At 72.6% G+C, this 55239-nt stretch carries 53 protein-coding genes and 1 pseudogene (1 of these 54 only partly in view); 24 read left to right on the top strand and 30 right to left on the bottom strand.

Annotated elements, in window-relative coordinates; all coding sequences use genetic code 11:
* Window positions 1-1047, bottom strand: the 5' portion of a protein-coding gene (locus ACIRVH_RS42045) for an MFS transporter (RefSeq protein ID WP_403965174.1). Its footprint begins 411 nt before the window's first position; 1047 of the gene's 1458 nt are visible here — the first part of the coding sequence; the start codon lies at window positions 1045-1047; its stop codon lies beyond the left edge, outside the window.
* 200 nt (window positions 1048-1247) lie between these two features.
* Here ACIRVH_RS42045 and ACIRVH_RS42040 point away from each other — a divergent pair, with 200 nt between their 5' ends.
* Window positions 1248-2084, top strand: a complete 837-nt coding sequence (locus ACIRVH_RS42040; RefSeq protein WP_403965172.1) for a polysaccharide deacetylase family protein — start codon at window positions 1248-1250, stop codon at window positions 2082-2084.
* Window positions 2085-2114: 30 nt separating this feature from the next.
* Here the strand turns inward: ACIRVH_RS42040 and ACIRVH_RS42035 are convergent, their stop codons facing one another.
* A complete protein-coding gene (locus ACIRVH_RS42035) occupies window positions 2115-2792 on the bottom strand; it encodes a class F sortase (RefSeq protein ID WP_403965170.1) in 678 nt (225 codons plus the stop codon).
* A gap of 295 nt (window positions 2793-3087) precedes the next feature.
* Here ACIRVH_RS42035 and ACIRVH_RS42030 point away from each other — a divergent pair, with 295 nt between their 5' ends.
* Window positions 3088-3864: a hypothetical protein gene (locus tag ACIRVH_RS42030; RefSeq protein WP_403965168.1), complete on the top strand. Its 777-nt coding sequence runs from the start codon at window positions 3088-3090 to the stop codon at window positions 3862-3864.
* 96 nt (window positions 3865-3960) lie between these two features.
* Here ACIRVH_RS42030 and ACIRVH_RS42025 read toward each other — a convergent pair whose 3' ends face one another.
* Together ACIRVH_RS42025 and ACIRVH_RS42020 are read right to left on the bottom strand one after the other, a co-directional pair.
* Window positions 3961-4725, bottom strand: a complete 765-nt coding sequence (locus ACIRVH_RS42025) for a DUF4239 domain-containing protein (protein ID WP_403965166.1) — start codon at window positions 4723-4725, stop codon at window positions 3961-3963.
* 31 nt (window positions 4726-4756) lie between these two features.
* Window positions 4757-4885: a hypothetical protein gene (locus ACIRVH_RS42020; RefSeq protein ID WP_403965164.1), complete on the bottom strand. Its 129-nt coding sequence runs from the start codon at window positions 4883-4885 to the stop codon at window positions 4757-4759.
* Window positions 4886-4913: 28 nt separating this feature from the next.
* Between ACIRVH_RS42020 and ACIRVH_RS42015 the strand changes: the two genes are divergently transcribed.
* From ACIRVH_RS42015 to ACIRVH_RS42000, 4 genes are all read left to right on the top strand, one after another.
* Window positions 4914-5408 (top strand): hypothetical protein, encoded by a 495-nt coding sequence (locus tag ACIRVH_RS42015; RefSeq protein WP_403965163.1) that lies wholly within the window; start codon window positions 4914-4916, stop codon window positions 5406-5408.
* Window positions 5409-5650: 242 nt separating this feature from the next.
* Window positions 5651-6622, top strand: a complete 972-nt coding sequence (locus tag ACIRVH_RS42010) for an SCO0930 family lipoprotein (RefSeq protein WP_403965161.1) — start codon at window positions 5651-5653, stop codon at window positions 6620-6622.
* A gap of 256 nt (window positions 6623-6878) precedes the next feature.
* Window positions 6879-7691, top strand: coding sequence for an SAM-dependent methyltransferase (locus ACIRVH_RS42005; RefSeq protein WP_403965160.1), 813 nt, complete (start codon window positions 6879-6881; stop codon window positions 7689-7691).
* Window positions 7688-9832: a putative bifunctional diguanylate cyclase/phosphodiesterase gene (locus tag ACIRVH_RS42000; RefSeq protein ID WP_403965158.1), complete on the top strand. Its 2145-nt coding sequence runs from the start codon at window positions 7688-7690 to the stop codon at window positions 9830-9832. The genes ACIRVH_RS42005 and ACIRVH_RS42000 overlap by 4 nt, the downstream gene beginning before the upstream one ends.
* 158 nt (window positions 9833-9990) lie before the next feature.
* On the opposite strand, the gene ACIRVH_RS41995 is transcribed toward ACIRVH_RS42000, so the two are convergent.
* Window positions 9991-10884: a LysR family transcriptional regulator gene (locus tag ACIRVH_RS41995; RefSeq protein ID WP_403965156.1), complete on the bottom strand. Its 894-nt coding sequence runs from the start codon at window positions 10882-10884 to the stop codon at window positions 9991-9993.
* 120 nt (window positions 10885-11004) lie between these two features.
* On the opposite strand from ACIRVH_RS41995, the gene ACIRVH_RS41990 reads away from it, so the two are divergent.
* From ACIRVH_RS41990 to ACIRVH_RS41970, 5 genes are all read left to right on the top strand, one after another.
* Window positions 11005-11676 carry a succinate dehydrogenase gene (locus tag ACIRVH_RS41990; RefSeq protein WP_403965275.1) on the top strand — a complete coding sequence of 224 codons (672 nt, stop codon included), beginning with the start codon at window positions 11005-11007 and terminating at the stop codon, window positions 11674-11676.
* Between the two features lies 1 nt (window position 11677).
* Window positions 11678-13624 carry a fumarate reductase/succinate dehydrogenase flavoprotein subunit gene (locus tag ACIRVH_RS41985; protein ID WP_403965154.1) on the top strand — a complete coding sequence of 649 codons (1947 nt, stop codon included), beginning with the start codon at window positions 11678-11680 and terminating at the stop codon, window positions 13622-13624.
* The gene (locus ACIRVH_RS41980; protein WP_403965153.1) at window positions 13621-14370 is read left to right on the top strand and encodes a succinate dehydrogenase/fumarate reductase iron-sulfur subunit; all 750 of its coding nucleotides are present in this window, start codon (window positions 13621-13623) and stop codon (window positions 14368-14370) included. The genes ACIRVH_RS41985 and ACIRVH_RS41980 overlap by 4 nt, the downstream gene beginning before the upstream one ends.
* Window positions 14371-14607: 237 nt before the next feature.
* Window positions 14608-15378 (top strand): GNAT family N-acetyltransferase, encoded by a 771-nt coding sequence (locus ACIRVH_RS41975; protein WP_403965151.1) that lies wholly within the window; start codon window positions 14608-14610, stop codon window positions 15376-15378.
* A complete protein-coding gene (locus ACIRVH_RS41970) occupies window positions 15378-16226 on the top strand; it encodes a lysophospholipid acyltransferase family protein (RefSeq protein WP_403965149.1) in 849 nt (282 codons plus the stop codon). Before ACIRVH_RS41975 ends, ACIRVH_RS41970 begins: the two co-directional genes overlap by 1 nt.
* Here the strand turns inward: ACIRVH_RS41970 and ACIRVH_RS41965 are convergent.
* Entirely contained in the window at window positions 16202-18541 is a 2340-nt protein-coding gene (locus ACIRVH_RS41965; RefSeq protein WP_403965147.1) for an ATP-binding cassette domain-containing protein, read from the bottom strand. The two genes, ACIRVH_RS41970 and ACIRVH_RS41965, sit on opposite strands and share 25 nt — an antisense overlap.
* Window positions 18542-18610: 69 nt before the next feature.
* Window positions 18611-18802, bottom strand: coding sequence for an antitoxin (locus ACIRVH_RS41960; protein WP_403965145.1), 192 nt, complete (start codon window positions 18800-18802; stop codon window positions 18611-18613).
* Between the two features lie 193 nt (window positions 18803-18995).
* Between ACIRVH_RS41960 and ACIRVH_RS41955 the strand changes: the two genes are divergently transcribed.
* Window positions 18996-21473 carry an ATP-dependent Clp protease ATP-binding subunit gene (locus ACIRVH_RS41955; protein WP_403965143.1) on the top strand — a complete coding sequence of 826 codons (2478 nt, stop codon included), beginning with the start codon at window positions 18996-18998 and terminating at the stop codon, window positions 21471-21473.
* A 5-nt stretch (window positions 21474-21478) separates the two neighbouring features.
* Here ACIRVH_RS41955 and ACIRVH_RS41950 read toward each other — a convergent pair whose 3' ends face one another.
* The 3 genes from ACIRVH_RS41950 to ACIRVH_RS41940 all read right to left on the bottom strand — a co-directional run bounded on the left by ACIRVH_RS41950 (window position 21479) and on the right by ACIRVH_RS41940 (window position 23683).
* On the bottom strand, window positions 21479-22483 hold the full coding sequence (locus ACIRVH_RS41950; protein ID WP_403965141.1) for an LLM class flavin-dependent oxidoreductase: 1005 nt from the start codon (window positions 22481-22483) through the stop codon (window positions 21479-21481).
* Between the two features lie 261 nt (window positions 22484-22744).
* The gene (locus ACIRVH_RS41945) at window positions 22745-23200 is read right to left on the bottom strand and encodes a hypothetical protein (RefSeq protein ID WP_403965139.1); all 456 of its coding nucleotides are present in this window, start codon (window positions 23198-23200) and stop codon (window positions 22745-22747) included.
* Between the two features lie 108 nt (window positions 23201-23308).
* Entirely contained in the window at window positions 23309-23683 is a 375-nt protein-coding gene (locus ACIRVH_RS41940; protein WP_390769310.1) for a (2Fe-2S) ferredoxin domain-containing protein, read from the bottom strand.
* A 60-nt stretch (window positions 23684-23743) separates the two neighbouring features.
* Here ACIRVH_RS41940 and ACIRVH_RS41935 point away from each other — a divergent pair, with 60 nt between their 5' ends.
* Complete coding sequence (locus ACIRVH_RS41935) at window positions 23744-24235, top strand: hypothetical protein (RefSeq protein ID WP_403965137.1); 492 nt, start codon at window positions 23744-23746, stop codon at window positions 24233-24235.
* A gap of 52 nt (window positions 24236-24287) precedes the next feature.
* Here the strand turns inward: ACIRVH_RS41935 and ACIRVH_RS41930 are convergent, their stop codons facing one another.
* Window positions 24288-24503 (bottom strand): dodecin, encoded by a 216-nt coding sequence (locus ACIRVH_RS41930; RefSeq protein ID WP_403965135.1) that lies wholly within the window; start codon window positions 24501-24503, stop codon window positions 24288-24290.
* Between the two features lie 214 nt (window positions 24504-24717).
* Between ACIRVH_RS41930 and ACIRVH_RS41925 the strand changes: the two genes are divergently transcribed.
* Window positions 24718-25974: an extracellular solute-binding protein gene (locus tag ACIRVH_RS41925; protein ID WP_403965133.1), complete on the top strand. Its 1257-nt coding sequence runs from the start codon at window positions 24718-24720 to the stop codon at window positions 25972-25974.
* Window position 25975: 1 nt separating this feature from the next.
* Here the strand turns inward: ACIRVH_RS41925 and egtD are convergent, their stop codons facing one another.
* The 4 genes from egtD to egtA are packed head-to-tail and all read right to left on the bottom strand — an operon-like array spanning window position 25976 to window position 30400.
* Window positions 25976-26938, bottom strand: coding sequence for an L-histidine N(alpha)-methyltransferase (gene egtD / locus ACIRVH_RS41920; RefSeq protein WP_403965131.1), 963 nt, complete (start codon window positions 26936-26938; stop codon window positions 25976-25978).
* The gene (egtC, locus tag ACIRVH_RS41915; protein WP_403965129.1) at window positions 26935-27750 is read right to left on the bottom strand and encodes an ergothioneine biosynthesis protein EgtC; all 816 of its coding nucleotides are present in this window, start codon (window positions 27748-27750) and stop codon (window positions 26935-26937) included. The genes egtD and egtC overlap by 4 nt, the downstream gene beginning before the upstream one ends.
* Entirely contained in the window at window positions 27750-29087 is a 1338-nt protein-coding gene (gene egtB, locus ACIRVH_RS41910; RefSeq protein ID WP_403965128.1) for an ergothioneine biosynthesis protein EgtB, read from the bottom strand. The genes egtC and egtB overlap by 1 nt, the downstream gene beginning before the upstream one ends.
* Window positions 29084-30400, bottom strand: coding sequence for an ergothioneine biosynthesis glutamate--cysteine ligase EgtA (egtA, locus tag ACIRVH_RS41905; RefSeq protein WP_403965126.1), 1317 nt, complete (start codon window positions 30398-30400; stop codon window positions 29084-29086). Before egtA ends, egtB begins: the two co-directional genes overlap by 4 nt.
* A gap of 275 nt (window positions 30401-30675) precedes the next feature.
* Between egtA and ACIRVH_RS41900 the strand changes: the two genes are divergently transcribed.
* Window positions 30676-31491 carry a TIGR02452 family protein gene (locus ACIRVH_RS41900; RefSeq protein ID WP_403965124.1) on the top strand — a complete coding sequence of 272 codons (816 nt, stop codon included), beginning with the start codon at window positions 30676-30678 and terminating at the stop codon, window positions 31489-31491.
* 14 nt (window positions 31492-31505) lie between these two features.
* On the opposite strand, the gene ACIRVH_RS41895 is transcribed toward ACIRVH_RS41900, so the two are convergent.
* From ACIRVH_RS41895 to ACIRVH_RS41860, 8 genes and pseudogenes are all read right to left on the bottom strand, one after another.
* Window positions 31506-31952 (bottom strand): type II toxin-antitoxin system PemK/MazF family toxin, encoded by a 447-nt coding sequence (locus ACIRVH_RS41895; RefSeq protein ID WP_403965122.1) that lies wholly within the window; start codon window positions 31950-31952, stop codon window positions 31506-31508.
* 80 nt (window positions 31953-32032) lie between these two features.
* Window positions 32033-33271 carry a hypothetical protein gene (locus tag ACIRVH_RS41890; RefSeq protein WP_403965120.1) on the bottom strand — a complete coding sequence of 413 codons (1239 nt, stop codon included), beginning with the start codon at window positions 33269-33271 and terminating at the stop codon, window positions 32033-32035.
* Window positions 33268-33756 carry a hypothetical protein gene (locus tag ACIRVH_RS41885; RefSeq protein WP_403965118.1) on the bottom strand — a complete coding sequence of 163 codons (489 nt, stop codon included), beginning with the start codon at window positions 33754-33756 and terminating at the stop codon, window positions 33268-33270. Before ACIRVH_RS41885 ends, ACIRVH_RS41890 begins: the two co-directional genes overlap by 4 nt.
* A gap of 64 nt (window positions 33757-33820) precedes the next feature.
* The gene (locus ACIRVH_RS41880) at window positions 33821-34720 is read right to left on the bottom strand and encodes a polysaccharide deacetylase family protein (protein ID WP_403965116.1); all 900 of its coding nucleotides are present in this window, start codon (window positions 34718-34720) and stop codon (window positions 33821-33823) included.
* Window positions 34721-34931: 211 nt separating this feature from the next.
* Window positions 34932-36422 (bottom strand): flotillin family protein, encoded by a 1491-nt coding sequence (locus tag ACIRVH_RS41875; protein ID WP_403965114.1) that lies wholly within the window; start codon window positions 36420-36422, stop codon window positions 34932-34934.
* Between the two features lie 133 nt (window positions 36423-36555).
* Complete coding sequence (locus ACIRVH_RS41870) at window positions 36556-36774, bottom strand: hypothetical protein (RefSeq protein ID WP_403965112.1); 219 nt, start codon at window positions 36772-36774, stop codon at window positions 36556-36558.
* Between the two features lie 26 nt (window positions 36775-36800).
* Window positions 36801-38222, bottom strand: a complete 1422-nt coding sequence (locus ACIRVH_RS41865) for an amidase (protein WP_403965110.1) — start codon at window positions 38220-38222, stop codon at window positions 36801-36803.
* A 168-nt stretch (window positions 38223-38390) separates the two neighbouring features.
* Window positions 38391-38752: pseudogene (locus tag ACIRVH_RS41860) on the bottom strand (PucR family transcriptional regulator); the annotation flags it as partial.
* A 227-nt stretch (window positions 38753-38979) separates the two neighbouring features.
* Here ACIRVH_RS41860 and ACIRVH_RS41855 point away from each other — a divergent pair.
* Together ACIRVH_RS41855 and ACIRVH_RS41850 are read left to right on the top strand one after the other, a co-directional pair.
* Complete coding sequence (locus ACIRVH_RS41855) at window positions 38980-41058, top strand: molybdopterin cofactor-binding domain-containing protein (protein WP_403965274.1); 2079 nt, start codon at window positions 38980-38982, stop codon at window positions 41056-41058.
* A 26-nt stretch (window positions 41059-41084) separates the two neighbouring features.
* Window positions 41085-41543 carry a (2Fe-2S)-binding protein gene (locus tag ACIRVH_RS41850; protein WP_403965108.1) on the top strand — a complete coding sequence of 153 codons (459 nt, stop codon included), beginning with the start codon at window positions 41085-41087 and terminating at the stop codon, window positions 41541-41543.
* A gap of 3 nt (window positions 41544-41546) precedes the next feature.
* On the opposite strand, the gene ACIRVH_RS41845 is transcribed toward ACIRVH_RS41850, so the two are convergent.
* Both ACIRVH_RS41845 and ACIRVH_RS41840 read right to left on the bottom strand, forming a co-directional pair.
* A complete protein-coding gene (locus ACIRVH_RS41845) occupies window positions 41547-42527 on the bottom strand; it encodes an alpha/beta hydrolase (RefSeq protein ID WP_403965106.1) in 981 nt (326 codons plus the stop codon).
* A complete protein-coding gene (locus ACIRVH_RS41840; RefSeq protein ID WP_403965105.1) occupies window positions 42467-43870 on the bottom strand; it encodes an MFS transporter in 1404 nt (467 codons plus the stop codon). Before ACIRVH_RS41840 ends, ACIRVH_RS41845 begins: the two co-directional genes overlap by 61 nt.
* Before the next feature lie 56 nt (window positions 43871-43926).
* On the opposite strand from ACIRVH_RS41840, the gene ACIRVH_RS41835 reads away from it, so the two are divergent.
* Entirely contained in the window at window positions 43927-44904 is a 978-nt protein-coding gene (locus ACIRVH_RS41835) for a metalloregulator ArsR/SmtB family transcription factor (protein WP_403965272.1), read from the top strand.
* 60 nt (window positions 44905-44964) lie between these two features.
* Here ACIRVH_RS41835 and ACIRVH_RS41830 read toward each other — a convergent pair whose 3' ends face one another.
* Window positions 44965-45522 carry an NAD(P)H-dependent oxidoreductase gene (locus ACIRVH_RS41830; protein ID WP_403965104.1) on the bottom strand — a complete coding sequence of 186 codons (558 nt, stop codon included), beginning with the start codon at window positions 45520-45522 and terminating at the stop codon, window positions 44965-44967.
* A 102-nt stretch (window positions 45523-45624) separates the two neighbouring features.
* Here ACIRVH_RS41830 and ACIRVH_RS41825 point away from each other — a divergent pair, with 102 nt between their 5' ends.
* Complete coding sequence (locus ACIRVH_RS41825; RefSeq protein ID WP_403965102.1) at window positions 45625-46305, top strand: TetR/AcrR family transcriptional regulator; 681 nt, start codon at window positions 45625-45627, stop codon at window positions 46303-46305.
* Between the two features lie 7 nt (window positions 46306-46312).
* Here ACIRVH_RS41825 and ACIRVH_RS41820 read toward each other — a convergent pair whose 3' ends face one another.
* Window positions 46313-47467 (bottom strand): FAD-dependent oxidoreductase, encoded by a 1155-nt coding sequence (locus ACIRVH_RS41820; protein WP_403965100.1) that lies wholly within the window; start codon window positions 47465-47467, stop codon window positions 46313-46315.
* 25 nt (window positions 47468-47492) lie between these two features.
* Window positions 47493-48155, bottom strand: coding sequence for a TetR/AcrR family transcriptional regulator (locus ACIRVH_RS41815; RefSeq protein WP_403965098.1), 663 nt, complete (start codon window positions 48153-48155; stop codon window positions 47493-47495).
* A gap of 159 nt (window positions 48156-48314) precedes the next feature.
* On the opposite strand from ACIRVH_RS41815, the gene ACIRVH_RS41810 reads away from it, so the two are divergent.
* On the top strand, window positions 48315-49361 hold the full coding sequence (locus tag ACIRVH_RS41810) for a LacI family DNA-binding transcriptional regulator (RefSeq protein ID WP_403965096.1): 1047 nt from the start codon (window positions 48315-48317) through the stop codon (window positions 49359-49361).
* 100 nt (window positions 49362-49461) lie between these two features.
* Here ACIRVH_RS41810 and trxA read toward each other — a convergent pair whose 3' ends face one another.
* Complete coding sequence (gene trxA / locus ACIRVH_RS41805; protein WP_403965094.1) at window positions 49462-49836, bottom strand: thioredoxin; 375 nt, start codon at window positions 49834-49836, stop codon at window positions 49462-49464.
* Window positions 49837-49990: 154 nt separating this feature from the next.
* Between trxA and ACIRVH_RS41800 the strand changes: the two genes are divergently transcribed.
* Window positions 49991-51421, top strand: coding sequence for a dihydrolipoyl dehydrogenase family protein (locus ACIRVH_RS41800; protein WP_403965092.1), 1431 nt, complete (start codon window positions 49991-49993; stop codon window positions 51419-51421).
* 8 nt (window positions 51422-51429) lie between these two features.
* On the opposite strand, the gene ACIRVH_RS41795 is transcribed toward ACIRVH_RS41800, so the two are convergent.
* On the bottom strand, window positions 51430-52074 hold the full coding sequence (locus tag ACIRVH_RS41795) for a peptide deformylase (protein ID WP_403965090.1): 645 nt from the start codon (window positions 52072-52074) through the stop codon (window positions 51430-51432).
* 133 nt (window positions 52075-52207) lie between these two features.
* On the opposite strand from ACIRVH_RS41795, the gene ACIRVH_RS41790 reads away from it, so the two are divergent.
* The 3 genes from ACIRVH_RS41790 to ACIRVH_RS41780 all read left to right on the top strand — a co-directional run bounded on the left by ACIRVH_RS41790 (window position 52208) and on the right by ACIRVH_RS41780 (window position 55073).
* Entirely contained in the window at window positions 52208-53614 is a 1407-nt protein-coding gene (locus tag ACIRVH_RS41790; RefSeq protein WP_403965089.1) for a PepSY-associated TM helix domain-containing protein, read from the top strand.
* 91 nt (window positions 53615-53705) lie between these two features.
* The gene (locus tag ACIRVH_RS41785; protein WP_403965088.1) at window positions 53706-54137 is read left to right on the top strand and encodes a BlaI/MecI/CopY family transcriptional regulator; all 432 of its coding nucleotides are present in this window, start codon (window positions 53706-53708) and stop codon (window positions 54135-54137) included.
* Between the two features lie 6 nt (window positions 54138-54143).
* Window positions 54144-55073, top strand: a complete 930-nt coding sequence (locus ACIRVH_RS41780) for a M56 family metallopeptidase (RefSeq protein ID WP_403965086.1) — start codon at window positions 54144-54146, stop codon at window positions 55071-55073.
* Window positions 55074-55239 lie beyond the last annotated feature (166 nt).

The raw sequence follows: 55239 nt of genomic DNA, 5'->3' as shown, positions 1-55239 counted from the left end.
GCCGTTCCCCGCCCGGCTCAGCAGGACGAACCCGGCCGCCGCCACTGCACAGGCCATGGCCACCGTGACGGCGAGGCCGACGCGTGCCGCGAGCAAGGGCAGGGTCAGCCAGCCCAGCAGCAGCCCGGCGACGGCCGGCAACAGGGCCCAGCCCACCGACTCGGGGGAGAGGCCACCCACCATCTGAAGGGCGATCGTGAGGACCAGCCCGGCACCGGTCAGACAGGCCGCCAGCAGCGCCACCACGGTGTACGCGCCGAGTGCGGCCCGCTCCTGGTACAGCCGGGTGAGCAGAGACGGCTCCTGCCCGCGCCGGCCGAGCCAGCTCAGCGACGACGGCGTCAGTGCCCCGGCCGCCGCGATGGCGATGACCGTGGTCGGGGACACACTGTGGTCCCCGAGCCACCCGGCGAACCAGGCGAGGAAGCCCAGCGGGACGACGGCCGCCGCGGCGCGGCCCACCCGGGACCGGGCCTCGGGGCCGGGCGCGGACTCGGTGAGCGCCACCGGGACCAGCAGCAGGAGCAGTACGCCGACGACGGCCTGGGCCCAGAAGACGGCCGCACCCGACTCCATCGTGGCCAGCAGCATGGTGGACGGCAGCACCACCACCGGACCGGCCGCCGCGACCACCACGAAGTGCACGCTCAGCGCCCGGTCACGGCCCCGGCCCTCCGGATGCGTGGACTCGATCAGCGCCACCGCACCGGCCGTGATCGCCGCCGCGGCCACCCCCTGTACCGCCCGCGAGGTCAGCAGCACCCCGGCGTCCTGCGTCACCCCGGACGCCGCGGCGGCGGCACTCGACAGCACGAGCCCGCCCATCAGCACCCGTCGCAGCCCGAAGGCCTCGCCGAGAGCCACCGCGAGCACCGGCAGCGCGGCGAAACACACGCTGTACGTGGTGATCAGCCACGTCAGCCCGTCGACGGACATCTGCGACCGGGACGAAATCCACGGCAGTGCGATCGCGAAGGCCGTCGTGTCGAAGACGACCAGTACCTGGGCGGCGCCCAGCAGCACCACCGCCAATCGCCTGCGTGCCACTCCACTCGTTCCCCCGTGCACGACCAACCTGGCTCGACCTCCATCTGCAACGCCGGTCATTTCCCAACGGACTGAGCGATTATCAGGAACCCGGTCGGCGGTTCACAAGTCGGTCCGGCGCTGCGCCGACCGGGTGGATTCCCGCTGCCGCACCGGCGTCGCTGTGGTGCGCCGGAGGCTTGTGGGGCGAGTGATGAGTCATGCAGAAGGATCAGTTGTTCAGTCGGCGCCGGATGCTTCTCGCCTCGGTCGTCGCTCTGGGAGCCGCGGGCACCGCCGGAATCGTCATGGCGGAGGGCGACGACGAGGCGGCCCGCATCGCCGCACCGGTCGCCGGCGCACCGGCCCTCCAGGCGCTCAAGTCCTCCGCCTACCGCCTCCAGCCGCTCACCGGATACGGCCCGCCGCGTGCCGAGCCACGCAAGCTGAAGGTGCGTCACGAGCCCATCCTGCAGATCTCCGGACGTGGCCGACGGATGATGCTGACGTTCGACGACGGCCCCCACCCGGACTACACCCCGCACATCCTGGACACCCTCGCCAAGTACGACGTACGGGCGATGTTCTTCGTGTGCGGGGAGTGCGTCGTCGAGAACAGGGAGCTGCTCGCCCGGATGGCCGACGAGGGGCACGTCGTCGGCAACCACACGTGGACGCATCCGCTGCTGACCACGCTCAACCGCCGGGAGATCCGCTCCGAGATGGAGCGGACCAGCGACGTCATCGAGGACACCTACGGGGAGCGCCCCCAGTGGTTCCGCGCGCCCTACGGTGCCTGGAACCGCGCGACCTTCCAACTCGGCGCCGAAATGGGCATGGAGCCGATGGCGTGGACCGTCGACACGACCGACTGGGAGACGCCCGGCACGGGCACCATCGTCGACCGGGTGGAGAGGGGCGCCGCCCCCGGTGTCGTGGTGCTTTCCCACGACGCCGGGGGCGACCGGTCGCAGAGCGTCCACGCGATCCGCGAATACCTGCCCCATCTGCTCGACTCCGGCTATCACCTCACCGTGCCGCCCCGCCGAACGTCGTGACCGGGCACTCGCCCGCCCGGTCACCACGGCTCACTCGACCGAGGCCAGGCGGGCGAACACGACGACGTTCCCGTCGTAGCCGTTCTGCTTCGAGAAGCCGCCGCCGCAGGTGATCACCCGCAGTTCCGCCGTGCCCTTGGAGCCGTACACGCGGTCGCTCGGGAAGCTGTTCTTCGCGAAGACCTCGATTCCGTAGACCTTGAACACCGCGGTCCTTCCGTCCTTGCGTACGACGTCGACCCGGCTTCCCTTCTGCAGGGCCCCGAGTCCGTAGAACACGGCGGGGCCCTGCTTGTTGTCGACGTGCCCGACGACGACCGAGGTGCCCTTCTCGCCGGGCGAGACCGAACCGGTGAACCAGCCGGCCAGGTTGGGGTCATCAGGCGGCGGAGCGCCCACCCAGCCCTGGGCGTCCAGGCCGACGGGCAGGACGGGCGCGTCGACCCGGATCGAAGGGATCCGGATCCGGTCGGCGGCGGCGAACGGCAGGGCGGCGGGGCCGCTCGCGAACGCGCTCGGGGTGGCACCGCCGTCCGCTGCCGCCGCCGCTGCCGACGCCGGCTGCGGTGGCCCGACGTCGAATTCTCCGGAACCATTCCGGATGAGCGCCAGGCCGGACAGCAGAACGAGCGCGATCACGCCCCAAGGGGCGCGCTTCCGCCGCAGCTCCTCCTCTTCGGCCAGCTCGGCCATCACGGACGCAGACATTCGCATAGGAAAAAGCTAAGTCCCGTACGAGCGGCGGGCGACGGGGCTACGGGGCGAACGGGTGGTCCGTCACCCTGTTGGTGCGCCATACGAGTTGCAGCCGAAAGGATTTTTCTGACGGTCTGTGACCTGCGGCAATATCCGATTGTGTGGTTTTCCCATGGCGTGTCCGCTCACCAGGACGGACCATTCTCGACATGCGGGCGTGTTCCGGGCGTCGGAGGGTTCTGTCGGGAGGTGCCTTCTCGCCGATAGTCCGGGTACGGGACCCGGAGTGCCTCCCGCGGAGGTTCACATGCGAAACCAACGTGCCCTGGCGGCCGCGTGCGCAGCGGTCGCCGTACTGGGGCCGGCCGCCCCCGTGGCCGTAGCGGACGGCATGGGCGGCGGAGGCGGCTCGAACACCGTCATCACCATCCCGGGCACCGGCAACATCGGGAACGGTCTGGGGAACGGGTTCGGGAACAACAACGGCAACTTCTGCCAGGGGAACAACAACGGCCGGGGTGACAACTTCGGCCGGGGCGGCAACGGCAGGTGCGACAACTTCGATCGGGGCAACAACAACGGGCGGGGCGACGAGCACGACCAGGAAAAACACCACGGCGACGACAATCCGCGCAACATCGTCGTCTCCCCGACCGTGCTCCCCAAAGACGGCGGCCGTCTAGCCATCACCGTGGACAACTGCCGGGGCGGTACCGCTTCCTCGCCTGCCTTCCCCACCGTCCAGCTGTCGCCGATCGGCAACGACACCGCGCGAGGCGTCGCCACGGTCCCGTTCGGTACCCCGTCCGGCACCTACGAGATCACCGTCAACTGCAACGGCCGCACCCTGAGCCGCCCGGCGGCCTTCACGGTGGGCAGCGGTGGCAAGGCCGGTTCCGGTGGCGGCAACGTCGGCCTCAGCGGCGGCCATACCGCTTTCGGCGCCGTCCAGGCCGGTTTCGGCGGCAGCGTCACCAGCGGCGCCACGCCGACCGACATGGCCATCGGCGGCGGGCTGGTGGCCTCGGCGGTCATCGGAGGCGGCATGTCCCTGATGCGCCGCCGCCCGGAGAGGATGTTCTGACCGGGGCCCGGATCCCGTTCTGCGGAGGGCACCGCACGCAAGACAGGCCTTCGCCCCGGTTCCCGCAGGGGGACCGGGGCGAAGGCCTGTCCGCGATCAACCCTTGACGTGCGGGAACAGGTTCAGGAACGGCTCGGCGGTCGCCGCGATGCCCCGGCTGTAGGGGGCGTCGAAGTCCCAGATGAGGAACAGCATGAAGGCGATGGTCGCGGAGAAGAACCCGGCCAGGATCAACTCGCGCCGGGTGCGCCGGATCTGCAGCGCGAAGACCATGCAGACGGTGATGACCGCCCCGGCGAGCAGCCCGAACCACACCACGCCCGGCATCGTCGCCCCGGTCGAGTCGGCGCGCGCGTTACGCGCCTGGTCCGCGGCGGCCATCTGGTCCAGCAGGGGCTGGTAGGCCTGCGCCTCGAAGTCGTTCTTCGGCTGATAGTCCGTCACATCGTGGCGGAGCGTCGCCAGCAGTTCCGTACCGCGCTCGGTGACGCGCCCGTGGTCGGTCATCGACTTCCACTCGGTGGTCACCACGTACTGGACATAGGTGTCGGCGTCGCCCCGGATGCGGTCACGGACGTCCGGCGGATAGACCCGCACCCGCTCCGAGATCTCGTGCAGCGCCTGGGCCTCGGCCTGCACATGGTCCTGGGCGGCGCTGCGCGCCTCCCACACGCCCGCGATGGCCAGGCCCAGGACGATGGCGTACACGACGCCGATCCACATCGTCATGTACTCGATGACGTCGGGGGTCTCGCTGGGGTCCTCGTCGTCGGGAGCCCTCTTGTGCCGTACGAGGGTGATGACGACCACCACGGCACAGGCCCCCAGCATCGCGAGGACGAGAACAAGCCAATCCGACAACAGGTGCCTCCAGAAGTGAGCGGCCGGCGCGTCAGCGCGGGCGCAGCGCCGCGACGGCGACGATCGCGGGGACGGTGATGAGCAGGACGTAGGTGACCGGTGACGTGTGGTCGGGCGCCTGGTGGCTGCTGGGCCGGGGGTGGTACGCCGGATAGCTCACCGGGGTCACGGAGGGCCGCGGGCGGGCCTTGGGCGACGGCTTGGGCCGCGGCTTCGGGTCGGGCCGGGGCGTCGGCGTCGGCCGGGGCGCGGGTGGCGCCGGGGCGGGCGGCCGTGGCTTCGGTTTCGGCGGGGTTTTCGGGGTGGGCGTCGGACGCGGCGTGGGCTTCGGCCTGGGCTTCGGCGACGGGGTCGGCTTCGGCGTGGGCGTGGGGGTCGGCGTGGGGGTGGGCGTCGGTGTGGGCGGGCACGGCGGCGGTGGGGGCTTCGGGCACGGCGGAGGCGTCGGCCAGCGGTCGCCGTCCCCCGCCACGGCCACCGCCACCGTGCCGTCCGGGCCCGTCGAGGCGTACGCGCAGGCGTCGGCCGACGCACTCCCGACCGGGCAGCCCACCAGGGTCCAGGTCAGTGCCAGAAGGGCCAACACCCGTGTGGCGGGCGCACATCGGGTCACTTCGGGTCCATGCACGACGGAGATCATGAGGCGCGGAGCGCCGTCGTACTCCGGAGTGCGTCCGGAATGATCCGAAGAGGTGGCAAATGGCGATCAATGGTTTGAAAACCTGAAGCTGACCGACTGGCCGATATGTGCACCTGTGCGACGCCCCGCGACGCCCCGCGACGCCCCGCGCGCGGGGCGCGTCACAGGATCCGGAAAGAAATTTCGCGTCCCCGTTGAACACTCCGGCCCCTCCGCTGCGTACCCATGGCCGTGCGGCGACGCAGCAAGGCGCTGCAATATCCAGGCGAATTTGGGGAGTTGGCAATGAAGACCTCCTGGCGGACCGCCTCACTGGTGGCCACGGCCGCTTCGGTGCTGGCGCTGACGACGGCGTGCGGTCAGGACAACAGCACCACGCCGGCGTCGGCGGCCCAGAACGTCGGGGCCACGGCCGCGGCGGGCGACTACGGCAACCCGGCCGGCACGGCCGGCACGGGCACTGTTGCGGGCAACGGGTACGGCGCCGACGGCAACCAGAGCTCCAGTTCCCCGAGCCCGGCCGCCCCCGCGGGCAAGCTGAGCGTGGCCCGCAACCCCGACCTGGGCACTGTGCTGACCGACGGCTCCGGCCTGACCCTCTACCGGTTCGACAAGGACACGGCCAATCCGCCCAAGTCGAACTGTGACGGCGACTGCGCCACCACCTGGCCGCCGGTGCCCGCCGACGACGCCACCGCCGGCGACGGCATCGACAAGGCGCTGCTCGGCGAGGTCACCCGCGCCGACGGCACCAAGCAGCTGACCATCGGTGGCTGGCCCGCCTACCGCTATGTCAAGGACGTCAACTCCGGTGACGTCAACGGCCAGGGCGTGGGGGGCAAGTGGTTCGCTCTCGCGCCCAACGGCAAGAAGGCCTCGCTGGCCTCCCTGCCCGGTCTGTCCGTCCGCAAGGACCCCAAGCTGGGCGACATCATCGTCGACAAGAACGGCATGACGGTCTACCGCTTCCTGAAGGACAAGGCGTGGCCGAAGGTCATCTCGAACTGCACCGGTGCCTGCCTGGAGAAGTGGCCCGCGGTCGCCCCGGTCAAGCCCGAGGACACCAAGGGTGTCCAGAAGAAGGGCCTGATGGGCTTCACCCGGCCCGACGGGGAGAAGCAGATGACCGTCAACTGCTGGCCCATCTACACCTTCTCCGGCGACAAGGCTCCCGGTGACACCAACGGTGAGGGCGTGGGCGGCACTTGGTACGCCGTCTCGCCCGACGGCAAGCCGGTCGGCGCGCCGGGCAAGTAGAGATCACCTCCCCAGGGTCGATCACCCCGCCCACCGGCGCCCGATCGAAGGTCCGCCCCCTCCGCACCGCACGGAGGGGGCGGACCGTTGTTTCATGGGGCTGAAACGCGGTGGGGGCACCTGCGCACTTGCCGCAGGCAGTGACCGGGAACGGACGGTCAATTTCCGGTTCGGGTCGCTCCTTTGGCGGGCGATCAGTAGCCTCAGCTCGAACACCGGATCGCCTCGACCTGTCGCCTACGCCTTGGAGAGATACATGGAGCGTCCCGCCTGGGCCCCACGGAGCATCGACATCTCGGTGCCGAGCGTTTCGCGTATCTACGACTTCTACCTGGGCGGTTCGCACAACTTCGAGGTCGACCGGGAGGCGGCCCGCAAGGCGATGGAGTTCATGCCGGGCCTGCCGAAGATCATGCAGGCCAACCGGGCGTTCATGCGCCGGGCCGTGCGCTTCGCGGCCGACGAGGGCATCACCCAGTTCCTCGACATCGGCTCCGGCATCCCGACCTTCGGCAACGTCCACGAGGTGGCCCAGGCGGCCGCACCGGGTGCCCGCGTCGTCTACGTCGACCACGATCCGGTGGCGGTGGCGCACAGCCAGGCGGTGCTGGCGGGCAACGCGGACGCCGACGTGATCGCCGCCGACCTGCGCAAGCCCCAGGAGATCCTCTCCAGCCCCCAACTGGACCGCCTCATCGACCTGAATCGGCCAGTGGCCCTCCTTCTCGTTGCCATACTGCACTTCGTGGAAGACGTGGACGACCCGTACGGTGCGGTGGCCGAGCTGCGCGAGGTGCTCGCGCCCGGCAGCCTGCTGATCCTCACCCATGCCTCGTACGAGGGAATCCCGTTGCCGGCGGAGCGGGCCGAGGGTGCGGTGGACGTATACAAGGACATTCGCAACCCGCTGATCATGCGTTCGCGCGAGGAGATCGCGCGGTTCTTCGAGGGGTACGACATGGTGGAACCCGGACTGGTGCCGATGCCGCACTGGCGCCCGGAGTCGGCGCCGGAGGACGAGGATCCGTACGCCTTCTCCGGATTCGCCGGCGTGGGACGCACGGCGTGAGCGCGGAACCGGACGGGCCGGAGGACAGACTGCGCCGGCTGACGACGATCTGGAGCCGGGCGGTCTTCCCGGTCACCTCCACGTCGCTGACCCGCGCGGAGTTTGCGGAACAACTCCTTCCGCTCGCACGCCGGTTGAGCGGTCTGCTGCGGGCCCGCAGCTTCGACTCGGAGGAGGCCAAGGCGGTCGGCGCCGCGCTGGTCGAGGCGCACTGCACCGACCCCGAGGCGCTCACCCGCACCCTGGACTGCGTCGACGCCTATCTGGTCCTCTACTGCGGCGAGGACGGCCCCCAGGACGAACTGCGCATGCGCTCCTCACGGTTGCAGCACGCGATGGCCGCCGGGTACGCGCAGGCCCTGCGCGAGCGCACCCTCGCCGAGCAGGAGGCCATCGCCCAGGCCGCGTTGCAGGCCCAGGGCATCGTGGCCCAGGCGCTGCACACCAGTGAGGCCCGCTTCCGGGCGGTCTTCGAGGGTGCGGCCATAGGGATCGGCATCGCCGACCTGGACGGCAACGTGCTCCAGGTCAACGAGGCCCTGCTGCGCATGTTCGGCGGCTCCGAGACGACCGTGCGCGGCCGCAACGTCATGGAGTGGACGCACCCCGAGGACGCGCCCCACACCTGGAAGCTGTACGACGAACTCGTCCGCGGCGAGCGCGAGCACTACCACGTCGAGAAGGCGTTCAACCGCCCCGACGGCACGGTCCTGTGGACCAACCTCACCGTCTCCCTGCTGCGCGACGCCGACGGCGACCCGCAGTACCAGCTGGCCCTCATGGAGGACACCACCGAGCGCCGCCTGCTCAACCTCCGGCTGCGCTACGAGGCCACGCACGACGCGCTCACCGGCCTGCCCAACCGCACCCTGTTCTTCGAGCGCCTGGAGAAGGCCCTGGGTGCCGGCGAGGGCCAGCGCTTCGGCCTGTGCTACCTCGACCTGGACGGCTTCAAGACCGTCAACGACAGCCTCGGCCACGCGGCCGGCGACCGGCTGCTGGTGGAGGTCGCCGACCGGCTGCAGTCCTGCGCGACCGCGCCCGGCGAGATGGTCGCCCGGCTCGGCGGCGACGAGTTCGTGGCGCTGACCACCGGCCCCGGCACCGAGCGGGAGGTCGACGAACTCGCCGAACGCATCATGAACGCGCTCATCACGCCCATCAGCATCGACGGCCGTGACCTGCTGGTACGCGGCAGCCTCGGTATCGTGGAGGGCCCGGCGGGCGAGCGCACCGCGGCGGAGATCCTGCGCAGCGCGGACATCACCATGTACCGGGCGAAGTCGGCGGGCGGCAACCGTTCCGAGCTGGCCGACCCCGAGGCCGACGCCCGCGCGATCACCCGCCACGGCCTGACCACGGCTCTCCCCACCGCCCTGGAACGCGGCGAGTTCTTCATCGAGTACCAGCCCCTGGTCCACCTCGGCGACGGCAGCGTCCGCGGCGCCGAGGCGCTGGTCCGCTGGCTGCACCCGCAGCACGGCGTCCTCGGCCCCGACCGCTTCATCCCGCTCGCCGAGCACACGGGCCTGATCGTCCCGCTCGGCCGCTGGGTCCTGGAGGAGTCCATCCGGCAGGCCCGCGAGTGGCGAGAACGATACGGCGAGCAGACGGCCGCCGGCCCCCTGCGGATCAACGTCAACCTCTCCCCGTGCCAGCTGAGCCATCCCGGCCTGGTCCAGGACACGGTGGAGATCCTCGAGCGCGCGGGCGTCGCCCCGGACGCGCTCTGCCTGGAGGTCACGGAGTCGGCACTGATCGGCGCCGACGACGACCTCCTCAAACCCCTGCGCCGACTCGCCGAGATGGGCGTCGACATCGCCCTCGACGACTTCGGCACCGGCTACTCCAACCTCGCCAACCTGCGCCGCCTCCCGGTGAGCATCCTCAAACTGGACCGCTCCTTCACTCAGGGCATGCAGCAGTTCCCGGCCGACCCCGTCGACCTCAAGATCGTCGAAGGCATCGTCTCCCTGGCCCACAGCCTCGACCTCGCGGTCACCGTGGAGGGCGTGGAGACCGGCGCCCAGGCCGAACAACTCCGCATACTGGGCTGCGACACGGCCCAGGGCTGGTACTACGCGAGGCCGGGCCCACCGGAGAGACTGCACGACCTGGCACTGGTGGACGCGACGGGCTGAACGAGCGGCGCCCTCTCAGGTGTGAGGGGGCGCAGTATGCCTTAGGGGCGCGGGGCTGTATCGATATGCGGCTCCGCCGCGTGGGCGCGAGCAACCACACACAACCCGCACTCCCCAACGGCGATGTCCAGGCAGACGCAACCGGGCACGAACCACCCTCACCGCTCAAGCAACATCCGCTGCAACTCCCGAGCAGCCCGAGGCGGAGCCACATCGCTCCGGTGAGCCAGCGCAATGGTCCGATGCAACCCCGGCCGAGCCAACGGAGTCACCCGCAACCCCCGCCCGGTCCGCGCCGCGACCATGCGTGGAACGACCGCGACGCCCAGCCCGGCCCGCACGAACCCCAACACCGCGTCCATCTCGCCCCCCTCCACGGCGAAGTCCGGTTCGAACCCCTCCGCCCGGCACGCCGCAACAGTCAGCTCCCTGAGGTCGTAGCCGTGCCGGAACATCACCAGGCGCTCGCTCTCCAGGTCCGCGATGCGTACGACCCGGCCGCCCTCACCGGAGGTGCCCGGCGCCCGGACCTCGGGTGAGGACACCACCACCAGGTCCTCCCGCAGCAGCTCCACCGTGGTCAGCGCGGGCGCGGGCGTCGGCAGCGGCAGGACGACCAGGGCGAGGTCGAGGGCGCCGCGGGCCAGCTCCCGCACCAGGTCGTGCGAGCCGCCCTCCTCGATCAGCAGCTGGATGCCGGGGTAGCGGTTGTGGAAGGCGCGCAGGACGTCCGGCAGCAGGCCGGTGCACAGGCTCGGCGTCGCGCCGAGGCGCACCCGGCCCCGCCGCAGCTGCACCAGCTCCTGGACCTCGTACCGGGCCGTGTCCGCGTCCGCGAGGATCCGCCGGGCCAGCGGCAGCAGCGCCTCGCCCGCGTCGGTGAGCGTGATGTTGCCGCGGGCGCGCAGGAACAGGTCCGCGCCCAACTCCCGCTCCAGTGCCTTGATCTGCTGTGACAGGGACGGCTGCGCGACATGGACCAGCTCGGCGGCCCGGGTGAAGTGCCGGGTCTCGGCCACGGCCACGAAGTACTGAAGCTGTTGGAACTGCACGGTCACAGAATAGTCCCTGCCTATGGAAACAAGCTGGATCATGTCTTGGACCGATCGGGTCCCTCACGCCTAGCGTGCTGTTCCATGGCTCTGGCAACGCGGACGGACCGACGGCCGTCCATGGCACGCACCGTGTGGGACAGCACCGTCGGCAAGAAGACGGTGATGGCCGTCAGCGGTGTGATCATGCTGCTGTACCTGGTCGCGCACATGATCGGGAACCTGAAGATCTACTTCGGGGCGGGCGAGTTCAACCACTACGCCCACTGGCTGCGCACCGTCGGCGAACCCTTCATGCACTACGAGTGGACGCTCTGGCTCATCCGGATCGTCCTCGTCGTCGCCGTGGTGGCCCACGCCACGTCCGCCTACCAGCTCAGCCGCCGCGACATCAAGGCGCGGCCCAGCAAGTACGTGCACAGGAAGCCGCGGGCCGGCTACGCCACGCGGACCATGCGCTGGGGCGGGATCATCCTCGGCCTGTTCATCGTCTGGCACCTCCTCGACCTCACCACCGGCACCGTGCACTCCGGCGGCTTCCAGGAGGGCCACCCGTACCAGAACGTGGTGGACACCTTCTCCACCTGGTACGGCAACGTCATCTACATCGTCGCGATGCTCGCGCTCGGCCTGCACATCCGGCACGGCTTCTGGAGCGCCGCCCAGACCCTCGGCGTCGGCAGCCGCGCCCGCGACCGCGCCCTGAAGAGCGTCGCCAACGTCCTCGCGCTGCTGCTCACGGCCGGCTTCATCGCCGTACCCGTGGGTGTCATGACCGGAGTGGTGAGCTGACATGACCTACACCGAATACGCCACCGGTGAGCCCGTAGCCGACGGCAGGGCCCCCTCCGGCCCGATCCACGAGCGCTGGGACAAGCGCCGCTTCGAGGCCAAGCTGGTCAACCCCGCCAACCGCCGCAAGCACACCGTCATCGTGGTCGGCACCGGCCTGGCCGGCGGCTCCGCGGGCGCCACGCTCGCCGAACAGGGCTACCACGTCGTCCAGTTCTGCTACCAGGACTCGCCGCGCCGCGCCCACTCGATCGCCGCGCAGGGCGGCATCAACGCGGCGAAGAACTACCGCAACGACGGCGACTCGATCCACCGGCTGTTCTACGACACCGTCAAGGGCGGCGACTTCCGGGCCCGCGAGTCCAACGTGCACCGGCTCGCGCAGATCTCCGTGGAGATCATCGACCAGTGCGTGGCGCAGGGCGTGCCCTTCGCCCGCGAGTACGGCGGCCTGCTCGACACCCGCTCCTTCGGCGGCGTCCAGGTGTCCCGTACCTTCTACGCCCGCGGCCAGACGGGGCAGCAGCTGCTGCTGGGCGCCTACCAGGCGCTGTCCCGGCAGATCGCCGCGGGGAACGTGGAGATGCACCCGCGCACCGAGATGCTGGACCTGATCGTCGTGGACGGGCGGGCGCGCGGCATCGTGGCGCGGGACCTCGTCACCGGGAGGATCGACACGTACTTCGCCGACGCCGTCGTACTCGCGAGCGGCGGCTACGGCAACGTCTTCTACCTGTCCACGAACGCCATGAACTCCAACGCGACCGCCGTCTGGCGGGCGCACCGGCGCGGCGCCTACTTCGCCAATCCCTGCTTCACGCAGATCCACCCCACCTGCATCCCGCGCACCGGCGACCACCAGTCCAAGCTCACCCTGATGAGCGAGTCGCTGCGCAACGACGGCCGGATCTGGGTGCCCCAGGCCAAGGGCGACGACCGGCCGGCGAACCGGATCCCCGAGGACGAGCGCGACTACTACCTGGAGCGCATCTACCCCTCCTTCGGCAACCTGGTCCCGCGCGACATCGCCTCCCGAGCCGCGAAGAACGTCTGCGACGAGGGCAGGGGAGTCGGCCCCGGGGGCCAGGGTGTCTACCTCGACTTCGCGGACGCGATCAAGCGGATGGGCCGCGAGGCGGTCGAGGCGAAGTACGGCAACCTCTTCGACATGTACCAGCGGATCACCGACGAGGATCCGTACGAGGTGCCGATGCGGATCTACCCCGCCGTGCACTACACGATGGGCGGCCTGTGGGTCGACTACGACCTGCAGACGACCGTCCCGGGCCTGTTCGCGATCGGCGAGGCCAACTTCTCCGACCACGGAGCGAACCGCCTCGGCGCCTCCGCCCTGATGCAGGGCCTCGCCGACGGCTACTTCGTCCTGCCGTCGACGATCAACGACTACCTCGCCCGCAACCCGCACCAGGAGGCGGTGACGGCCGAACACCCCGTCGTCCAGGAGGTGTTGGCCGAGACCGAGGACCGGCTCAACCTGCTCCTGTCCGTCGACGGCGACCGCACCCCCGACTCCTTCCACCGCGAGGTCGGCGAACTCATGTGGGAGTTCTGCGGCATGGCCCGCACGGACGCGGGCCTGCGCAAGGCCCTGGAGCGGATCCCGCAGATCCGTGAGGAGTTCTGGCGGCGCATCAAGGTGCCCGGCACCGGCGAGGAGTTCAACCAGTCGCTGGAGAAGGCCAATCGCGTCGTCGACTACCTGGAGCTCGCCGAGCTGATGTGCCTCGACGCGCTGCACCGCGGCGAGTCCTGCGGCGGCCACTTCCGCGAGGAGTCGCAGACTCCCGACGGCGAGGCCGCGCGCCGGGACGAGGAGTTCTCCTACGCGGCCGCCTGGGAGTTCACCGCCACCGGCGAGGCGCCCACCCTGCACAAGGAAGACCTGGTCTTCGAGTACGTCCACCCCACCCAGCGGAGCTACGCATGAAGCTCACCCTGCGCGTCTGGCGGCAGAAGAACGCCGACGCCGAAGGCACCATGTCCACGTACGAGGTGGACGGCATCTCCTCAGACATGTCCTTCCTGGAGATGCTCGACACCCTCAACGAGGAACTCATCCTCAAGGGCGAGGACCCGGTCGCCTTCGACCACGACTGCCGCGAGGGCATCTGCGGCGCCTGCTCGCTCGTCATCAACGGCGACGCGCACGGCCCCGAGCGCACCACCACCTGCCAGCTGCACATGCGGTCCTTCAAGGACGGCGACACGATCGACATCGAGCCCTGGCGCGCCTCGGCGTTCCCGGTGATCAAGGACCTGGTCGTGGACCGGTCGGCGTTCGACCGGATCATCCAGGCCGGCGGCTACGTCACCGCCCCCACCGGCTCCGCGCCCGAGGCCCATGCCGCCCCCGTACCCAAGGCGGACGCCGACTTCGCGTTCGAGCACGCCGAGTGCATCGGCTGCGGCGCGTGCGTGGCGGCCTGTCCGAACGGTGCGGCGATGCTGTTCACCTCCGCAAAGGTCAACCATCTCAACGTGCTGCCCCAGGGGGCGCCCGAGCGGGAGACGCGGGTGCTGGACATGGTGGCGCAGATGGACGCGGAGGGGTTCGGGGGCTGCACGCTGACGGGTGAGTGTGCGACCGCCTGTCCCAAGGGGATTCCGCTGGTGTCCATCACGAGCATGAACAAGGAGTGGCTGCGGGCCACCCGGAAGGTGGCCAAGCGCTAGCCGGAGCAGAAGACGTTCGCCGACCAGCAGGCGGACGGGCGGGGTCGGGAGAGGTGCTCCTTCCGGCCCCGTCTGGTTTTTCGCCGGCACCCTCACCCACGCCGTTCAACAAGCCCACACCCACTCTCCGGCCACCTGTCACGCGTACGCCAACCGGCGTCGGAAGAACAGGACCGGCAGAGCGGACCGCCGCTCCGCCGCTCCCGCCGACCCCGGCCCGTGACCATGGAGAGAGCCATGACCGGCGTCACCACGCTCGACCGTCCTCCGCAGCCCGCGGCACCCACCCGCTACACCGTCACCCTCGCCCGTGACGAGGCCGACGTCCGAGCCGCGCAGCAGCTGCGCCACGACGTCTTCGCCGGAGAGATGGGCGCCCTGCTGACCACCTCGCAGCCGGGCCTCGACGTCGACCCGTTCGACGCGTACTGCGACCACCTGCTCGTGCGCGACACCGTGACCGGGCAGGTCGTCGGCACCTACCGGCTGCTGCCGCCGGAGCGCGCCGCGGTCGCCGGCCGGCTCTACTCGGAGGGCGAGTTCGACATCGCCCCGCTCGACGGGATCCGGCCCGGCCTGGTCGAGGTCGGCCGCTCCTGCGTGCACCCCGACCACCGCGACGGCACGGTCATCGGCCTGATCTGGGCCGGGATAGCCCGGTACATGGTCGACCGGGGCCACGAGTGGCTGGCGGGCTGCTGCTCCGTGCCGCTCGCCGACGGCGGCGCGCTGGCCACGGCCACCTGGGACCGGGTGCGTGCCAAGCACCTGGCGCCCGAGGAGTTCCGGGTACGGCCCCTGCTGCCGTGGGTCCCGAACGCCGAGGTTCCGGCCGACCGCATGGAACTGCCCGCCCTGCTGCGCGGCTACGTCCGTCTCGGCGCCTGGGTGTGCGGGGAGCCCGCGCACGATCCGGACTTCGGGGTGGCCGACCTGTACGTGCTGCTGTCGATGCGCCGGGTCAACCCGCGCTATCTGAAGCACTTCCTCTCCCTCGTGCCGGCCTGATGAGCGTCTGGCTGCCCAGTGCGCCCTGCACCCCGGGCGCCTGCGTGGAGCCGGCCGCACCCGCCGCGGCCGTACCCCGTGCCGTGCTGCGGCTCACCGCGGTCACGGTCCTGGTGCTGGCCGGGATCGTGCTGTCCCCGCTCGGCGGGAGGATCCCCGCCGAGTGGGTCAGGCGGTGGTGCCGGTCGATCGTGCGGGCCATCGGGGTCCGGGTCCGCTTCACCGGCACCACCGCACCGGCCGGCGGTCTGCTGATGGTCGCCAACCATGTCTCGTGGCTGGACATCCCGCTGCTGGCCGCCGTACGCCCCGCCCGGATGCTCGCCAAGACCGAGATCCGTGACTGGCCCGTGGCGGGGGCGCTGGTCGCGCGCGGCGGGGCGGTCTTCATCGAGCGCGACCGGCTGCGCGCGCTGCCCGACACGGTCGCCCGGATCGCGCACGCCCTGGGGGAGGGCGCGGCCGTTGTCGCCTTTCCCGAGGGCAGCACCTGGTGCGGGCGGGCGCACGGCCGCTTCCACCGGGCCGTCTTCCAGGCCGCGCTGGACGCGGGTGTGCCCGTGCAGCCGGTCCGGCTGCGCTACCGCCAGGACGGGGGAGGGGCCGCGAGCACCGCTGCCGCGTTCGTCGGCGAGGACACCCTGCTCGCCTCCCTGTGGCGGGTCGCCCGCGCGCGGGGCCTGGTGGCCGAGGTGGACATCCGGCCGGTGATACCGCCCGGTGCCCAGCCCGACCGTCGGTCCCTCGCCCGTGCCGCCCAGCCGGTGCCTGCCGAGGTCGCCTGGACCCATGCCGTCCTGCTGGAGCCGCAGGACGCCCCGGGTCAGGGCATGACCCGGGCCAGATAGGGCGCCGTGGCGCTGCCCGCCGCCCGCGCCACCCGCTGCGGCGGCCCGGCCGCCACGACGCGGCCACCCCGGTCGCCGCCGCCCGGCCCGAGGTCGATCACCCAGTCCGCCTCGGCGACCACGGTCATGTCGTGCTCGACCACGACCACGGTGTGCCCGGCGTCGACCAGCCCGTGCAGCCGGTCCATCAGCACCTCGACGTCGGCCGGGTGCAGACCGGTCGTCGGCTCGTCCAGCAGGTAGAGGGTGTGGGTGCGACGGCCGCGCTGCAGCTCGCTCGCCAGCTTGATCCGCTGGGCCTCCCCGCCGGACAGCTCGGTGGCGGGCTGGCCCAGACGCAGATAGCCGAGGCCCACGTCGAGCAGCGTGCCCAGGCTGCGGGCCGCACCCGGGATGTCCGCGAAGAACCCGGCCGCGTCCTCGACGGTGAGGTCCAGGACCTCGGCGATGCTCCGTCCCCGGTACGCCACCCGCAGGGTCTCCGGGTTGTAGCGGGCGCCCGCGCAGTCCGGGCAGGGCGCGTACGTGCTCGGCAGGAACAGCAGCTCGACGCTGACGAACCCCTCGCCCTGACAGGTCTCGCAGCGCCCGCCGGCCACGTTGAAGGAGAACCGCCCGACGCCGTAGCCGCGCTCCCGCGCCGCGTCGGTGCCGGCGAACACCTTCCGCACGACGTCGAACAGGCCCGTGTAGGTGGCCAGGTTGGAGCGCGGCGTGCGCCCGATCGGCCGCTGGTCCACCCGGACCAGACGGCCGACCCCGGCCAGGTCCTCCGTCAGCTCGCCGATCAGCGTGGACTTCCCGGAGCCGGACACACCGGTGACGGCGGTGAACGCGCTCAGCGGGAACTCGGCCGTCACCCCGCGCAGGTTGTGCCGGGTCACGGGCCCCACCTTCAGCCAGCCGCGCGGCTCGCGGACCTCACGCGCCGGGCCCGGGGCCTCGTCGAAGAGGTAGCGGGCCGTGGCCGACTCCTCGACCGAGGCCAGCTCGGCCACCGGGCCGTTGTACAGCACCCGTCCGCCGTGCTCGCCCGCGCCGGGACCCACGTCCACCAGCCAGTCCGCGCCGCGCACCACCTCCAGATGGTGTTCGACCACGAACACCGAGTTCCCGGCCGTCTTGAGCCGGTCGAGCACCGCGAGCAGGGCCTCGGTGTCCGCCGGGTGCAGTCCGGCCGACGGCTCGTCCAGGACGTAGACCACGCCGAACAGTCCGGAGCGCAACTGGGTGGCGAGCCGCAGCCGTTGCAGCTCGCCCGCGGACAGGGTGGGGGTGGCCCGGTCCAGACTGAGATAACCGAGGCCCAGTTCGACCACCGGCGCGATCCGGGACTTCAGGTCGTCGGTGAGGACCCGGGCCGTCTCGGTGCCGCCGTCGAGCAGTCCGGCCAGGTCGGTCACGGGCAGCGCGGCCAGCTCGGCGATGGTCCGGCCGCCGAAGGTCACCGCCAGCGCCTCGGGCCGCAGCCTGCTGCCCCCGCACACCGGGCAGGGTGCGCCGGTCAGGAAGCGCTCCGCCTTCGCCCGCAGGGTCGGGGACTTGGTGTCGGAGAACGTCTTCATGACGTACCGGCGGGCGCTCATGTACGTGCCCTGGTAAGGCCGTTGGATCCGGTCGGCGTCCCGTACCGGGTGGACGGTGACGACCGGCTGCTCGTCCGTGAACAGGATCCATTCCCGCTGCTCGGCCGGGAGTTCGCGCCAGGGCCGGTCCACCTCGTACCCGAGCGTGTCGAGGATGTCGCGCAGGTTCTTGCCCTGCCAGGCCCCGGGCCATGCGGCGATCGCGCCCTCGCGGATCGACAGCGAGGGGTCGGGGACCAGCAACTCCTCGGTGGTGCGGTGTACTTGGCCGAGGCCGTGACACTCGGGGCAGGCACCGGCCGCCGTGTTCGGGGAGAACGCGTCCGAGTCGAGCCGTTCGGCGCCGGGCGGGTACTCGCCGGCGCGCGAGTACAGCATGCGCAGGGAGTTGGAGAGGTTGGTGACCGTGCCCACCGAGGAGCGGGAGGTCGGCGCCGAGCGGCGCTGCTGGAGCGAGACCGCCGGTGGCAGCCCCGTGATCTCACCGACCTTGGGCGCCCCGACCTGGTGGATCAGCCGGCGCGCGTACGGCGCGACCGACTCGAAGTAGCGTCGCTGCGCCTCGGCGTACACGGTGCCGAACGCCAGGGACGACTTCCCCGAGCCGGACACGCCGGTGAACACGGCCAGTACGTCCCGTGGGATGTCCACGTCGACACCCTTGAGGTTGTGCTCGCGGGCACCGCGGACACGGACGTAGGGGTCGTACGGCTCATGGGGGCTGTGCATCGGGGGACACTCCGTACGGGCCTGCCGGGGCGGGGACAAACCCCGCGATTCTAGCCCGCCGGGTCCCGGCTACGGATGCGGAGGGGTGTCCCGCTCCTGGCTTCCGAGCTCGTCCTTCAGCTTCTGCTGGGCGGTGTCGACCTGGGACTTGTACTTGCCCTGGGTCTTCTCGTCGACGTAGTCGCCGCCCTTGTCGATGCCCTTGTTCGCCACGTCCTCGTGGCCCTTGAGCATGCCCTTGATCTTGTCCAGCATGGACATGGCATCCCTCCTGAGGGATAGACGCTCCGCCTTCCAGGGTCTCCGGCCGGGGCGCGGCCCGCATCTCGGCGGGCGGGGGCGCGTGGAGCGGGAGTGCGGCGCGTGAGCCCGCCGGGGAGGCGCAAGTGCATATATGTCCCTTATGTGCGAGTTTGGGGGGCGGATGCCTGTCGCCGCAGAAAGGCCTGCCCCCATGAGTACTCCCGGTTTCGGATTCGGACGCAGCCCGTTCGAGGAGTTCGACGAGCTGATGTCCCGGTTCTTCGGCAGCGGCGGCCCGGCCGCGTCCGCCCGTCGGCCGCAGCGCGTCGACATCGGCAGCCTGCTGTCCGAACGGGCCCGGGACCTGGTGGCCGAGGCCAGGGACATCGCCGCGATCGAGGGCAGCGAGGAACTCGATGCCCGGCACCTGCTGGCCGCCGCCACCCACAACGAGTCCACCCGGCGTCTGCTCACCGAGGCCGGCGCCGACCCCGACCGCATCCGGGAGCAGCTCGGCACCGGCGCGCACGGCGCCGAGAAGACCGAGCCGAACACCCTCACCCCGTCCGCCAAGCGCGCCCTGCTCGACGCCTACCAGATCTCCCGCGCCGAGGGCGACTCCTACATCGGCCCCGGTCACATCCTGCGCGCGCTCGCCGCGAACCCGGAGTCGGCGGCCGGGCAGGCGCTGGGCGAGGGCGGCTGGGAGCCGGCCAGGCTGCCCACCGAGGGCGCCGCGGAGCGGAAGAAGCCCAGCAGCACGCCGACCGTCGACGAGTACGGCCGCGACCTCACCGAGGACGCCCGCCAGGGCCGCCTCGACCCGGTGATCGGACGCGAGGACGAGGTCGAACAGACCATCGAGGTCCTCTCCCGGCGCAGCAAGAACAACCCCGTCCTGATCGGCGACCCCGGCGTCGGCAAGACGGCCGTGGTCGAGGGCATCGCCCAGCGCATCGTGGCGGGCGACGTGCCGAAGACCCTGGAAGGCAAGCGGCTGGTCTCGCTGGACCTGGCCGGGATGGTGGCCGGCACCAAGTACCGGGGCGAGTTCGAGGAGCGGCTGAAGAAACTGCTGGAAGAGGTCCGCGAGCACGCCGACGAACTGGTGCTGTTCCTGGACGAGTTGCACACCGTCGTAGGCGCCGGAGGCGGCGGCGAGGGCGCCATGGACGCGGGCAACATGCTCAAACCCGCCCTGGCCCGCGGCGAGTTGCACCTGATCGGCGCGACGACCGTGGACGAGTACCGCAGGCACATCGAGAAGGACGCCGCACTGGAGCGCCGCTTCGCGCCCATCCTCGTGGGCGAGCCCGGCGTGGACGACACCATCGAGATCCTGCGCGGCCTGCGCGACCGGTACGAGGCCCACCACCAGGTCCGCATCACCGACGAGGCGGTCGTCGCCGCGGCCGAGCTGTCCGACCGGTACATCGCCTCCCGCTTCCTGCCCGACAAGGCCATCGACCTGATGGACCAGGCCGCCGCCCGGGTCCGGCTGCGCGCCAAGACCCCCCTGGCCGACTCCCGGGAGATCGAGGACCGCATCGCCGCCCTGAACCGGGAGAAGGACCAGGCCGTCGCCGACGAGGAGTACGAGCGCGCCAAGGACCTGCGCGACCGGATCAAGGAGGCCGAGGCCCGGCTGGCCGCCGCGGGCAAGGGGGAGGAACACGTCCCGAAGGTCACCGCCGAGGACATCGCCCAGGTCGTCTCCCGCACCACGGGCATCCCCGTCTCCCAGCTCACCGAGGAGGAGCGGGAACGGCTGATGAAGCTGGAGGAGCACCTGCACGAGCGGGTCGTCGGCCAGGACGAGGCGATCACCGCCGTCGCCCGCGCGGTGCGCCGCGCCCGCGCCGGCATGAGCGACCCCGACCGGCCCATCGGCAGCTTCCTGTTCCTCGGCCCGACCGGCGTCGGCAAGACCGAGCTGGCCCGCGCCCTCGCCGCCGCCCTCTTCGGCGACGAGAGCCGCATGATCCGCCTCGACATGAGCGAGTTCCAGGAGCGGCACACCGTCTCCCGCCTGGTCGGGGCGCCTCCCGGATACGTCGGCCACGAGGAGGCCGGCCAGCTCACCGAGGCGGTGCGCAGGCAGCCGTACACCGTGCTGCTGCTGGACGAGGTGGAGAAGGCCCACCCGGACGTCTTCAACACCCTGCTGCAGCTGCTGGACGACGGCCGGCTCACCGACTCCCAGGGCCGCACGGTCGACTTCAAGAACACCGTGGTCATCATGACGTCGAACATCGGCGCCGACCGCATCCTGGCCGCCGGCACCGAGGACTACGCCAAGGTCCGCGACGCCGTCATGCCCGCCCTCCAGCAGCATTTCCGGCCCGAGTTCCTCAACCGCATCGACGAGATCATCGTCTTCCGCGGCCTGGACCGCACCCAGCTGCGCCAGATCGTCGACCTGCTGCTGGAGCACACCCGGCGCCGGCTGCACGCCCAGGACGTCACGATGGAGGTCACCGACACGGCCGCCGAACTCCTGTCGAACATCGGCTACCAGCCCGACTTCGGCGCCCGCCCGCTGCGCCGCACCATCCAGCGCGAGGTGGACGACCGCCTCGCCGACATGCTGCTGTCCGGGCAACTCGTACCGGGCGACCGCGCCGTGGTGGACGCGGCGGACGGCTCCATCGTGATGCGCGCGGACAGGCCGGCCGACGTACAGGGCTGAGCCGCTCAGCCGCGGGGTGCGAAGAGCGCGGCGAGGCGCTGGTAGGAGTCCAGCAGCGCCGTACGGTCGTACGAGCTGGTCGTGACCAGGACCTCGTCCGCACCCGTCTCCTTCAGCACCGTGTCCAGCTCGTGCGCGACCTGGTCCTCGGTGCCGGCGAGGTGGCCGGCCAGACCGGACTCGTAGAGGTCCCGCTCCTTCGCGGTCAGCACGCGGGCCTCGATCTCCTCGGCCGGGGCCAGGGGCGGGAAGGTGCCGTGGGTCCGCGCGTGCGCCATGGCCCAGGCCTCCGGGACCAGCAGCCGCCGCGCGGCCTCGGGGGTGCCGGCGACCGCGATCGTGCCGGAGATCACCACGTACGGCTCGGACGCCCACGGGGAGGGGCGGAACCCGGCGCGGTACTGGTCGATGCCGCGCAGCATCTTCTCGCGGCCCCGCAGGTCACCGATGACCATCGGCAGCCCGGCGCGGGCCGCGATCCGCGCGCCCTCGCCCATGGCCAGCACGAACGGCGGTACCCGCAGGCCCTCCGCCGGGCGGGCGCGCACCCCGGTCGGCGAGGTGCCCTCGAACCAGCCGAGCAGTTCGCCGAGTTGCGCCCCGAAGTCCCCGGCGTCGTCCTTGTCCCGCCCGAGGGCCTTGCGCACGCCGTCCGTGAAGCCCACGGAACGGCCGAGCCCCATGTCGATCCGGCCCGGGAAGAGCGACTCCAGCACGCCGAACTGCTCGGCCACGACGAGGGGTTGGTGGTTGGGCAGCATGACCCCACCGGTGCCGACGCGGATCGTGCGGGTCGCCGCGGCCACGGCGGCGGCGAGTACGGTCGGCGCCGACCCGGCGACCCCGGGCACGCCATGGTGCTCGGACACCCAGAACCGGTGATAGCCGAGCGCCTCCGCCTCCCGCGCCAGCGCGACCGTGTCCCGCAGCGCCTCGCCGGGCGGCCGGCCCGCACGGGTGCGGGAACGGTCGAGAACGGAGAAGCGGGTCGCGGGGGTCACGGAGCTCATACGAGGTTCAACACCCTGGAGCCCGCAGGATTCCTCACGGCGCGATGTCGTGGTTCGGACGGGACAGGCCGCCCGGGTCACAGCGCCGCGCACGGCTCCGTGCAGCCGTCCGGGGAGCCGTGCGTCCAGGGCCGGTGGGGACGTGGTCATGGCCGCCACTCGCCTGCGCGTCGGTGTACTGCCGGTCTACGCGCCCCGGCGGGCGCCTCATCGCCGGATCGACCCGTCCGTGGGGGCGGGGACATGAGCGGAACGATCCCCTCACGTGAGGCCCTGGGTGCAGGCGTACGCCGTCGCCGCGGCCCGCGCGAGGGTGTGCTCGCTGATCACCGGTTCCGCGGCGATGGACCGGTTCGTGCGGCCCGCCGCGACCAGCCGCAGCACTTGTCCCGGCGGCTCCTCGCCCAAGCCGGCGAGGAGGGCTGCCGCCCGGCGGGCAGCCGGTGCGGCGCCCAGCTCCTCGAAGCCCTGCCGGGCCGGCCGCAGCTCCGTCCGGGCGCCCTCGGCGTCCCCGGCGGTCCGTTCGGCGGCGGCCAGGGCCATCCGCACCTGGGCCGCCTCGTACGGCACCCCCAGCCCCAGCCGGACGGCGAGCGCCCGGTGCAGCAGGGGCAGCGTGCGGTCGAGGTCACGCTCCGCGAAGGCCACCGCTCCACCGTCCGCCGAAGCACTCGCGTGCAGCAGGGTCGCCGTCGCGCCGACCGTCCGCCCACGCACACGCGGCTCCCTTCTCGCTCCTCGCGAGCAGGACCGCCCCCTCAAACGGTAGTCCGGCGCGGCCCTCGGAGCGCAGCAGGTCGGCTCGCCTCCGGCCGGGCGCGGCGGTCAGCGCCCCGACCGGGTCCGTGCGCCTCGTGGAGCCTCGATCATCTGCAGCTCCAGCGCGAGCGGCGGCTCGGCCAGCCCGGGCCCGCCCGTCCGCGCCCACTCGGCGACCTCGGCCGTGCAGTCGTCGTCCAGGGCGAACCCGATCCACACGGGTCTGCCGCCCGCCCGCCGCCCCTCGGCGGAGGGGCGGACGACCACGACGTTCGCCTGGTCGCACGGCCCCAGGCAGTCGGTCGTGCGCACCGCGAAGCCACCCTCGGCCGCGGCGGCCCGCAACCGGTCCAGCTGGCCGTCGTGATCGGTACCGGGGTGCTTGGCCGGGTTGCCGCAGCAGCAGCCCCGGCAGACGACGAGGGTGGGAACAGAAGGCATGGGAGAAGCATGAGGCCCACGCCTTTGGGGAGTTGACGCAGGGGTGGCTAGGGTTGCCCCGTGACAGACAGCAGTGTGCGCCCGGTTGCCGTGTTCGACCTGGACAACACCCTTGCCGACACCGCCCATCGGCAGCACTTCCTGACGGACCGGCCGCGGAACTGGGCCGGGTTCTTCGCGGCCGCGCCCCAGGATCCGCCGCTCGCCGAGGGCGTGACGCTCGTCCTGGAGCAGGCCCGCGAGTGCGAGATCGTGTACCTGACGGGACGGCCCGAGCGATGCCGGCGCGACACGCTCGACTGGCTCGCCGGCCAGGGGCTGCCCGAGGGGCGCCTCCACATGCGGAGCAACGCCGACCGCAGGCCGGCCCGGTTCACCAAGCTGGAGATCCTGCGTCGGCTCGCCCGCGACCGCGAGATACGGTTCCTCGTCGATGACGACGAACTCGTGTGCGACGACGCCGAGCGCGCCGGATTCGCCGTCGTACGGGCCCGCTGGGCCGCGAAGTCCCCTGCGCTGGAGGACGCCCAGGAGCGTGAGGGCCGGACCTGAGGATCGGGTGTGTGCTGGTCCCTGGGGACGGACCTTTGCCGGTCCTGAGGGCCTAGTCCCCTTCCTCGATGCGGAAGCCCACCTTCAGACCGACCTGCCAGTGCGCGATCTGCCCGTCCTCGATCTGCCCCCTGACCTGCGTCACCTCGAACCAGTCCAGGTTGCGCACGGTCTGGGCCGCCCGGGCGATGCCGTTGCGGATGGCCTTGTCGACGCCGTCGGGGGAGGTGCCGACGATCTCCGAGACCCGGTAGGTGTGGTTGGTCATGCGGTGCTCCTCGTTGTGCCGCCGTGACGGGTGTGTCACGCGTCACTCCACGGTGCCGTATGCGGAGGCGGAGCGCGAGGCGTCGCGGCCGTACTCCCGGTAGCCCTTGACCCCCGCATTGGTCCATACCAAAATCCAGACACCCGTGCGAGCCCTGGCTCGTCCCCCCACGTCGGGCCCCTTCCCCTGTCCGTCAGACAGAACAGGACCCCTCGTGAGACGTCGTCTGCTCGCCCTCCTCTGCGTCACCGGCTCCCTCGTCAGCGGCTGCGGCCTCCTCCCCGGCGGCGAGGACCGGCACACAGTCACCGTGTGGCTGATGAAGGACAGCGCCACGAAGGAGTTCCTGCGGCGCTTCACCGAGGACTTCGAGCGCACCCACAAGGACCAGCGGCTCGACATCCGCATCCAGGAGTGGACCGGCATCGTCGAGAAGGTCCGGAAGGGGCTCAGGAGCGACGCGAAGGACGCCCCCGACGTGATCGAGGTGGGCAATACCCAGGTTCCGCTGTACGTCGACGACGGCCGGCTCGCCGACCTGACGCTGGAGTCGATGCGCGACTGGGGCAAGGAGCGCTGGCTGCCGGGCCTCGCCGAACCGGGCAAGGACGGCAACAAGCAGTACGGCGTGCCCTGGTACGCGGCCAACCGGGTCGTCATCTACCGCAAGGACCTCTTCGCACAGGCCGGCATCACCACCCCGCCGAAGACCCGCGACGAGTGGCTCACCGACACCCGCAAACTCGACTCGGGCGGCAACCAGGGCATCTACCTGGCCGGACAGGACTGGTACACCCTCTCCGGCTTCATCTGGGACGAGGGCGGAGAGCTGGCCGAGCAGAAGGACTACGAGTGGCGCGGCACCCTGGACACCCCGGCAGCCCTGCGCGGCATGGACTTCTACCGGCGGCTCCAGGCGCTCGGCGAGGGCCCCGTGGACGCGGACGAGGAACACCCGCCCCAGGCAGGGGTGTTCGCGGGCGGCAAGGTCGCGCAGATCATCGCCGTACCGGGGCTCGCCCAGTCCATCGTGCAGCAGAACCCCGGGCTCAAGGACAAGCTCGGCTTCTTCCCGGTGCCCGGCAGGACCGCCGCCCGGCCCGGCACGGTCTTCACCGGCGGCTCCGACCTCGTCGTCCCGCGGAACACCGACGACCAGTTCGCCGCGACCGCCGTCGTCGGGGCGCTCACCGGCGCCAAGTGGGACACCGAACTCGCCCGCACCATGAACTACGTGCCCAACAAGACCACCCTGGCGGGCGCGGTCGCGGGGGAGGAGGGGGTCGCCGCCATGGCGGCGGGCGCCGCACACGGCCGGGCGACCCCCAACAGCCCGCAGTGGGCCGCGGTCGAGGCCGACAACCCGATCAAGGGCTACATGACCGAGGTGCTCGGCGGGGCCGACCCGGCGGCCGAGGCACGCCGGGCCAGCCGGAAGATCACCGAAGCCCTTGTTCCGAACCTGGGCTGACCTACCGCGCCACGCTGAGCGACAGCGCGAAGCGGCTCTCGGTGTCCGTCCACCAGTGGGTCAACTCCAGGTCCACCGCATCGAGTTCGGCGGTCACGCCCTCCTTGCGGAACTTCGCCGACACCTCGGTGCGCAGCTCCTCGCCCGCCGCGAAGTCCACGGCGAGGTCCAGTGCGGGCACCTTCACGGTCTGCGCGGTGAGCGAGCGCAGCCGCATCTCGATCCACTCCTGCTCGGTGTCCCACAGCGCCACATGGTCGAAGGCGTCCGGGTCGAAGTCGGCACCCAGCTCCCGGTTCATGACGGCCAGGACGTTCTTGTTGAACGCGGCCGTCACCCCGGCCGCGTCGTCGTACGCCCGGACCAGCACCCGCTCGTCCTTGACCAGGTCCGTGCCGAGCAGCAGTCCGTCGCCCGGTGCGAGCAGGGCACGCACCGAGGCCAGGAACTTCGCCCGTTCGGCGGGCAGCAGGTTGCCGATCGTTCCGCCGAGGAACGCCACCAGCCGGGGCCCGGGCGTCTCGGGCAGCGCCAGCGGGGCGGTGAAGTCGGCGATCAGCGCGTGCACGTCGAGTCCGGGACGCTCCTCGATGAGCGCCTGCCCGGCCTGGGTGAGGGCGCTCTCGCTGACGTCGACGGGGACGTACGCCGACAGCGAGGTGAGCGCGTCGATCAGATAGCGGGTCTTCTCCGAGGAGCCGGAGCCCAGCTCGACCAGGGTGCGCGCGCCGCTCGCGGCGGCTATCTCGCCGGACCGGGCCACGAGGATCTCGCGCTCGGCCCGCGTCGGGTAGTACTCGGGCAGCTCCGTGATCTCTTCGAACAGCTCGCTGCCCCGGGCGTCGTAGAACCACTTGGGCGGCAGCGTCTTGGGGTTGACCGTGAGACCGGCGAGGACGTCCGCGCGCAGCGCGGCGTCCGTCGCGTCCTCGGGGAGAGTTCGGGTGACGTGCAGGGGACTCACGTACAGGGCTCCTTCGGTGATGGGGGCGCCCCCGCTCGAGCGGAGTCGAGAGTGGGGGAGGACGCCGGGTCCTCCAGCGGCGCGAGCAGCACGCCGGTCCGGCTCGCCGTGAGCACGGTGCGGTCGGGGACCTCCTGCCAGAGCGGGTCGTCGTCGTACGGTTCGGAGGCGACGACCGTGCCGGTGCCGGGCTCCGTGCGGTACCAGAGGCTGTCGCCCCAGGCGGTGGCGGTGATCGTGGTGCCGTCGGTGAGCAGCAGGTTCAGCCGGGAGGCGGGGGCCGCCTCGGCCAGCTCGCGAACCGCCCCGCCGAGGGCGTCGGCGGGGCCGTCACCGAGCCGCAGCCGGTGCAACACGAGCGCCCAGACGAACGCCGAGTCGGTGCGTGCCTCCAGCGACAGCAGCTCGACCGGGGGCAGGGCGGACACCAGCGGTGCCGCCGAGTCCGGCCAGCCGGCGATCGCGCCGTTGTGGCTGAACAGCCACCGGTCGGCGGCGAAGGGTGCCGCCGCGGCCTCGCCGTCCGCGCCCGCGCGGGTCGCGTCGCGTACGGCGGCCAGCACGGCACCGGCGCGCACGACCCGGGCCAGGTCGGTGAAGGACAGGTCCGCCCAGATCGGCCCGGACCGCCGGTAGCGGGCCGGGACCGGATCGCCCGGGGCGTACCAACCCACCCCGAAGCCATCGGCGTTGACCGTCCCGTACCGCTGACGCCGGGGCGCCCACGACTGCCGGAACAGGCTGTGCGGCGGTTCCACGAGGAGCCGGCCGAGCGGCTCCTCCGGTCCCAGGTAGGCCAGATGACGGCACATCAGACGGCCTCCGAGCGGGCGGTGCGGAACCCGGAGAAGATCTGCCGCCGGATCGGGTAGTCCCAGTTGCGGAACGTGCCGCGGCAGGCCACCGGGTCCACGGCGAACGAGCCGCCGCGCAGCACCTTGTGGTCGGAGCCGAAGAACACCTCCGAGTACTCCTTGTACGGGAACGCCTGGAAGCCCGGGTACGCCAGGAAGTCGCTCGCCGTCCACTCCCACACGTCCCCGATCAACTGCCGTACGCCGAGCGGGGACTCACCGGCCGGGTAGCTGCCGGCGGGGGCGGGCCTGAGGTGCCGCTGGCCCAGGTTGGCGTGCTCGGGCGCCGGGTCGGCGTCGCCCCACGGGTAGCGGGTGGAGCGGCCGGTGGCCGGGTCGTACCGGGCGGCCTTCTCCCACTCGGCCTCGGTGGGCAGCCGGCGCCCGGCCCAGCGGGCGTAGGCGTCCGCCTCGTACCAGCACACGTGCAGCACCGGCTCGTCCGGCGGCACGACCTCGGTGATCCCGAAGCGGCGCCTGAGCCACTGGTCGCCGTCGCGGCGCCAGAACAGCGGGGCGGCGAGGGAGTGCTGCCGGATGTGCGCCCAGCCCTCGGGCGTCCACCAGCGCTCGGTGTCGTAGCCGCCGTCCTCGATGAACGCCTGGTACGCCGCGTTCGTCACCGGGGTCGTGTCGATCCAGTACGGCGCCAGGTCCACCGGATGCGCCGGGCGTTCGTTGTCCAGCGCCCACGGCTCGGTGGAGGTGCCCATGGTGAACGGGCCGCCGGGGACGAGGACTTCGGCCGGACCCGTGAACAGCGGCGCCGGTTCGGGGTCGGGGGCGGTCAGGACCTGTGGGCCCTTGCGGAGCTGATGAGTGATCAGCATCGTCTCGTCGTGCTGCTGTTCGTGCTGCGCGATCATCCCGAAGGCGAACCCGGCCTCGGTCAGCCGGCTGCCGTGGAAGTCCGCGGCCCCCAGCAGGTCCAGGGCCCGGCCGCGCACCTCGGCCGCGTAGTTGCGAGCCTCGGCGGGTGGCAGCAGCGGCAGCGAGGGCCGTTCGGAGCGCGGGTGCTCGAAGGCGTCGTACAGGCCGTCGATCTCGGGCCGCATCGCCTCCCGGCCGCCGACCGCCCGCAGCAGCCACAGCTCCTCCTGGTTGCCGATGTGGGCGAGGTCCCACACCAGCGGCGACATCAGCGGGGAGTGCTGCGCGGTGAGGTCGGGGTCCTCGACGCAGCTGGTCAGCAGCGTGGTGCGGGCGCGGGCGGTGGCGAGCGAGGCGAGCGCACGCTCGCGCAGCGCCTCGCTGTCGTGCTCGGTGTCCGTGACCTCGGTCTCCGGGGCGGTCATGTGCGGATGTCCTTCCTCCCGTGGGCACGACGGTGCGTGTCGCGCAGGCGGTCCAGCAGGTCGTCGGCCGGACAGCGGCCCCGGGCGACGTAGCGGTGGAGATGGGCCGCCACGGCGTCCATGACCGCGGGTGTGGCACCGAGCCGGGGCAGGGCCTCCAGCGCTGCCGCGAAACAGGCCACGGCGGCCTCGCGCAGCTCGGGGTCGGCGAGCCCGTGCCGGGCCGCGTCGGTCCACAGCGGATTGTGCGGTGCGGGCAGGTTCAGCGTCCGCTCCGCCAGGGGTTTCACCGCCCGGTGCGCGGCCTCGGTGGCCTCCGGGTCGTCGAACAGGGCCGCCGTCACCGCGAGCGGCACGATCCAGCCGTCCTCGCCGGGCTGCGCGTCGATCATGCGCAGCTCCAGGTGGCCGCGGGGCCGGACCGGCGGGAACAGGGTGGTGAGGTGGTAGTCGAGGTCCGCCCGGGTGGGCGGCCGGGGTGTCCGTGAGCGAGTCCACTCGCGGAAGGTCAGGTCCTCGGGCAACTCCCACGGACCGCCGTCACCGCGGACGCACATCACCGGGGCGTCCAGCACATGCCGGGTCCAGGCGTCCCGCGGCTCACCCTCCGGCGGGGGCCCGCCCGCCCGGCCGGCGACGCCGATCTCCATCCACAGCAGCTGCCGGGTGGACCGCCAGCCCGTGGGCTGCCGGCCGATCAGCGGGGAGTTCGCGAACGCGGCCACCAGCACCGCGCCCAGCAGGTGTGCCAGCTGCCAGCGCCGCTCGTGCCCGAGCGGTCCGGGCTCCTCGTGGCCGGCGTCCACACACACCTGGACGGAGGCCGAGGTGCACATCATGTGCCGGCCGGCCGTGCCGGTGCGGTCGAGGCAGGCCTCCATGGCGTCGTAACGCGGTTCGTGCAGGAACCGGCGGGGTGGGTGCCAGGGGTCGTGGCCGACGCCGACGAGTCCCAGGTCGTCCTCGGCGAGGACCGCGCGGACCGTGTCCAGGTCGGCCGAGACGGTGTCTATGCACTCCATCAGGGAGGTGGCGGGCGGTGAGCTCAGCTCCAGCTGTCCGCCGGGTTCGATCGTCAGCGGCGACTTCAGGGGCACGGCCCGCAGGGCGGCGTAGGCCGCTTCGAGTCGTTCGGGTGTCACGGGGAGCTGCGGCTGCCGCAGCTCGTGGACGAGCCATTCCACTTCGACCCCGAGCGTGCGGGGCGGGCCCGTCTTGAAACAGATACCTCGGACGAGGGCCTCGACCTCGGCCTCGGTGACGGCTGTGCGGTGCTCCGTACAGTCGCCACCATCGGATATTGAATCGGACATGTCGGGATCCTCCTGAGATTCCACCATGTCACCGGCTCGGCGTTCGGTGAGCCGGGCAGGCACTCGTCCCACCCAAGACCCTCGCAACGATTCGCACAAGGGTGCCCATTGGGACGTTCCGGATCGGTAATCTCCGTTTTCTTGGGCGTTTCCAGGCCGTTCCGGGACCCGGAAACTCCGTTGCACCGCATCACCAGCATCACCCAGGATGCCTGCATGAGCACGACGGGGGAGGCTGCGCGGGCCGCGGTCATGGCGCCCACGGGGGTGGCGCCGTGAGCGCGCGCCTGCGCGGCATCGCCACGGAGACCGAGCAGATCGTGGCGTCAGGGGGGTACCGCCTGACGGACGGCCGGGAGGTCTCCGTCGCGGCGGCGATCGAGGCCGCCCGGGCGGGCACGCGGATGTACGGCCCCGGGCCGGTGCCGGTGTCCGTGACGGCGGATGCGGAGACGTTGTTCCAGGTCACGGGCGAGAGCAGCCTGGAAGCCGCCCGCCGGCTCGCCGACGCCCCGGTCGCGGTGCTGAACTTCGCCTCGGCCCGCAATCCCGGCGGCGGCTATCTGAACGGCGCCCAGGCCCAGGAGGAGGCCCTGTGCCGCGCCTCCGCGCTGTACATCTGCCTGCTGGAGGCCCGGGAGTACTACGACCACCACCGCGCCCACCGCGACCCGCTCTACACGGACCGGGTGATCCACACCCCAGCAGTCCCGGTGTTCCGCGACGACCGGGGCCGCCTGCTGCCGGAGCCGTACCTGGCGGGCTTCCTGACCGCCGCCGCCCCCAACGCGGGCGTCGTACGGCGTACGGCACCCGAGCGCGTCGGCGAACTCCCGGCCGCCCTGGCCCGGCGGGCCGAGCGGGTCCTGGAGACCGCGGCCGCGCACGGATACCGGCGGCTGGTGCTGGGCGCCTGGGGGTGCGGTGTCTTCCAGAACGACCCGGCGCAGGTCGCGGGCGCCTTCCGTGCGCTGCTAGGGCCCGGCGGCCGATTTGCTCGGACGTTCGAGCATGTGGTGTTCGGCGTCCTGGACCGTACGCCGGGAGCGACGGTCCGGGAGGCCTTCGTACGCGCGTTTTCGCAGCCCTAGAGGCTCTCAGGCAGTCAGGTCCAGCCGTACCGCTCGTGGAGGCGCTGGCGGACCAGATTGAACCGCATCCGGTCGATCGCGCACGCCTCCCGGCGCATGCCCTGCTCGTGCAGCCTCAGCACCCGGTCCACGTCCACCCACGAGTCGCGGCCCGACCGGTCCCACGGCCCGCTGCCGATGGCCACCCACTCCCGGTCGCCGTCGTGCCGCTTGCTGGACAGCTGGACGGCGAGGAAGGTGCCCGCCGCCTCCCGGGCCACGACCAGCACCGGGCGGTCCTTGCCCCGGCCGTCGTTCTCCTCGAACGGCACCCAGGTCCACACGATCTCGCCCGGGTCGGGGTCGCCGTCATGGGCGGGGGAGTACTCGGTCCGCACCTTGCCGACCTCGCGCGGGTCGGCCTCGGTGGTGGCGGAAGGGCCGTAGCGGCCGGGGATGTCTTCGTCGGTAAAGGCAGTCACGGGGGCACCCTAGGGCGTGCGCCGAGGAGTTGGGCAACCGCCCTCCGGTTGCGGTCCGGCACCGTCACCGGCCGGAGCTCTCAGGCCGACGCCGTCGGCGCGGGCCCCGGATCGCCGGTCTCCTTCGGGATGGTCCGCCAGGTCCGGGCCGTCGGCACGTCGCGCCGGTGCAGACTCAGCAGGGCCGGGCGGGTGCGCGCCCACAGTTCGCCGATGATCTGCCCCTGGATGTCGGCCAGTTCGAGCGTCATCCGCACCCTGCCGGCATCGGCCATCTGCGGCAGGACCGCGCGGAGACGCTGCTTGCGCAGGTCGGACGGCGGGTGGGAGCCCAGCTGACGGGCGTGCTCGTCGCCCGTCTGCAGCAGGGCGACGGCACGGTCCATCACGTCCAGGGCGTCGAAGAACAGACTGACACCCAGGAACCCCACCCACAGGTCGCGGTTGTCGTGCTCGATCCCGGCGTTGAGGGACAGGACCATGCCGATCAGGTCGGCGTCGAACTCCTGCCGCCACGAGTACGCCAGAACCTCGGCCTCCTCGACCGGCAGTACACCCTTGCGCCGGACCGCGGAGTTCAGGTGGCCGCTGATGACGTGGGCGTACTCGTGGCCGATGACGAAGTACTCGAGGGCGTCACGCAGCATCCCGGCGAGGTTGAACGGGCCCGGCGGCAGCAGGTGGTGGCCGGCGTCGCCGACCCGGCCCGAGACGGCGTAGGCCACGACGATGTCCGTGAAGCGCTCGGCGACCTCGGGCACGGTCTCGATCCGCTCGACGGCGGCGGCCAGGTTCCACCGGACGTCGATCTGGCCCTCGGCGGCGGCCGGTCCGTAGGGGAAGGTCCAGGCGACCGCCTTGCTGAGTTTGGAGGCGAAGATCGGCATCTGGTCCTCGACGAGCACCAGATGGGCACCGTGGCGGCCCGGCACGCGCATGCTCACCGCGTTGAGCTGCCCGGTTCGCAGATGGCCGATGAGCGGGCGCAGCGCCGCGAAGTCCAGGCCGTCGCCCTGGATCCGGTCCTTGGCCGTCCGCTCGATGTGGTCCTGCATCCCCGCGAACATCTCGGCGAAGACGTCGTCCTGGCTCTGCAGGTTGCGGCCGGCCTCCTGCTCCACCAGCGCCCGGACCCGAGGGTCCTTGCCCTGCTCGGCGTTGAAGCTGTCGCGCAGGAGCCGTTCGGTCAGGTCCCGTACGGTGGCCCCGGTTCCCGGTGGCGGGTCGGAGGCGCCCTGTTCGGCCTGAGCCTGTGCCCTGAGCAGGGCGAGGAAGTCCTGCGCCTCCTGCTGCCGCCCCCGGTCCGTTTCCCCGCTCATGCGTCACCGCCCTGTGTCGGCCGCCCGGCCGCGGGCCGGACCTCCACGTCGGCGCCGAACCTCGCCGTGACGGTCGCCGTGACCTGCTCGGTGCCGTTCCCACCGGCGGAGAGGAGGTTCGGCAGGGCGGAGATCACCTTGCCGAACATGCCGTCCGGCTCCTTGACCTCCACGGTCACCGTGCCGTCGGCCGCGAGGACGACCACCGTTCCGTAGACCACGTCCGGGGTGCGGTAGATCGCCCGTGGCGCGCCCGGTCTGAGGTCGATCACCTGGCCACCCTTGCGCTGTTCCAGCGTGTGCTGCAGAGCGCCGACGGCGGTCGCCGCGCCCATCAGGACCAGCGTGACGGTGGTGACGGGTTCGATGCCGCGCCGCGGGACCTCCTGCAGCTCCACGCCGTGGGCGGCCGCAAGTTCATGCACGGTGGGCAGCTCCGCCGGGTCGAGAACGACGAGGGCCTGCGTCCGAGTCGACTCCGGCACCTGAACTCCCTTGTGTCCGACGGTCTTTCACGTCAGAAGCATGCCATCCCGGTGGGGCGTCCGGTCAGTGCAGGCCGTCCGAGAGGCGGACGAAGTCGTGGCCCGCCGTGAGGAGACGGGGGACGGCCGCGGAGATGCCTCGGGCGGTGCCGCCCTCGGGGTGGTTCATGTGGCAGATGACGATCGAACCGGCCTGGGCGGAGGAGACGGTGGCGCGGACCTGTTCGGGCGTGAAGGTCGCCCCGGCGTCCCCGTTCACGGAGAAGCTGACGAAGCGCTCCCCGAGGTCACCGACGATCCGTGCCGCGACGTCGTCGCAGTACGCCGTGCCGGAGCGGAAGAAGCGCGGTGGGGTGCCCAGCAGGTGGGTGAGCTTGGCGCGGTTGCCGGCGATCTCGTCGTACACCTCGCCGGCGCTGCGGGTGCCCGGGATGCCGTAGGCGGAGCGTCCGGTGACGGACAGCGGGCGGTGCCGGGTGCCGTGGTTGGCGATCTCGAACAGCGGCTCGGCGGCCAGCCGGCGGAAGACGGCGGGGTTGGCGTCGATCCAGCGGGAGTTGAGGAAGAGGGTCGCCGGTATCTCCCGCCTGCGGAGGAAGCCGATCAGCGCCCGGTCGTAGCCGCTGCCGCCCGGGCCGCCGCAGGCGTCGAAGGTCAGCGCGATCGCGCGTTTCGTGGCCGGCAGCGCGTGCGTCACTCCGGGCGCGTCGAACCCCCAGGTGTGCGGCACGGAGTGCCCGTAGCGGGCGACGATCTCGGCGCGGGTGACCCTGGGCGCGGTGACGGGTGCCGGGGTCGAGGGGGCGACGGTGGCGGGAGCTGCGGTGGTGGGGGTGGCGGTGGCGGTCGCCGAGGGTGCGGGCGACGCGGGCACACGGATGTTCGTCGAGCTCTTCGGGCCCGCGCAGCCGGCGAGCACGCCGCCCGCCAAGCCGGCCAGCACAGCACGGCGACTGGCAGTCATCCACGCCCCCACCTGGTCGAAGTTCCTCAATCGGGGCGGCCGACGCCCGCCACGGAAACCGTACGTGGTGGTGATGCCGCAACCGGAAAGGGGGCGGTAAGGGTTCGGTTGGGGTTGTCCCGGGCGTCGCCTGCCGTGGCCGAGGTGCCCCGGGACAGCCCGCCGGGGCCCTCGAAACCGAGGACCCCGGAACGGACCGACGGGTCGGTGTTCAGTCCTCGTCCTGCTCCACCGGCACCTTCTGCACCGGCGGTGCCGCGTGCCCGTTGAGGGACGGTGCGGTGCCGTTCTGCGCCTGCCCGTTCTGGTTCATCGAGGAGAGGAGCTGACGGGCGAGCCCGAGGCCCGTACCGCCCATGGTGAGCGCCTTGGCGAACAAGTCGGCCATGCCGTCGGCGCCGTTGAGCAGCACCATGTTGTCCACGTTGCCGAAGGCGGACGCGCCGGCCTGGACGATCTCCGGCCAGTTCTCGGCGAGTTGCTGGGCGACGACCGCCTCCTGGTTCTCGGCCAGGGCGTCGGCCCGGGCCTTGATGGCCTCCGCCTCGGCGAGACCCTTGGCCCGGGTCGCCTCGGCGTCGGCCAGACCCCTGGCCTGCGCGGCCGCGGCCTCCGCCGCACCGGTGGCCCGGGTCGCCGCAGCCGTGGCCGCACCCCGGGTCTGGGTGGCCTCCGCCTCGGCGCCCGCGGCCGTCTTGACCCGGGTCGCCTCGGCCGCGGCCGCCAGTTCCGTCTCCTTCGCCTTGGCCTGCGCCGCCGAGATCCGCGCGTCACGCTCGGCCTCGGCCAGCGTGCGCTTCTCGTAGGCCTTGGCGTCGGCCGGCTTGCGGACGTCCGCCTGGAGCTGCTGCTCCCGCCGGTGCGCCTCCAGCTCGGCGACCCGTGTCTCCTGGACCACGACCTCCTGCCGGGCGCCCGCGTCGGCGAGCGGACCGGCCTGGCGGGCGCGTGCCGCCGCCTTGTCCCGCTCGGCCTGGTAACCGGCCTGCAGGATCTCGCTGTCCCGGGTGGCCTCCGCCATCCGGGCGAACGACTGCTGCTCGGCCTCGGTGGCGAGACGATTCGACTCCGCCTGCGCGATGCGCGCGTCCCGCTGGACGGCGGCGGCGTGCGGGGCGGCCAGGTTCTGGATGTAACCCGTCGGGTCCTCGATCTCGTGGATCTGCAGCGAGTCGACGATCAGACCGAGCTTCTCCATCTCCGTACCGCAGGCCGCCCGGGTCTGCCCGGTCAGCTTCTCCCGGTCGCGGATCATGTCCTCGACCGTCAACCCGCCCACGATGGAGCGGAGATGACCGGCGAAGACGTTGTGCACCCGCTCCGACATCATCCGCTGCTGGTCCAGGAAACGGCGGGCCGCGTTGGCGATCGACACGAAGTCGTCGCCCACCTTGAAGATGACCACGCCCCGCACCTTCAGCGGAATGCCCTGGTGCGTCACACAGTCCACGTGCAGCTCGGTCTCGTTCAGGTCCAGGGAGAGCTTGCGCACCGCCTGCACCCCGGGCAGCACCAGCGTGCCGCGCCCGGTGACGATGCGGAAGCCCATGCCCTCCTCGAGGCCCTCGGTGCGGTGCTTGGACCCGGAGATGATGAGCGCCTCGTTCGGCTCGGCGACCCGCCACATCATCTTGAACAGACCGATCAGAACGAGGACGGCAACGACGACCGCCCCCGCAACGACGCCGACAACCATCGGCATTCGCCCCCTTTGCATGGTGCCCTTTCGGCACCGAACGAAGGGAGTGTGCGCCTGCGGGGACACGCCGAGAAGACGCTGACGAATCCTTGTTGCAATCTTGACGCACACGCCCCTCACCTGGGGCTGAGCCCGCTCAACTGTCGTACGCGGCAGTGACGTAGACCGTCCTCGGCGGCAGGTACTCCACCACCATCACCACCGTGCCGCGCTCGATCCGGCCGGTGCCGTCGGCCGCGTAGGCGAGGAAGTGCTCCGCGCCGCCGCGCACCCGGACGATCACCTCGCCGACCAGCCCCGGCCCGACCGTCCCCGTCACCCGTCCCACGAGCCCGACCATCGACGCATCGTCCATGGTCACAGGGTACGGGCGGAGCGCGTTCATACCGCCGTGCTGTCCGTGTCCGCCTTCTGCGACGGCCACCGTTCGTGCCAGCGCAGCTCCGCCTCCAGTTGGGCAGCCAGGGAGACCAGCAGGAGTTCGCTGTTGGCCGGGCCGAGCAGTTGGGCGCCCACCGGCAGCGCGCCGACGAACCCGGCGGGTACGTTCACGCCGGGCCAGCCGAGGACGTTCCAGGGCCAGGCATAGGGGCAGGCGGCGATCATCGCGCGGTCCGTGGCGAGCCCGCCGAGCCGGTACAGGGCGCCGATCGCGGGCGGGGGAGCGGCCGTCGTCGGGGCCAGGATGACGTCGTACGACTCGAAGAACGCGCCGATCCGCCGGTGCAGGACCGCCTCGGCACGCCGGGCCGCCCGCAGCGGGGCCCCGCCGAGCAGCCGGCCCAGCCGGGCCGCGTCCCGGGTGCGCGGGTCGAGCAGGGCGGGGTCGGGGGTCTCGCGGACGTGGTCGGCGATGCCGGCGGTGGCGCGGGGCACGAAGGTCAGCCCGATCTGGCCGTAGGGCGGGTCGGCCTCCTCGACGGTGTGCCCCAACGCGCTGAGTTTCTCGGCGAGTTCGAGGATCCGGGCGCGGACCTCCGGGCGCAGCCGCGCGGGTACCGCCGTGAACGGCGGCTTCAGCGACAGGGCGATGCGCAGCCGGCCGGGGTCGCGTCCGACCGCGTCCGACACCGTGAGCGCGGGCGGCCGATGCGGGTCCCGGTCGTCGTTGCCGCTCGCCGCGTCCAGGAGCAGGGCCGCGTCGGCGACCGTACGGGCCAGGGTGCCGTTGACGGTGATGCCGTGGAAGGCCTCGCCGCGCGGCCAGGTCGAGATGCGCCCGCGCTGGGGCTTGATGCCGATCAGATGGGTCCAGGAGGCCGGGATCCGCACCGAACCGGCGCCGTCCGAGCCGAGCGCGGCCGGGACCAGCCCGGCGGCGACCGCGGCCGCCGAGCCGCCCGACGAACCGCCCGGGGTGTGGCCGGTGTGCCAGGGATTGCGGGTCTCCCCGAACGCCGGGCCCTCCGTGAACGGCCACTGCCCCAGCTCGCAGGTGTTCGTCTTGCCGACGATCACCGCACCGGCCGCCCGCAGCCGTCGTACCGCCTCCCCGTCCCGCGCGACCGGCGGGAAGTCGCCGGGGCAGCCGAACGCGGTCGGCTCGCCGGCCACGTCCATGTCGTCCTTCACCGCGACCGGCACCCCGAGCAGCGGGCGCCGCGCTCCGGCGGCCAACTCCCGGTCGGCGGCGTCCGCTTCGGCGAGCGCGGCCTCGGTTCGTACGATCCGGAAGGCGTTCAGGGTCGGTTGGGTGGCCTCGATCCGGGCCAGGGCCCGCTCGACCAGGGTGCGGGAGCTCACCTCCCCGGCGGCGAGCGCACGGGCGGACTCCGCAAGGCCTGCGGCACGGTCGGGCGTCATTGAGGGAGCACCTCCGGGAGCCTCCTGACACGATGTCTACTGAACGGTAACCGCAAAGCGGCCGGTGCCGTACAGGTTTCGCACAGGTGACATCGAGTCAAGTTCAAAGCATTGACGTGAACCTGTCAGCGTCTTAGTTTCTGGGCGATTTATCGAACTGCGTGCGGTCAGCACGGCCCGTGCGGCTCCGGCGGCTAACTCCAGGATCACCGCGTCCACCGCGCTGGGGCCGGCCGCCGCCCGTTCGAGCCACAGTGCCGGGGTCCGCCCGGCACCAGGGGCGCGGACGGCCAGTCCGGGTCGGCTTCCGTCTCCGGTGCGCGGCGCCGCCCGTCCGGCTCCACCCGCAGCACCACCCGCCGCTCCGCGTCGACGAGTCGCGCGGGACACCCCGCCAGGACGGCGGCACCGCGCACCAGCGCCTCCGGACCGGCCCGGGACTCGGCCGGCCGGTCGAAGCAGACGATGACCCGCACCGCGGCCCCGGCATCCGGATCCAGCGCGGCGAGCCGCCCGGCCGGCTCTTTCATGGGCTCATCATGCGCCACCGGCCGGGGCGGCGAGGAGACGGTGGACCGGATCGGGACCCGTCAGGCAACCGGTGCGCGGCCAGGGCCCTCCTACCTCTCGAGTGAGCTGACCCCAGGACAGGTGCCGCCCTGCGTGCCGTGTCCCGACCGCCCCACGCGCCGACAGGAGCCCTCGTTTGGACCGCACCGAGCCCCTGCCCTCCGCAGGCCCGTCCCGCCGTGGATTCATGGTGTACACGGTGGCCGCGGCCACTCTGACGGTCGCCGCCCCGCTCGCCTGCACCCCTTCGCGCGCGGAAGGCGCCGAGCCCGACCGGGCCGACTCCGGCTCCCACGTCCTGGTGACCGGCACCGACGAGGAGATGCTGGTCCTGGAGGTCACGGAGAACAACCACGTCGTCGTGCGGCTGCCCCGGGCCGAGGTCGGACAGGGCATCACCACCGCCGTCGCCATGATGATCGCCGAGGAGCTGGACGCCCGCCTTTCCGATGTGCGCATCCCGCTCGCCGACGCCCGCGCCAAGGGCAATCAGTACACCGGCGGCTCCAGTTCGGTGAGTTCGCTGTACGGCCCGGCCCGGCAGCTCGCCGCCACCGCCCGGGCCAAGCTGGTGACCGCCGCCGCCCGACGCTGGCACCTGCCCGCCAGGACCCTGCGCACCCGCGACACCATGGTCGTCGCCCCGGACGGGCGCAAGGCCACGTTCGGCTCGCTGACCGCGAGCGCGGCCCGTGTCCACCGCCCCGCCGTCCCGAGCAAGCCCAAGCCCGCGTCCCGGCACCGGGTGATCGGCCGGCCGACGACCCGGATCGACGCGCGGGACATCGTCACCGGCCGGGCGAAGTACGCCGGGGACGTGGCGGTGGCCGGGGCGAAGCCCACGGTGGTGGCCCGGCCGCCGACGATCCGGGGCAAGCTCGTCTCGGTCGACGACCGGGCCGCCCGCGCCCTGCCGGGCGTCCACGCGGTCGTCCGGCTGCCCGGCGGTGTCGCCGTCGTCGCGGACACCTTCCACCACGCCTTCCGCGCCCGGGACGCCCTTCGTCTCACCTGGGCGCCCGGCCCGCTACACGCCCTGTCGGACGCGCAGATACGCTCCCGGCTCAAGGCCGCCGTGCCCCGGCTCGGCACCCCGCCGCACGGATCGACCCCCGTGGAGGCCGAGTTCGCGTTCGCCTTCGTCGGCCACGCCCCGATGGAGGTGCTCACGGCGGTGGCGGACGTCCGCCCCGACCGCGCGGAGCTGTGGTTCTCCTCCCAGACCCCCATGGACGCGCGGGACGCGATAGCCCAGGCCGTCGGTCTGCGCCCGTCGAAGGTCAAGGTCCATGTGGCGCGCGCCGGTGGCTCGTTCGGCCGCCGGCTGAACTACGACGCGGCGATCGAGGCGGCGCTGGTCTCCAAGGCGGCCCGCCGTCCGGTGAAGCTGATGTGGAGCCGCGGCGACGACATCCGGCACGGGCGCATGCGCCCCGCCAGCCACCACCGGATCCGGGCCAGTGTGGCCGACGGCCGGGTGGTCGCCTTCGAGCAGGTGATGGCGTCGGTGTCGGAGTCGAACGACGGCGCCGGCCTGTCCGCGCAGGGGGGCGTGCGGGCGGCGTCCGGCCCCCTGCCCAGCCGGACGGGCCTGTACAACTTCGGCCGCGTGTCCGGCGATTCGGGCGGCATCGAGCTGGCCGTGCCGCTCGGCGCCTGGCGGTCGGTGGACTCCGGGACCGTGCGGACCGCCGAGGAGATCGTCGTGGACGAGATCGCCCGCAAGCTCGGCAGGGACCCCGTGGCCTTCCGCCGGAGCACCTTGCGGAACAAGGCGGTCAAGGCGGTCCTCGACAAGGCGGCGGCTGCCGGCCACTGGGGCCGCGCTATGCCCGCGGGGTGCGGCCAGGGCATCGCCGTGCACGAGGAGTACGGCTCCTGCGTGGCCTGCCTCGCCGAGATCGACGCGACCGACCCGAAGAACCCCCGGGTGACCAAGGTGGTGATGGCGGCCGACGTGGGCACCGCGGTCAACCCCCGTGGTCTGGAAGCCCAGTTGATGGGCACCGCGATCGACGGCATCTCCGTGGTCCTGCAGGCGGGCCTGCACATCGACCGGGGCGCCGTACGCGAGGGCAGCTTCGCCGACTTCCGCTATGCCCGCCAGCGCCACGCCCCGCTCGTCTTCGAGGCCCACGTCCTGCCCTCGACCGGGGAGCCGGGCGGCGCCGGCGAACTCGGTGTCCCCGCGGCGTCCGGTGCGGTCGCCAACGCCTACGCCCGCGCGACCGGCACCGCACCGCGCAGCTTCCCGCTCACCTTCTGACCGCCGACTCATCTTCCGAGGCACCCATGCGTTCGTACTCCTTCACCCTCAACGGCAGGCAGGTGACGGTTGAGGCCCCCGCCGACATGCCCCTGCTGTGGGTCCTGCGTGACCTGCTCGGCGTCACCGGCCCCAAGTACGGCTGCGGAGTGGGCGTCTGCCGCGCCTGCACCAGCCACCTCGACGGCGCCGAGATCCAGCCCTGTGTGGTCCCGGTCGCCGACTGTGCGAACCGCACCGTGACCACCATCGAGGGCCTGGCCGACGGCGACAGACTGCATCCGGTCCAACAGGCCTGGCTGGACTGCGACGTGGCCCAGTGCGGCTTCTGCCAGCCGGGCCAGATCATGGCCGCCACCGCCCTGCTGAAGCGGACGCCCCACCCCACGGACGCCGACATCGACGCCATCGAGAACATCTGCCGCTGCGGCACGTACGCCCGCATCCGGGAGGCGATCAAGAAGGCCGCGGACAGCGGCGGTTGATCCTCAGTCGGTCAACAGCCGACGTAGCCAGTCCAGTTGGGCCGCCTGGGCCGCCTGTGACAGGGCCGCCTGCGGGGCGAAGCCGTCGAAGCCGTGGAAGCCGCCCGGCCAGACGTGGAGTTCGGCCGTGCCGCCGGACTGCCAGATGCGGGAGGCGTAGTCGACGACCTCGTCCCGGAAGGTCTCCGCGGAGCCGACGTCGAGGAAGGCCGGCGGCAGGCCGGACAGGTCGCTCGCGCGGGCGGGGGCGGCGTGGGACGGGACGTCGGGGCCGCCCCGGCGCTTGCCCAGCAGTGCCGTCCAGCCGGTCTCGTTGGCGGTGCGGTCCCAGACGCCGAGGCCCGCCATCTGGTGGCTGGAGACGGTCTCGTTGCGGTCGTCGAGCATCGGGCACATCAGCAGCTGGCCGATGACCGGCGGGCCCTGGCGGTCGCGCAGCAGGAGGGCGAGCGCGGCGGCCAGGCCGCCCCCGGCGCTCGCGCCCGCGATGACGATCCGGTCCGGGTCGCCGCCGATCTCCTCGGCGTGGGCGGCCGTCCACAGCAGGCCCGCATGGACGTCGTCGATCGGCGCCGGGTGCGGGTGCTCGGGCGCGAGGCGGTACTCGACCGAGACGACGACCGCGCCCAGTTCGCGCGCCCAGGTCAGCGGGCCGTCCACGCCGGCCCGGTTGTCGCCGAGGACCATGCCGCCGCCGTGCACGTGGTAGATCACCGGCAGCGGGGCGGCGGGGTCGGCGGACGTGGGGCGGCAGACGAGGAGGGAGATCGCCGGGGCCCCCTCCGGTCCGGGCACCGTGCGGTCCTCCGCCTCGAAGGTCCCGCCCATCGTGAGGTCGAACTGTCCCAGCAACTCGATGCCCGCGCCCTGCCGGACGGCGGGGATCTCCTCCATGGCGAGCCCGGGCGAGATCTGGTCCTTGATCAGCTCCAGCGCGGCGGCGAGTTCCGGGTCGAACGGGGGCGGGGGCGGGACCTGGGGCATGGCTTCTCCTCACCTGACTCACGCGGCTCGGGCCACCCGTCGCGCGACTCGTCCGCCCCGCGGTGGCTCCTGCGACCATGATCCACGTACCCCGTGGAGCCGGGAGGCCGCAGGACGGCGGCACCTGTCCGCCGGACGGCGGGTGCTCGGAACCGGGCCAGGTGCCGTAGCAGCCCCAGCGCGGTGAGCAGGGAGACCAGGGCGCAGACCCCGGCCCAGCCGAACCGCCCGTAGGCCCGCATGCCCAGCCACGACCCCAGGCTGCCACCCAGGTAGGCGCACGTCATGTACGCGGTGTTGAGACGGCTGCGGACCTCCCCGCCGAGGGCGTAGATCCGGACCTGGTTGGCGACCATCCCGGACTGCAGGCCGACGTCCAGCAGGAGCGTGCCCGCCACCAGGGCGACCAGACCGGATGTACCGCCGAGCGAGCCCAGGGCCAGCACTCCCGCCGAGCCAGCGACGATCACGAAGCACACCAGGTTCACCCCGTCCGGCCCGCGTCGGTCCACCAGGCGGCCCGCGAACGGCGTGACGACCATGGTCGCCGCGTTGACCAGCGCCAGCAGCCCGACCGCTGCCGCGCCCAGGCCGTACACCGGGCCCGTGAGCAACAGTGCTACGCCCGTCCAAGCGGCGGAGAAGCCGGCGAACACCGTCGCCTGGTAGAGGGAGGAGCGGCGCAGAGCCGGTTCCGTGCGCAGCAGGCGCAGCGGCTCGGTCAGCAGCCGCGGATACCGCTGCCGGGAGGGCGGGGTCGAGTCGGGGAGTGTGCGGGCGAGGAGGAGGGCGACCGCGAGGGTGAGCAGGGCCGCGAGCAGGTACGGCGCCCGCCAGCCCAGCCGCTCGCCCAGGGCGCCGCCGGCCGTGCGGGAGAGCAGCATGCCCGCGATGGAACCGCTCAGCAGCGTGCCGCCGACCACGCCCCGGCGCTCCTCGGGCACCATTCCGGCCGCCAGCGCCCCGGCCAGTGGAGCGATCACCGTCGTCGCCCCGACCAGCACGCTCGCCGCGAGCAGCGGCGTCAGCGCGGGCGCCCCGGCCGCGGCGCACAGGCCCAGGCCGGTCAGTGTGAGCAGGGTGACCAGCAGCGGGCGGGACGGGAGCCGGTCGCCGAGCGGGACGAGCAGGAAGACGCCCGCCGCGTAGCCGAACTGGGTCGCGGTGACCACGCCGGCCGCCGTGTCGGGTGAGACGCCGAGGCCCGCCGCCATGACCGGGGCGATCGCCTGCGGGAAGTAGACGTTGCCGACCCCGACCCCGCAGGCCGTGGCCAGCAGCGGAACGATCCGGGAGGAGCGGGGAACGGGCGCGGTACGCTGCGCTGCGTTGTGATCCGACATGTGCCGAAGTCCACGGCACGCACGGGCGGTTGCCAAAGGATGTAGGCCGGGGCTACATGATCAGCTTCCTGCTCGGTGTCGACGACCTCGTCGACACCCGGTTCGCGATCTCCCCGCTGTCCGAGGTCATGGGCAGTCTGCGCGCTCTGCGCGCCCCCGCGCTCTACCCGCTCCACGTGCGGTGGCGCGGGTCGGTCCTGCGCACGCTCGACCCGGCCGACCTGCGGCTGCTGTCCGCCCTGGTGGGCGACACGCTGGCGCTGCCCGACTTCCTGACACCGAGGCCCCCGTCCTTCGCGCCCACGATCGAGGACGAGCTGGCCGTCGTACGGGCCACACCCGTGGAGGTCGTACGCCGTGACCTGTACGCCGCCCACGCACCGAAGCCCCTCCCCGACGCGCTGCGGCAGGCCGCGGCCCCCGGCGATCCGGACGTCCTCGAACTGGTCGACGGGATCTGCTCGTCGCTGCGGCGCCACTGGGAGTCGGTTTTGCTGCCGCACTGGCCGCGGATACGGCTCGTGCTGGAGGCGGACATCACCCACCGCGCCCGGCAGCTGGCCACGGGCGGTGCGCGGCTCCTCTTCGCCGAGCTGCATCCGAACCTGCGCTGGCGGGACGGCGTCCTGACCATCGACCAGATGATCGGCCACCACCGGGTGGACGGATCGGGGCGCGGTCTGCGGCTGGTCCCGTCCCTGTTCGCGCACAAGCCGGCACCGCCGATCAGTGCCGAGGAGCCCCCGATGCTGGACTATCCGGGCCGGGGCGCCGCCACCCTGTGGGAGCCGGAGCCCGCCCCCGACGCCTCGGCGCTCGGCTCGCTGCTCGGCGCGCCCAGGACCACCGTCCTGCGCCTGCTCGCCGAACCCCTCCCGACCGTGGAACTCGCCCGCCGTCTCGGCGTGACGCCGAGCGCCGTCTCCCAGCACCTGCGGGTGCTGCACGCCACGGGCCTGGTCACCCGCGCCCGGGACGGCCGCCGGGTGCTGTACCGGCGCAGCCCGCTGGGGGAGCGGCTGGCGTCGGCATGACCTCGGTGGCACGCGAAAGGGGCCGGAGCACGGCTCCGGCCCCTCGCTGGTGCCTACGGGTCAGGCAGCCGCGCCCACGTTGCCGTGTAGGCGGGCGACGACCTCGGTCAGCTGGGCGGCGACCTCGGTGTCGTCGACCGGGTGGGTCTCGGCGAAGCGGGTCACGGAGCCCGGGATGGACAGCTTGATGTCCTCGATCACCTTGCCGCCGGCGATGCCCACGGCCTTGCGGGCCTCGTCCTGCGCCCAGACGCCGCCGTACTGGCCGAAGGCGGTGCCGATGACGGCGACGGGCTTGCCGCCGAAGGCGCCGGCGCCGTAGGGGCGGGACAGCCAGTCGATGGCGTTCTTCAGGACGGCCGGGATGGTGCCGTTGTACTCGGGGGAGAAGAGCAGGAAGGCGTCGGCGGCCCGGGCGGCCTCACGCAGCTTGGCGGCGGCGGCCGGGACGCTGCCCTCGACGTCGATGTCCTCGTTGTAGAAGGGGATCTCGGCCAGGCCCTCGAACAGGTCGACCTCGGCACCCTCCGGGGCGAGCTTGACGGCCGCCTCGGCGAGCTGACGGTTGTGCGAACCGGCGCGAAGGCTGCCGACGAGCGCGAGGATACGAACAGACATGGCTGTACTCCAAGGGGGGTGAAACATCGTCGTTACGATCCGGACCGGGGTCCGCTTAAGTTTCTACCAGGCTAACCGGACCGCGGTCCAGTTTCATTCCCGATGCTTTACGCTGGCTTCATGTCCAGCGCTCTGCCGCCCTTCCCGAAGTCTCAGGAGCCCCTCGAAACCCCTCAGCTACTGGAGGTCGAGGCGGCCCCCGAGGAGCCGTGCCTGCGTGCCGACGCGGCCCGCAACCGGGCCCGCCTGCTGGAGGCCGCCGCCCGGCTGATCGCGGCGCACGGAGTGGCCGGAGTGACGATGGAGGCGGTGGCCGCCGCGGCCCAGGTGGGCAAAGGGACGGTCTTCCGCCGCTTCGGCGACCGCAACGGACTGCTGATGGCGCTGCTCGACCACTCGGCGCGGCAGCTGCAGGCCGACTTCCTCGGCGGGCCGGCGCCGCTGGGTCCCGGGGCGCCGCCCCTGGAGCGGCTGCGGGCCTTCGGTGTGGCCGTGCTCTACCGGTCGGCCGAGCAGCTGGACCTGCAGCTGGCCGCCCAGCCGGAGCCGGACCGCCGGTTCTCGCACCCCTCGTTCCAGGCCCTGCGCACGCACGTCGCGATGCTGCTGCGGCAGATCGCGCCCACCGCCGACTGCGAACTCCTCTCCCAGACGCTGATGGCGTATCTCGACCCCGCGCTGATCCACCATCTGACCCGGCAGTGCGGGATGCCGATGCGGCGACTGGAGTCCGGCTGGCACGACCTCGTGGCGCGGGTGACGTGCACGGAGCGCTCCGGCTGAGCCGTGTTCAGCCGTGGTCGGCGCCGAACATGTCGAGCAGCCCCTGCGGCGCGTCGGCGCGGAACAGCATCGCGGCGCTGCGCGCGGACTCCGATGCGGAGAACTCGGCCCGCGGGAACATCCGCTCCTCGTAGGCGGCCAGCGCTGCCTCGGTGTCCCCGGGGTGTGCGGCGAGCGCGAGGCCCAGTTCGGCGCCGTCGAGCAGCGCGAGGTTGGCGCCCTCGCCCGCGAACGGCGACATCAGGTGCGCGGCGTCGCCGATCAGGGTGACCCCGGGGACCCGGTCCCAGCGGTGACCGACCGGCAGGGCGTGGATCCGCCGCGGCACCAGCGCGCCGTCCGCGTCCGTGACCAGTGCCTTCAGGCTGTCGTCCCAGCTGTCGAACTCCTTGAGCACCGCCGCTTCGGCCGCCTCGGTGTCGCTGAAGTCGATGCCGTCCAGCCAGTCCTCCGGCGCCTCGACGGCGGCGTAGACGTGCAGGCTCCCGTCGGACTCGCGGTGTGCGAGGAAGCCCCGGCCGGCGCCGAGCGCGAACAGCATGCCGCGGCCGACCACCCGGGCGCTCGCGGGGTGGCGCACGTCGGCGTCCAGCAGGTCCGCCTCGACGAACGACACGCCGGTGTAGGCGGGTTGTGCGGAGGAGAGCAGCGGGCGGATGCGGGACCAGGCGCCGTCCGCGCCCACCAGCAGGTCCGTGGTGAAGGCGCTGCCGTCCGCGAGCGTCACCTCGTGCCGGCCGGCGCCGAGCGGGCGCGCGCCGGTCACCTTCACGCCCCAGCGGACCGTGCCCTCCGGCAGGGAGCCCAGCAGCAGGTCGCGCAGGTCGCCGCGGCCGATCTCGGGGCGTCCGCGGGTGCCGTCGTCGGGCTCCTCCAGACGGACGGTCCCGTGCTGGTCGAGCACCCGCGTGGCCTCGCCGCCGACGTGGACGCGGGCCAGGAACTCCTCGTGCAGCCGGGCCGCGCGCAGCGCCTCCTGGCCGGAGTCGTCGTGGATGTCGAGCATGCCGCCCTGTGTCCGCGCGGCGGGCAAGGGGTCCAGGTCGAACACGGCGGCCTCGATGCCGTGCACGTGCAGCACCCGGGCGAGCGCGAGCCCGCCGAGTCCGGCGCCGACGATGGCGACGGGATGGTGGGGGAGGGCGTGGGCAGGGGTGGTCATGGTGGCCTCCTCGGAGGTGCGGGGATCAGTCGGGTACGGCGGTGCGCTCGATGCCGTTGACCAGTGCCTGGAGGGCCCAGGACAGCCGGGCCTCGGGGGCGCCCGACAGCAGGGCGTCGGCGGTCGCGGCGATGTGCGGGTGGGTGTCCTCGGACGCTCCGCGCAGGGCGCTGTCCAGCGCCTGCCAGTCGCCAGGGGACTCCTCCCCGGCGTGCTCGGCGGCGGTCGCGGTGGCGTGCTGCAGCAGCAGGTCGACGCCCCACGCCGCCCGCTCGCGCGGCACCCCGCCCTCGTCGAGCAGGGCGAGCAGCGTCTCGATCAGGTTCAGGTAGTGCGGGCCGCTCGGCCGGGCGGTCAGCGCCGAGCGGGCCAGGCTCGGATGCTCCAGCAGCATCCGTGTGTAGGCGGTGAGCACGCGTTCCAGCCGCTCGCGCCAGGTGCCCTCGGCCGGAGCGGGCCCGACCGTGCCGAGCAGCTCGTCCAGGACGGCCGCGTGCAGCTCGTCGGTGTTGCGGACGTAGACGTACAGCGAGGCGGGACCCGTGTCGAGCTCCTGCGCGAGCCGTCGCATGGTCACCTTCCGCAGGCCTTCGGCGCGCAGGATCGCCACCGCGACGGCGACGATGCCCTCCCGGGTGAGAGCGGGCTTGGCGGGACGGTCGCGACGGGAGCGGGGGGAAGCTGTCATGCGCCCACGGTAACGAACATGTTCGTCCCGAACAAGTTCGTAGCGAACGTGTTCGTGAATGCGTTCGTGAGCTGTCGACCTGCGCTTACTCGACGGAGCTTTCGTTCAGCGGTGAACCACCTTCCCCCGCCCGCCCCCGCCCGCCGCTCCTCTGCCAGGATGCGGTCTGTCATGGTGCAGATACCGAACACGTCCCCGTCCGCTGCGCCCGCACCGCACTCCGTCCCCACGAGTGCCGATGTGGCCCGGCTGGCCGGCGTCTCGCGCGCGACCGTCTCCTACGTCCTCAACAACACCAGCGCCGTACGCATCAGCGAGCCGACGCGCCGCCGCGTCCGCGAGGCCGCGCGAGAGCTGGGGTACGTGCCCCACGCGGCCGCCCGCAGCCTGCGCGCCGGACACAGCCGTATGGTCCTGATGCCCGCCCCGGCGATCCCGGTGGGCCCCCTCTACAGCCGCTTCCTCAGTGATCTCCAGTCGGCCCTCGGCCGCCTCGACTACACGGTCGTGCAGTACGGAACCGTCGGCCTCCAGGGCGACGAAGCAGCCCGCGCCTGGGCCGAGTTGCGTCCCGTCGCCGTCCTGGTACCGGGTGCGGGGCTCGGCCCGCAGGGCGTCGCCGTGCTCAAGCGGTCCGGCGCCCGCGCCGTGGTGACCCTCGGCCCCGAACGCGTCGACGGCGCACACGCCCTGCTCATGGACCACGACGCCGTCGGCCACTGCGCCGGCGCGCATCTGTACGCCCGGGGCCGGCGCCGTATCGGTGTGATCGTCCCCGAGGAGCCGGGCCTGGAGTCCTTCTCCCGGCCCCGGCTCGCCGGTGTGCAGCAGGCCCTGCACGGCACGGACGCGACCGTGACCGCGCTGCCGCTCGCGTACACGGAGCAGGCCGCCGCCGAACTCGCCTGCCGCTGGCCCCGGTTGGGCCTGGACGCGGTGTTCGCCTACAACGACGAGTACGCCATGCTCCTGATGTGCGCCCTGCAGGACCAGGGCGTACGCATCCCCGAAGACATCGCTGTCGTCGGCGCCGACGACCTGATGCTCGGCCGGCTGCTGCGGCCCCGGCTCAGCACCGTCCGCATCGAGCTGCCCTCCGGCCGCGAACTCGCGGAACTGGTCGACCGCGCGGTCCGCGACCCCGGAGGCGAGCCCGAGGTGCGCAGGGTGCTGGGCGCCTCGCTCGTCCATCGCGCGTCCAGCTGAGCCGGTTTCCGGCTGCGGTCGGCGTTCCGGAGAGGCATGACCGTGATGCGGCTTCGCCCTCGACGGGGGCCGTACCCCTTCCGGAGCTCCGGCCCGGGTGTCACTCGCCCTTCGCCTCCTGGGCGGCGATGCTCTTGCGGACCTCGTCCATGTCCACCTTCCGGGCCTGTCCGATGACGTCCGTGAGGGCGGCCTCGGGCAGGGCACCCGGCTGGGCGAAGATCGCGACCTGGTCCCGGACGATCATCAGAGTCGGGATCGACTGGATGCCGAAGGCCTGGGCCAGCTCCGGCTGGGCCTCGGTGTCCACCTTGCCGAACACCAGGTCGGGGTTGTCCTCGGCGGCCTTCTCGTAGACGGGCGCGAACTGACGGCACGGCCCGCACCAGGAGGCCCAGAAGTCGATGAGGACGAACTCGTTCTCGGTGACGGTCTGGTCGAAGTTCTCCTTGGTGAGCTCCACAGTGCTGCTCATGGCGTGATTCCCTCTTCCTGGTGTGGGGGCTTGTGCCGACGGCAAAAACACGGCGACGCGGTCGCCTATTCCATGCCTGTTCCGTGCGTGCACGGCCGTATTCCGTGCGCGTACCCGTGTGGCCCCCGTGCCGACCACCCACCAGACTGACCCCATGACGGAAACGGAATCCATCGCGTACGACGTCGTGGTGCTCGGGGCCGGGCCCGTGGGGGAGAACGTCGCCGACCGCACCCGTGCGGCCGGCCTCACCACCGCGGTCGTGGAGAGCGAGCTGGTCGGCGGCGAGTGCTCGTACTGGGCCTGCATGCCCAGCAAGGCGCTGCTCAGGCCGGTCATCGCCCAGGCGGACGCCCGCCGCCTGCCCGGCCTGGCCGAGGCGGTCCAGGGTCCCCTCGGCACGCCCGCCGTCCTGGCCCGCCGGGACGAGTACACCTCGCACTGGAAGGACGACGGCCAGGTCCGCTGGCTGGACGGCATCGGCGCCGACCTGTACCGCGGCCAGGGGCGCCTCGCCGGCCCCCGCACGGTCACCGTGACCGGCCCCGACGGCACCGTGACGACCCTCACCGCACGGCACGCCGTGGCCGTCAGCACCGGTACCCGCGCCCAGCTGCCCGACCTGCCCGGCCTGGCCGAGGTCAAGCCCTGGACCAGCCGCGAGGCCACCAGCGCCAAGACCGCCCCCGGCCGGCTGATCGTGGTCGGCGGCGGTGTCGTCGCCACCGAGATGGCCACCGCCTGGCAGGCCCTCGGCTCGCAGGTCACCCTGCTGGTCCGCGGCAAGGGCCTGCTGGGCCGCATGGAGCCGTTCGCCGGGGAACTGGTCGCCGAGGCGCTGAGCGAGGCGGGCGTCGACGTCCGCACCGGCACCGCGGTCGAGTCCGTCGCCCGCGAGAACGGCACCGTCGTGGCCGTCACCCACGGCGGCGACCGCCTGGAGGCCGACGAGATCCTCTTCGCCACCGGCCGCGTCCCGCACACCGACGACATCGGCCTCGACACCGTCGGCCTGGAGCCGGGCTCCTGGCTGGACGTCGACGACAGCCTCCGCGTCGACGGCACCGACTGGCTGTACGCGGTCGGCGACGTCAACCACCGCGCCCTCCTCACCCACCAGGGCAAGTACCAGGCCCGCATCGCAGGCGCCGCCATCGCCGCCCGGGCCGCCGGCAACCCCCTGCTGGACGAGCCCTGGGGCGCGCACGCCGCGACCGCGGACCACTACGCCGTGCCCCAGGTCGTCTTCACCGAACCGGAGGCCGCCGCCGTCGGCCTCTCCCTCGCCGAGGCGGAACAGGCCGGCCACCGCGTCCGCGCCGTCGACGTCGAGTTCTCCTCCGTCGCCGGGGCAGGCCTGTACGCCGACGGCTACAAGGGCCGCGCCCGCATGGTGGTCGACCTGGAGGAGGACATCCTGCGCGGTGTCACCTTCGTCGGCCCCGGCGTCGGCGAACTGATCCACTCGGCGACCGTCGCGGTGGCGGGCCGGGTCCCGGTCGGCCGCCTGTGGCACGCGGTGGCGTCGTATCCGACGCTCAGCGAGGTGTGGCTGCGGCTGCTGGAGGCCTACCGGGACAACTGACCGCCGGCTCAGGGCAGTTCGAAGCCCAGCGCCTCGGCCGCCGCGTGCGGGGTCGGCTGTCCCCAGCGGGCGGCCACCGCCTCGTTCGTGGACAGGGAACGCAGTTCGGCACGGTCGAGATAGAGCAGGCCGTCGAGGTGGTCCGTCTCGTGCTGGACGATACGTGCGGGCCAGCCCGTGAACACCTCGTCCAGCTCGCGGCCGTGCTCGTCCTGCCCGCGCAGCCGCACCTCGGCGTGCCGGGCCACCACGGCCTGCCAGCCCGGCACGCTCAGGCAGCCTTCGAAGAACGCGGTGCGGGCGGTACCGACGGGCTCGTACGACGGGTTGACCAGGACCCGGAACGGCTGCGGCACCCGGCCCCGGACCAGCGCCACCTCCTCCGGCACCGGCGCCGGGTCCTCGATCACCGCGATCCGCAGCGGTACGCCGACCTGCGGTGCGGCCAGGCCCACGCCCGGGGCCGCGTGCATGGTGACGCGCAGGGCCTCCACGAAGCGGTCCAGCAGGGCGGGACCGAGCTGACCGTCGTACGGTTCGGTGCCCTGGCGCAGGACCGGCAGGCCGGCCGCGACGATGGGCAAGGGGCCGCCGGCCGCGAGGAGTTCCTCGACCCGCTCGGCGAGAAGTTCGCGATCACTGGGAGGTGCCATCGCGTCAGGATGCCATGCCCGCCTGCCGCACCCTGTGGTACAGGTCACCAACACTCCGGGGAACTCGGGCCCTTCGCGATCCGACCACTGGACCGCCCCGCTTCCGCCCCGAGTCCCCCGGAGAAGCCAGCCGATGACCACCGCTCCCTCGCCGGCCACCGACGAGACACCTGGACCGCCCGCCCCGGCCCCCTCCCCGAGCCGCTGGGCCCCGCTGCGCCCCCTCGTGCTGCGCCTGCACTTCTACGCAGGTCTGCTCGTCGCCCCGTTCCTGCTGGTCGCCGCCGTCACCGGCCTGCTGTACGCGGGCTCGTTCCAGGCCGAGAAGCTCGTGTACGACCATGAACTGACCGTTCCCGCCGGGGACCGCGAGCTGCCCCTCTCCGCCCAGGTCGCCGCGGCCCGCAAGGCCCACCCCGAGGGCACCGTCTCGGCGGTACGACCCGCATCCGAGCCCGGCACGACCACCCGGGTGCTGCTCTCCGGCGTCACGGGCGTCGACCCCGACCACACCCTCGCCGTGTTCGTGGACCCCGCCACCGGGAAAGTGCGCGGGGCCCTCGAACAGTACGGCTCGACCGGCGCGTTGCCCCTGCGCACCTGGATCGACGAACTCCACCGCGACCTGCACCTCGGCGACACCGGCCGGCTCTACAGCGAGCTGGCGGCCAGCTGGCTGTGGGTGATCGCGGGCGGCGGCCTGGTGCTCTGGTTCTCCCGGCGCCGCGCCTTGCGCACGGTGCGTGGGACCAGCGGTCGGCGCCGCACCCTCGGCCTGCACGGCACGGTCGGGGTCTGGACCGCCGCCGGGTTCCTGTTCCTGTCGGCGACCGGACTGACCTGGTCGACGTACGCCGGCGCCACCATCGACGAACTGCGCACCTCGCTCGGCCAGGCCACCCCGTCCGTCTCCGCGGCCGGCGGCGAGCACACGGGCCACGGGACGGCGGCCGGCGCCGGCGGGGACGCCGGACACGGGGTCGGCCTCGACAAGGTGCTCGCGGCGGCCCGGGCCAAGGGGCTCGGCGACCCCGTGGAGATCGTGCCGCCGGCCGATGCGAACAGCGCCTACGTCGTGAAGCAGGTCCAGCGCAGCTGGCCGGAGAAGCAGGACGCCGTCGCCGTCGACCCGGCGACCGGCCAGGTGACCGACGAACTGCGGTTCGCCGACTACCCGGTGCTCGCCAAGCTCACCCGCTGGGGCATCGACCTGCACACCGGCGTCCTCTTCGGCATCGTCAACCAGATCGCCCTCGCCCTGCTCGCGCTCGCCCTGATCCTGCTCATCGTGTGGGGCTACCGCATGTGGTGGCAGCGCGGGCGCGGCTCCGTCTTCGGCCGGCCGATCCCGCGCGGCGCCTGGGCGCAGGTGCCGCCGTACCTCCTCGTACCGGCCCTGGCGGTGATCGCCGTACTCGGCTACTTCGTGCCGTTGCTCGGGATTCCGTTGGCCGGATTCATCGCCGTCGACATCGTCCTCGGCGAGATCGCGCACCGCCGCGGCCGCCGCACGTACGGAGGCACGGCAGGCGTGAAGTAGCGTGGTCCGACACGCGGGTGCCGGCGCAGCGAGTGAGCCGAAGGGGCGCGTCGGAGGCGAACCGAGCGGCAGACAAAGGGGAGAGCAGGACATGGTGCGGGACGGCGGCCGAGCCCGGCGGCGCGGGCAGGGCGAACTGGAGGGCCAGGTCCTCGGCGCGCTGCGCGAGGCGGACGGGCCGGTCGGCGCCGCCTGGGTACAGGAACGCCTCGGCGGCGACCTCGCCTACACCACCGTCGTCACCATCCTCACCCGGCTGCTCGCCAAGGACGTCGTCGCCCGCGAACGGCAGGGCCGCTCCTTCCTGTGGACGCCCACCGCCGACGTGGCCCGGCTCGCCGCGCTGCGCATGCGCCGTCTGCTGGACGGCGAACGCGACCGTGAAGCCGTCCTGGCGAGCTTCGTCACCGCCCTGCCGCCCGACGACGAACAGGTGCTGCGGGCGCTGCTGGAGGCCGCAGAGCCGGGCTCGGTGAACAACGGGAACACCCCGCGCACCGGCGACGGCGGTACGGAACACTGACCACCCATGGGGGTCTTCGTCTTCCTGCCGCTGGTGCTGCCGCTCTCCGCCTGGCCGGTCGCCCGGCTCGCCGAGGTACACCTGCACCCGCGCACCGCCACTTGGCTCCTCACCGCGGTCGCCGTCGTGATGGCCGTGTGCAGCACCCTCTGTCTGGCCCTGCTGATGGTCGTCGGCACCGCCCAGCTGCCGGGCAACCCCCTCCCGGACGGCTGGGCCGACCCCGAGGTGCGGGCCGCCGTCCCGCACGACGAGGTCGCGGGCCGCGCCGCCATCCCCGCCCTCGTCGTGGTCGCCACCGCCTGCGCCCGCACGCTGTGGCGCCACCACCGGGTCACCCGCCGGGCCCACCGCGCCCTGGCCGCCCTGCCCGGTCCGACGGTGGCCGTCCTGCCCGACAGTGCGCCGTACTCCTACGCCCTGCCCGGCGGCCGGGGACGCATCGTCGTCACCAGCGCGCTACTGGACGGGCTCGCCCCCGCCGAACGGCGCGCCCTGTTCGCCCATGAACGCGCCCACCTCGCCGCCCGCCACCACCGCCATCTGCTCGCCGCCCATCTGGCCGCCAGGGCCAACCCCTTCCTGCGCCCGCTGCGCACCGCCGTCGTCTACACGGCCGAGCGCTGGGCGGACGAGGAGGCGGCCCGTGCGGTCGGCGACCGGCGTACGGTCGCCCGCGCGATCGGCAAGGCGGCGCTGCTGTCCCACGGCACCCCGGCGCCCACCCTCGCCGCGCTCGCCACGACCGGTCCCGTCCCGCGCCGGGTGGCAGCCCTACTGGCCCCCGCTCCCGTGGCCCGCTCCTGGCCCTCGGCGTTCACCGCGGTCGGCCTCGCCGCCTGGGGCGCCGCCGCCGGCACCCTGGTGTCGGCGATGTCCTCGGCGAACTCGGCCGTCACACTGTTCCTGATCCTGCACGCGGCGGCCCCGCTGTGACCTCGGTAGGGCACTGATGACATGCACGGTACGGCGGCCGACCCGACACGCACGAAGGGCCCGGGTTCCCGGAGGGCGCTTTCTAGGGGTCATTGCAACAGGTGGTTGTGTTGATCAGGCCGCGAGCAGTTTATGCAGGCGCTCGGCTGGGGTTTCCCAGCCGAGC

The sequence above is a fragment of the Streptomyces sp. NPDC101165 genome (assembly GCF_044768135.1).
Classification (GTDB): Bacteria; Actinomycetota; Actinomycetes; order Streptomycetales; family Streptomycetaceae; genus Streptomyces.
This window is presented reverse-complemented; position numbering and strand designations above follow the sequence as displayed.

Bases quoted from the DNA above. Each gene is read 5' to 3' on its own strand.
- ACIRVH_RS42040 (WP_403965172.1), top strand. From the start codon at position 1,248: ATGCAGAAGGATCAGTTGTTCAGTCGGCGCCGGATGCTTCTCGCCTCG.
- ACIRVH_RS42035 (WP_403965170.1), bottom strand. From the start codon at position 2,792: ATGTCTGCGTCCGTGATGGCCGAGCTGGCCGAAGAGGAGGAGCTGCGG.
- ACIRVH_RS42030 (WP_403965168.1), top strand. From the start codon at position 3,088: ATGCGAAACCAACGTGCCCTGGCGGCCGCGTGCGCAGCGGTCGCCGTA.
- ACIRVH_RS42010 (WP_403965161.1), top strand. From the start codon at position 5,651: ATGAAGACCTCCTGGCGGACCGCCTCACTGGTGGCCACGGCCGCTTCG.
- ACIRVH_RS42005 (WP_403965160.1), top strand. From the start codon at position 6,879: ATGGAGCGTCCCGCCTGGGCCCCACGGAGCATCGACATCTCGGTGCCG.
- ACIRVH_RS41990 (WP_403965275.1), top strand. From the start codon at position 11,005: ATGGCACGCACCGTGTGGGACAGCACCGTCGGCAAGAAGACGGTGATG.
- ACIRVH_RS41985 (WP_403965154.1), top strand. From the start codon at position 11,678: ATGACCTACACCGAATACGCCACCGGTGAGCCCGTAGCCGACGGCAGG.
- ACIRVH_RS41980 (WP_403965153.1), top strand. From the start codon at position 13,621: ATGAAGCTCACCCTGCGCGTCTGGCGGCAGAAGAACGCCGACGCCGAA.
- ACIRVH_RS41975 (WP_403965151.1), top strand. From the start codon at position 14,608: ATGACCGGCGTCACCACGCTCGACCGTCCTCCGCAGCCCGCGGCACCC.
- ACIRVH_RS41970 (WP_403965149.1), top strand. From the start codon at position 15,378: ATGAGCGTCTGGCTGCCCAGTGCGCCCTGCACCCCGGGCGCCTGCGTG.
- ACIRVH_RS41965 (WP_403965147.1), bottom strand. From the start codon at position 18,541: ATGCACAGCCCCCATGAGCCGTACGACCCCTACGTCCGTGTCCGCGGT.
- ACIRVH_RS41960 (WP_403965145.1), bottom strand. From the start codon at position 18,802: ATGTCCATGCTGGACAAGATCAAGGGCATGCTCAAGGGCCACGAGGAC.
- ACIRVH_RS41955 (WP_403965143.1), top strand. From the start codon at position 18,996: ATGAGTACTCCCGGTTTCGGATTCGGACGCAGCCCGTTCGAGGAGTTC.
- ACIRVH_RS41950 (WP_403965141.1), bottom strand. From the start codon at position 22,483: ATGAGCTCCGTGACCCCCGCGACCCGCTTCTCCGTTCTCGACCGTTCC.
- ACIRVH_RS41940 (WP_390769310.1), bottom strand. From the start codon at position 23,683: ATGCCTTCTGTTCCCACCCTCGTCGTCTGCCGGGGCTGCTGCTGCGGC.
- ACIRVH_RS41930 (WP_403965135.1), bottom strand. From the start codon at position 24,503: ATGACCAACCACACCTACCGGGTCTCGGAGATCGTCGGCACCTCCCCC.
- egtC (WP_403965129.1), bottom strand. From the start codon at position 27,750: ATGTGCCGTCATCTGGCCTACCTGGGACCGGAGGAGCCGCTCGGCCGG.
- egtB (WP_403965128.1), bottom strand. From the start codon at position 29,087: ATGACCGCCCCGGAGACCGAGGTCACGGACACCGAGCACGACAGCGAG.
- egtA (WP_403965126.1), bottom strand. From the start codon at position 30,400: ATGTCCGATTCAATATCCGATGGTGGCGACTGTACGGAGCACCGCACA.
- ACIRVH_RS41890 (WP_403965120.1), bottom strand. From the start codon at position 33,271: ATGAGCGGGGAAACGGACCGGGGGCGGCAGCAGGAGGCGCAGGACTTC.
- ACIRVH_RS41880 (WP_403965116.1), bottom strand. From the start codon at position 34,720: ATGACTGCCAGTCGCCGTGCTGTGCTGGCCGGCTTGGCGGGCGGCGTG.
- ACIRVH_RS41875 (WP_403965114.1), bottom strand. From the start codon at position 36,422: ATGCCGATGGTTGTCGGCGTCGTTGCGGGGGCGGTCGTCGTTGCCGTC.
- ACIRVH_RS41870 (WP_403965112.1), bottom strand. From the start codon at position 36,774: ATGGACGATGCGTCGATGGTCGGGCTCGTGGGACGGGTGACGGGGACG.
- ACIRVH_RS41865 (WP_403965110.1), bottom strand. From the start codon at position 38,222: ATGACGCCCGACCGTGCCGCAGGCCTTGCGGAGTCCGCCCGTGCGCTC.
- ACIRVH_RS41855 (WP_403965274.1), top strand. From the start codon at position 38,980: ATGGTGTACACGGTGGCCGCGGCCACTCTGACGGTCGCCGCCCCGCTC.
- ACIRVH_RS41850 (WP_403965108.1), top strand. From the start codon at position 41,085: ATGCGTTCGTACTCCTTCACCCTCAACGGCAGGCAGGTGACGGTTGAG.
- ACIRVH_RS41845 (WP_403965106.1), bottom strand. From the start codon at position 42,527: ATGCCCCAGGTCCCGCCCCCGCCCCCGTTCGACCCGGAACTCGCCGCC.
- ACIRVH_RS41840 (WP_403965105.1), bottom strand. From the start codon at position 43,870: ATGTCGGATCACAACGCAGCGCAGCGTACCGCGCCCGTTCCCCGCTCC.
- ACIRVH_RS41835 (WP_403965272.1), top strand. From the start codon at position 43,927: ATGATCAGCTTCCTGCTCGGTGTCGACGACCTCGTCGACACCCGGTTC.
- ACIRVH_RS41830 (WP_403965104.1), bottom strand. From the start codon at position 45,522: ATGTCTGTTCGTATCCTCGCGCTCGTCGGCAGCCTTCGCGCCGGTTCG.
- ACIRVH_RS41825 (WP_403965102.1), top strand. From the start codon at position 45,625: ATGCTTTACGCTGGCTTCATGTCCAGCGCTCTGCCGCCCTTCCCGAAG.
- ACIRVH_RS41820 (WP_403965100.1), bottom strand. From the start codon at position 47,467: ATGACCACCCCTGCCCACGCCCTCCCCCACCATCCCGTCGCCATCGTC.
- ACIRVH_RS41815 (WP_403965098.1), bottom strand. From the start codon at position 48,155: ATGACAGCTTCCCCCCGCTCCCGTCGCGACCGTCCCGCCAAGCCCGCT.
- ACIRVH_RS41810 (WP_403965096.1), top strand. From the start codon at position 48,315: ATGCGGTCTGTCATGGTGCAGATACCGAACACGTCCCCGTCCGCTGCG.
- trxA (WP_403965094.1), bottom strand. From the start codon at position 49,836: ATGAGCAGCACTGTGGAGCTCACCAAGGAGAACTTCGACCAGACCGTC.
- ACIRVH_RS41800 (WP_403965092.1), top strand. From the start codon at position 49,991: ATGACGGAAACGGAATCCATCGCGTACGACGTCGTGGTGCTCGGGGCC.
- ACIRVH_RS41795 (WP_403965090.1), bottom strand. From the start codon at position 52,074: ATGGCACCTCCCAGTGATCGCGAACTTCTCGCCGAGCGGGTCGAGGAA.
- ACIRVH_RS41790 (WP_403965089.1), top strand. From the start codon at position 52,208: ATGACCACCGCTCCCTCGCCGGCCACCGACGAGACACCTGGACCGCCC.
- ACIRVH_RS41785 (WP_403965088.1), top strand. From the start codon at position 53,706: ATGGTGCGGGACGGCGGCCGAGCCCGGCGGCGCGGGCAGGGCGAACTG.
- ACIRVH_RS41780 (WP_403965086.1), top strand. From the start codon at position 54,144: ATGGGGGTCTTCGTCTTCCTGCCGCTGGTGCTGCCGCTCTCCGCCTGG.